This window comes from Dolichospermum planctonicum, from assembly GCF_005402965.1.
In the GTDB taxonomy this organism is placed as follows: domain Bacteria; phylum Cyanobacteriota; class Cyanobacteriia; order Cyanobacteriales; family Nostocaceae; genus Dolichospermum; species Dolichospermum planctonicum.
This window is the reverse complement of the sequence record NZ_BJCF01000038.1, coordinates 1-46,434: the sequence shown is the minus strand read 5'-3', so window position 1 is coordinate 46,434 and position 46,434 is coordinate 1. Positions and strand designations below refer to the sequence as shown.

The window sequence follows — 46,434 nt, the reverse complement described above, 5'->3', positions numbered from 1 at the left end:
TGCATACTTGACCGTGACCACAATGCTGCAATTAACATTCTAACTAAAGCACTAAAACAAACTGGCTATCATTTAAGTACCGTCGGGCGGACGGAAACTAATAACGCTTGTGGAGAGATGACCCTCTGCTCAGACTTGGTAACAAGTTTGAGTAAGGTTGCTCGTTGAAACAAGAATCCCCGTCCCTCTATAGGGCGGGGAGCGTCAAATACTCTATTTAGGACTTACCTTGTCAATTACCTTGATTTTGCCATCATCCCCCACAGTCCAAACATCGTAAGTACCAATGACATCACCGTTAGTATCAACATCTACATCACCGCTTGCGCCTTGATAGTTGATTTGTTTACCTTCTTTTAGAAGCTTTAGCCCTTGACAAACATCACTTACTGGTGTACCCTTACCAGCAGCTACTTCTCGCAATTTACTAGCAATAGCCACCCCGGTATTTTCCTTAGCGGCTTGGGCTGCTAATACCAATAAGGCCGCAGCGTCCCAGGCTTGAGGTGCGTATTCTCCTGGAGAAGTACCTTTTTTATCTTTCCAAAGTTTGTTAAAATTTTCTAAACCTTTACCACTAGAACCGGGAACTGTACCAATTGCGCCAGATAAGATATATTTACCATCCTTACCTTTACCAACTTGATCAGGGAAACTATCGGATTTTACACCGTCTGTGAGTAAAATTTGTACACCTTTGGTAACACCCTGTTGATAAGCAGCTTTCAGGAATAAACTACCGGTTTCAGCATACAATACGGCTAAAACTGCATCTGGTTTACCTGCAAAAGCGGCAGATGCTTCTGTATCAAAGGTTTGAGCCTTGGGGTCGTAGCGAATAGGCTTATCTTTATTAACTACTGTACCACCTAATTTCTCAAAAGTTTGCACAAATGCTTTTTCAAAACCCACACCATAGTCATTATTAATGACCACAGTGGAAACTCGTTTAAAGCCTTTTTTCTTAGCGAGTTGGGCTAAAGCTAATGCTTGGTAGGTATCAGGGGGAGCAGTCCGCGCCCAAAAGCCTTTAAAGTCGCCTTTTTGAGCTTTGTCAGTAAATACGGGGCTAGTGCTACCAGGAGAAATCAGCATGACTTTATTAGGTACAGCCACGGAAACCGCCGCAGTGGAAACACTACTCGCAAAAGAACCGACTACACCACCGACTTTATCTAAAGTTGCTAATTTAGTCATACCCGCAGCGCCGGCTTTAGGGTCAGTTTGGTCGTCTACTTCTACCAAAGTAACTTTTTCACCATTGACACCTCCACAAGCATTAACAGTTTCCACCAGTAAGGGAACAGAACCAACCATTTGTTGTCCAATAGAAGCCAAGTCACCAGTGGTGGGTAATAAACTACCAATTTTCAATCCCTTGGTATCACTGGTTGTGGTGGTAGCTGTTGGTGAAGGGGTACTAACCGCCTTAGAGGGAGGTTTAGGACTTTCACAAGCGGCTAAAAAGAAACCACTGGCTATGGTAGCTATACTTAAAGCTAAAGAGATACGAATTTTCGACATAGTTAGTCACACTCCTCAGATATTTAGAAGACTTGATCTAGTTAAATTGATATCAAGTGCTTCAACCGCAAATAATAACATCCTGATGACTTACTTACCAGAAATCAATTTAAACTCTTATTTCTCCCCGTCCTGGAGTGGTTGGTTTTTCCATAATTCAAACACTAATTTTTTCGCCAGGGTGAGGAGTGATCACCTTAGTTGTTAAATTGTTATTTTCTAATAAAGTCTGAAATTCTGTCGTATTTCCCCTAGCTTGGAGAAATTTTACCAGTAGTCCCTCAAAGAAAATATCCCCTCCGGCTGCGGTAGGGAGGATAAATTGAGGTTTTACGGATTTTGCTAGTTCTAGGGCGCTATTCATACCTTTGATAATCGGACCGAGTAGGGGTACACTCAAATCAATGATAGGTGTAATTACTACGTCAATGGGTGCTATTTCTTGAAGTTGCGGAGAATGATAACCGTGGGGTTCATAATACAATGTAGAATTATCGGCTAGGTTTTTGAGCAGATAGCCATTTTCTAGTAAAGTAGGTCCAATGGGAGAACCCAGAACAGCTTTAATTTCTATTTGCTGATTTAAAATGAAGGTTTCACCATGTTGAAGACTGATGATTTGTTGATAACCTAGTTTTTCTACCACTTTAGCCGCATTGGGAGAAGCAACAACAGGAATATTTTTGTCAAGTTGCTTTAAAGTGGGTGGGTGTGCGTGATCTTCTAAACCCTGAGAAAGCAGAATTAAATTTATATTATCTGGTATTGACCGATCCTGAGAACGATAACCTTTGAATAACCAATCTAAATTGTTAAAGGTTAAAGTACCAATTAACCAGGGGTCAATTAGTATTCGCTGTTGACCAATTTCAATTAACCAACTATTGCTATCTAACCAAGTAAGGTTCATATTATACAAATCCTCAAATTTTAAATTGGACATTGGACATTGGAAATGATTTACTGTCCCGCTAACATCTGTAGAACTTTATCAAAGTTATCTAAATTACCAACCATGCGCCGAATTGGATGAGGCCAAACCTTAACCAAGGTAGGAGTAGCAGAAACTTGATCAATTTCGGCCTGTTCTGGATTAGTGAGAACATCAACTACTTTAAGAGTATAAGGATACCCTAAAGATCGTTCTAATGATTCGTGCAAGTTTTGTAAAATTTTTTCAGTGGTTATACTGTGTCCAGCAACAAACAAGCGTAAAACAAAACCTGGAGAATCTGGGATATTTTGGGGTGCAGGTTGTGTAGTCATGATTGGTTGTTGATACTGTGAGGGAGAATCAGTTAAATCTAGACGCACAATTAAATCATGATCTTGCCACAGTTGAGGAAATGCAGCACGATAAGTTGATAATACCAGGCGATCGCACAATCCATCTTGCCAGGCTGCTGATTGCCAGATTAAATCCCCATCCCCAAAAATCGCATTTAGCACAGCTTGATGACGCATGACTGCGGGATAGGCCTCCGCAAAGACTTGGACTTTTTGAGTCCGAGGATTTAACCAATGATCAATAGTTGCAGTATAACAAGGAACTAAAAAATGTGGCGGTTCTGGTAAATCCAGGATTTCCCGCAAAGCCGCACAGAGATTTAAATGCCATCTTCCTTGTTTACTAGGATCAATACAATAAATTAAATCTCCTCCAGGTGTAAACAAAGCAATACCCTTGAATAACTGAGGCTGAGATAGTTTGTCTACATTCAACTTAGTCATTGGTTAGTGGTCAGTGGTCAGGTGTTTTTAGGGGTTTTTATGAGTTTATTCATCAGTATATCAGTATAATTGCAAATCACCAGGACAAAAAACAGGGAACGGAAAAATCTGTTAGATCAAGCCCACGAGACTTGTTTAATTCATCTGTTGATCAATTAGATAAATTATGAGAAACAATACGGTTTTCTATAAGAAATATTAAGCATCTAGGCAATCCAAGGGCGGGGATCAGGTTCTGGTTCTCATCTACCGTTAGTCCATATTTCTAAAGGCATACAGCCAAACTTATTTCCTTTCCTGTGGGCATATCTGGCTTCTCATTCATAAGCACAAAAAATTAACTGTAAAGTTTAGTAAAGAAATGCTCATTTTGGTGCTAAGGTTTTATATACTAAATTTCACTGAAACAAAATCGGTTTATTCGCCTCCCAGCGATAAATAACTGAAATTTAAACTTGCTGTGTATTTAGGAGGAAAAGTCATGGTTTCTGCTCAAAGCTCTAATCTGGTTCAGACCCACTCCTTGTTAGTGATGAAAAGCTTTTTAATCTGGACATTTACATTGGCAGTGTGCTTGTTAGTCGTCGGTTTTCCACTGGTTGTATTGATGGCTACAATTGGATGTCTGTTGTCTATTGTGTTACAATCCGTAATGCCCGCTAGTGCAGTTTTAGTTGTGGCAGGTGGTTTAGTAATGCTTAATGTTATGGCAGTATTAATTGCTGCTGGAGTTCTCACAGCTAAGGGTATTCATCCTAAGCAGGTAAAATGGTTAAGCTGGCTACATGGTGAAGCTGAAAAAACCCAAACTACTGTTTATGCAGCTTGTCCTTTAACTTGTGAAATCAACCAATAGTGATCATTCGCTAAAACTTGACAAAAAGTACATCTGCCCGGTTCAGCCGGGTTTTTTAATTATGTATCAATAGCTTCTTAATTGTATGTGTTTGGGAGTATTGATACTCTCCTTACCTGACTTCGTTACTTCAATAACCAAATCAACCATATTCACAGGATAATTGATTTACGCCTGTCCATACCTGTATTTGTACGTTACTTTTTAAATATAAAACGTTGCTAATACACAACAGCGTAAATCAACCACCCATACCTCTGAGCAGGAATCTCTAAAATAACTAAAAAGCTTGATTAATCAGCTTTTTAACTACAATCCTGCTTCACGTGGACATACTTTGATCATTTCCAAGGGGAAGAGAACAGCAATTAACATCGTTTAAACAGACTTTACCCCATTGTAAAGCCCAGCGAACTAAGGCCACACGGTTATCAGTCTTAGTTTTAGTGAGAATATTGCTAATATGGTTATCAACTGTCCGTTTGCTAATTTCCAGCTTTGCTGCAATTTCTTGGTTAGTTAAGCCGGTGGCCACTAAGTCGATAATTTGCATTTCTCTGTCTGACAGACTAACATGGTTTCCAGACTCACTAGCAGCCATTACTTACTATTCCTCCCTTAGTATATGTACTCAAGTCTTATTCCTTATTCTAGAAGATTTTTGCGGAGGTAGATAGTTTTAAATGTTACTAATACTACTAATGTCAAAATTTTCTTTTGATTTTAGGTTTGTAGTCATATACACTACAGATAAAAAGTATTGATTTTAACTAGAATTAATTGAAAAGCTGTCAAACTAAATATATAAATTAAATATATAATGCCCCATAGAAAATCAAAAACGCAATGATTAATCCCCGTGTTCTATGTCTTGGTGAAGTCCTATTTGATTGTTTAGCTGATGAATTGGGACTTAAACTAGAGGAAGTGAAATCATGGACTCCCTACCCAGGAGGAGCGCCGGCAAATGTGGCTTGTGCTTTAGTGAAGTTGGGGACATCAGCCGGATTTATGGGCGCAGTGGGTGAGGATGAATCAGGGAATACACTGATAAAATTACTAGAAACAGTCGGCGTAAATACAACTGGTGTGCAACGTCATCCTACAGCACCAACGAGACAAGTATATGTAGTTAGGGATTTAACAGGCGATCGCACTTTTGCCGGTTTTGGTAAATATGATACTTCAGAATTTGCTGATACCCGCCTCCAATCTACAAAATTACCACCCGCGCTGTTTGATGAAGCTGACTTTTTGGTGCTAGGAACTCTAGAATTAGCCTATCCTGAAAGTGAGCAAGCTGTATTACGAGCTTTAGAATTGGCAGAACAATATGACCTAAAAATTATTCTTGATGTCAATTGGCGACCAGTATTTTGGCCAGATGAAAATACAGCCAAGACCAAAATTCAAGCTTTATTAGGGAGATTTGATTTTATCAAATTGACCAAGGAAGAAGCGCAATGGTTATTTAATACAATAGATCCTGGAGCAATTACTTATAGACTCAATTCTTTGGAGGGAGTTTTAGTGACAGATGGTGAAAATGGTTGCACCTATTGTTTAGGGGAGAATGAAGGTAAATTACCAGCTTTTTCCGTGCCTGTTGTAGATACCACTGGTGCGGGAGATGGGTTTTTGGCTGGGTTTATCCACCAATTGCATCAAGTTGGGATTCACAGACTCAAAGACGCGGAAACCGCTAGAAAAATTGTCACCTATGCCAGTGCTGTGGGAGCTTTAACTACTCTTAAACCAGGTGCGATCGCTTCTCAACCCACTGCTGCGGAAGTTGATGCTTTTGTGAGTTCTCATCAACTAGCCTAAAGCCTTTTTAATCTTTTCTACAATTACTTCCGGGGCTTGGGAAACATCAAAACAAATACAATTATCTGGCTCTTCAAGGTCATTAAACTGACTTTTGAGGAGCTTTTCAGTCATAAAGTGATTTTTCCTGGCTTTTAGCCGATTTTCAATGACATCAAAAGACCCCTTGAGGTAAACTAACTGAATGCGGCTATCAATGATCAGCAGTTGACGATAACTGGTTTTGAGTGCAGAACAGGCCAAAACAACATTTTTGTTTTCTTGTAGCCAATTTTTGATAGCTGTTTGCAAATCTTCTAACCAAGATATTCTATCACCATCATTGAGGGCAATTCCTAACTGCATTTTTTCAATGTTTGCTAGTTTATGGAAGTTGTCAGCATCCCTAAATTCCCAGTTGAGTAATTCAGCTAAAAGTTTACCAATTGTAGTTTTACCAGAACCAGAAACACCCATGATTAAAATTATCATTCTGCTCCCTGACCCTGCCTTATCTTCAGGACAATTTTTAACGCCAACCTATTTGTGCAACGCCCAAAAATACGAAACCAAAAATATTATGTTTAATATTCACCATTTTATATAATATTAGTGGAATTGTCAATAGTTTTTTCTCAGCTATGGTAAAGATTTTGATTTTATGTCTTATATGTTAAATTTTTAGTTCTGCTAAACCTAAATAACGGATACCTGCTGGAGAAATATCAAACCGACATGGTAAAACTTCTAAACCTAGATTAATCGCTGCCCTTAATAATTTACCATATAGGGGATCTTTGCTGTCCCCAGGTGCAAATTCTAAACAATCATTCCGGTTAATAAAATATAGCATTACTGCCCGATTTTGAGGGAGAATTTCTATTAATTCCTGTAGATGTTTTTGTCCTCTGGTAGTTTCTGTGTCGGGAAATAAGGCTAAAGTTCCTTGAGACCAAGTTGTATTTTTCACCTCTAAATAAATCGGACGTTGTTGAGCATTTCCTGTTAAATAAAAATCAACTCGACTTTTGCGATCTTTTCCATAGACAACTTCACTTTTAACTTGTTCATATTCAGTTAATTCTGAGAATAAATGTTTCTCTAAAGCTAATTTGATGACACGGTTAGGTAAGGCTGTATTTACACCCACCCAAGTTGTTGCATGATCATTGACTTCTATTAGTTCTAAAGTATATGCTAGTTTTCGTTGAGGATTATCACTTTTAGAAACTTGTACAGCACTACCAATAGTAGAAACTCCTGTCATTGGTCCTGTATTTGGACAATGTGCTGTGATCAATTCTCCAGAATTTAATTGAATATCAGCAAAAAACCGCTTGTAGCGTTTGAGTAAAGTACCAGCATATAGAGTTGGGTAGTTATAAAGCCAATCTGTCATGATCATCAATTAGGTAGAACATTTACTCATATTAACTCAAAATCATTCCCAGTCTTGCTGACTAGAGGAGATTAGGAAAATAGGAATAAACCCAATACGCAAAATCATAAAATCTATATGTTTATCCATCACTAAGGGACAACTAAGCCACAAAGTCTAATTTTAATCATAAATAATTCGTTTTTGTAGTCAAATTTACGATATTTTTATCAGATTTGAATATAATGGACATTATAAACCTACCATTTTTGTCCAAATGGTAGCATTTACCAATACAAGGAGAAATATTCTATGCGAAAAGTCTCACTTGATAGGGAATTAGAATATGCTTTTCTGTTTACCCTTAGAAAAGTAAACTCCATTAATACCATAGGTTTTCAGCCATTTTTTGATAATTTACCAATTGATCCTTATATTAAGGGGAAATATCGCTCACGCAGGTTATCCAGGTTTCTAGTTTCTAGAGATAAGTTGCTCAAACTTCCACACGGATATCTATTACAAACTAGAGAACATAATCCTTTATTGGGAGGGATAAAAAGGGAGTTTTCAGAATTGGATAATGCACTCATAGAACTGGATATGTTTAAGCATCTGATTTTCGCATTCTGTGATTCTTGTAAACTAAATATAGAAGCAGAAATTGATGTTCATCAAATTAGAACTACCTGTTCACCAAATAATTTAGGAAATCCTGCTCCTGAAGGTATCCACAGAGATGGTAGTGATTTTATTGGTATTTTTTCCGCAGGAAGAGATAATATTGAAGGTGGAGAAACTCATTTATATGCTGCGAAAAAGGAAAAGCCAGTTTTTAACAAAGTTTTGCAACCTGGAGAAATAATTTTAGTCAATGAACATCAATTTTTTCATTTTACTACTCCCATAAAACCCCAGAATCCTGGGTTAGGAACTAGGGATGTATTTGTGATCAATTATCCTAGTTTAATCTCTGATTTTTAGGAAATATAAATGTTCTAGAGAGATTCATATCCCCGATTTCTTCAAGAAGTCGGGTATCTGGTTGAATTGGTGTATAATTAAATTAAGAAATTCTTGATTTTTTTCCATTACCAATTATGAATAACGAATTTTACAATCGGGGATTAGAAAAAGCCCAACAAAAAGATTATACTGGTGCTATAGCAGATTTTAACTTGGCTATTCAGGAAAATCCTAAATTTACCAAAGCATATATCCAACGGGGTTTAGCATATTATGATTCAGGAGAAATTTTGCCAGCCGTTTATGATTATACCACAGCTATAAAGCTGGATGAATCTATTCCAGAAGTTTTTTACTGTCGAGCTTTGGCTAGATTAACATTAAAAAATTTTCCTGGTGCTTTAGATGATTTAGACAGCGCAATTCGTCTTAATTCTAATTATGCTGCTGCTTATGATTTACGGGGAATAGTAAGACGAAAACAAGGGGATATTCAAGATGCAATTAATAATTTTAAAAAAGCAGCTAAACTATATTTAGAACAAAAAAACAAAGAAAAATGTCAAGCCTGTTTGCAGAAAATTCAACAGTTACAACCACCTGAAAAAACGCAAATAACTAAATCTACACCTCTATCTATTATCTCTACAAATCAATATTTTCATCAATTATTAGCAAAAGCAGAAAATGGAGAAACACAAGAAGCAATTGCTGATTTAAATTGGGTATTAAAAACTGATCCAAATGATGGAAAAGCTTATTGTTTTCGGGGAGTAATCCAGTGTAAAATTGGTAATTATCAAGACGCTATAGCCGACTTTAATTATGCAATAAAACTAAATTTTCAAGACGCAATTGTTTATAGAAATCGCGGAAAAGCACGTTTCCAAATTGGTGATTATCAAGGTGCATTATCTGACTTAAACCAAGCATTGAAAATGCAGCCACAAGATCCTTTAGTTTATGTTGCTAAAGGTAATATTTATCGGACTATGGGTGATTATCTCCACGCAATTCAAGATTATAGTCAAGCATTGGAAATTCATCCTGATCATGCTCCAGCATACTATAATCGCGGTCTGGCCTATACATTGTTAGAAGAAATGCAAAATGCTGTATCCGATTATCAAAAAGCAGCTAGTATTTATTGTGAACAAGAAGACTGGGAAAATTACCAAGAAGTATTAAATAATTTACAAAAAATCCAAACATCTAGTCCCGAAATCAAAAATCAGAAATATGAAGTTTTACGTCAGCGACTTTTGCGTTTAGTGGGGGGACACTGGGAAATAGCAGAACGCTTAATTCAACAACAAGAATATCATGAGCCGGGAATGTCAGATGATTGGTATTTACAAAGAGTAATTGAGCAGTTGGAGAGAGAACGCAACTGATAATTAATTCAATATTCTCGATTTATTCAAAAAATCGGGAATCTATATTTTTATATCAATTTAGTTAATTTATTTACAGCATAAATAAAGATTTGATGAAACCTGGTCATTAGGTATAGCGGTTTATCATAATTGCTCGTACAATTTATTTTTATAAATCCACATTTTGATTTAAAGGAAGTAAGATAAACGAAAAAGATATAAATTATCATCTAAAATTTCCATTAATACCATCATAGGTTTTAGATTTAAAATCTTCAATGATTGAATCTAAAATCAGCTTAAAAAGCCAGAACTTTACCATAAATCAAGTAGGATATATACCAATGACTAATATTTATCAGACAATTCCTAGTGCAATTTTTCAGCAAAAGTTTGTTTGTAATCGTTTAATTGCAAAACCGGAAGGTTTTATAGATTTTCCTAAGTCAGAGATTGAGCAATCTATTCCTCAACGATTTGAACAACAAGTTAATAAATATCCTCATGCTATTGCTATCAAAACCAATAATCAAATCCTGACCTACAGACAATTAAATGAAAATGCTAATCGGTTAGCAAATACAATTCTCTCCCAAAGAGGAGAACAACCAGAAGTAATTGTCTTATTGCTAGAAAAAGGTGCAGATTTCATTACAAGTATTCTGGGAGTTTTAAAAACAGGTAAAATCTTTGTTCCTTTAGATCCCACATTTCCCGTTGATAGACTTACTTATATTATTGAAGATTCCCAAGCCGTTGCATTCATTACTAATAATTTGAATTTGGATTTAGCCAGGAAATTAGCTAATAATTGTCAATTATTTAATATAGATAATATTAAAGACAATATTAATAGCAATAATTCTCAGAAAAATCCTCTGATTAAAATATCACCAGAAACACTAGCTTATATAATTTACACTAGTGGTTCAACCGGTAAACCTAAAGGAGTAGTGCATAGTCATCGAAATTCTTTACATTACTGCATGAATGATACAAAAACCTTATTAATTAGCCATCAAGATCGTGTAGTTTTCCTCTATTCCTGTAGTGCATTGGGAGGAATATTATGTATTTTCTACACTTTACTTAATGGTGCTAGTCTCTATCCTTTTAATGTCAAAGAGCAGGGATTAACTAATTTAGTAAAATGGCTAATTACATCAGAAATTACTATTTATCATTCCTTTACAACCCTATTTAGACATTTTGTAGAGATCCTGACAGATACAGAACAATTTCCTAAAATTCGTCTAGTTAAATTAGGTGGTGAAGCTACCTTAATTAGAGATGTAGAAAACTACAAAAAGTATTTTTCTGCAAATTGTATTTTATATGCCAGTTTAGGTGCAACAGAAGCAGGAACTTTTTGTAATTTCATAGTTGATAAAAACACGAAAATTGCAAATAGTACCATACCTATGGGCTACCCAGTTCAAGATATGGAAGTTGTCATTTTAGATGAAAATGGCCTAGAAGTTAAAAATGGTAATACTGGAGAAATTGCTCTAAAAAGTGAATATTTAGCTCTGGGTTATTGGCAAAAACCAGAATTAACCCAAACTGTCTTTTTACCAGATATTCAAAATAGTAAAGAAAGAATTTACCGCACTGGTGATTTAGGCTGTATTCAATCTGATGGTTGTTTAGTTCATAAAGGTAGAAAAGATTTTCAGGTAAAAATTAGAGGTTTCCGTATTGAAGTTGCAGAAATTGAAATGGAATTGCTGAAAATTCCTCATCTTCAAGAAGCAGTGGTCGTAGCTACAGAAGATATCCCAGAAAATAAACGTCTCATAGCCTATATTGTTGCCAAAAAACAACCAGCACCTACTACTAAAGAAATCCGACAACATTTACAAAATAAACTACCCGAATATATGCTTCCTAGTGCCTTTATTTTTTTAGATACTTTGCCATTAACACCCAATGGTAAACTAGATAGAAAGGGACTAGCCGCATTTAATTTAATTAAACCCGAAGGGACTGAAAACTTTGTTAAGCCCCAAAATGATATAGAAAGTCAGTTAATCAAAGTTTGGGGAGATTTATTAGGTGTTCAACCCATTGGTGTTCAAGATGATTTTTTTGAATTGGGGGGAAATTCCTTATTAGCAGTGCGATTATTTGCTGATATAGAACATATATTTGCTAAAAAATTGCCCCTAGCAGCTTTGTTTCCGTCAGCTACAATAGCAGCAATAGCCCAAATTATTCACCAAGAAACAGTTTTAGAAAACACTCCCAAAGCCAATTATTCATCCTTAGTGAAAATTCAACCCCACGGGACAAAACCACCCATATTTATGATTCATCCTTTAGGGGGAGAAGTGTTATGTTATCGCAATTTAGCCAGACATTTAGGATTAGAACAACCCTTGTATGGACTCCAACCACAAAAACCAGATCAAAAACGGTTTCCTGTAGTTCGGGTTGAAAACATGGCCTCCCAATATCTTCAAGAAATTCAGACTCTTCAACCTCAAGGACCTTACTTTTTGGGAGGATATTCTTTTGGAGGTATTATTGCTTATGAAATAGCTCAACAACTCCACCGTCAAGGTCAAGAAGTTGCATTTTTAGCTATGTTAGATACCTGTCGTCCCGGTTATAAGCGACGGTTATCATTCCTAAAACGAATTTATTTACATCTTAATTATATCAGACAACGCAGATCTAACTATATTTCTCACAAGGCTAAAAGTTTCTACAAACACACTAAGTTTTATATGAAACAAATTTTTCAACATTACTTACGACTTGTTACTCAGATATTTAATCCCCGGACACCTAAAATAAATAACTATTTACACAGGGATGATATTTATACTCAAGCTATGAATACATATACCTTTCAACCTTATTCAGGTAAAGTAACTCTCTTTCGCACAAAAGATGAAAATCGGACGGATGCTATAGGTATGGAATATGACTCAAAATTTGGTTGGGATGAAATAATAATTGGTGATTTAGATGTTAAATATATTCCCGGATCTCATCTTTCCCTTCTTGATGAACCTAATGTCAGGGTATTGGCCAAACAAATGAAAATCTGTTTGCACAAAGCCCAGAATCTAGAGTAGAATTTTACTCAAAATTGGATGACAAAGAAAATATTGTCTAGGTTTTTGTTACAATTAATTAAGTTTTTACAGCAAAATACCACTATGGCTTTATACGCAGAATTGCATCGGCATCTAGGTGGTTCAGTTGTACCTCGTGTCCTCTGGCGATATTTTCAGCGTCACAATACTGAGTTAATTTCTCCCTTTGCTGAATATCCAGAATTTGAAGATTTTTACACCCGTCCCCGTAATACATTGGATGAGTATCTAGAACTACATACTTTGGTAGAAAGTGTCCAAACGGTGGAAACCTTACCCTACTTTATTTACCGCTTATTGCGCGGTGCTTATATTTTTGAGAATTTGGCTTATTTGGAATTACGTTATACCCCATATTTACGAACTCCTGAACATTTGAGTCAAAATCAGAGAATTGATAAAATGGCGGAAATTGTGGATATTGTCGGTAAATCTAGTCATATCCCCGAATATCCCATTATTACCCGTCAAATCCTCTGTATGCACTCCCGTTTACCTTTCGAGGTAAATCAGGCCATTATTGATTTAGCAGCGCGAAATAGGGAATATGTTTGCGGCATAGACGTGGCAGGAGGCGATCGCTATTATGCTGAAAGGATGGCAGAATGGATACATTTATATAATTATGCCCATTCATTAAATATTAACACCACAGGGCATCTTTATGAAACTCAAGATGGTTGTTATCCAGAATTGCTACCCTATTTAATGCGAATTGGTCATGGTATTCAAATTCCTCTTTTGTATCCTGAATTACTTCCAGAAATTGCTAAAAGAGGACAATGTTTAGAAGTTTGTCCCACAACTTATTTAAAAACAGGCACTTTGCAGGATATTCGTCAGCTAAAATTAGTCTTTGACCGATGTTTTGCAGCAGAAGTTGATATCGCCATTTGTACGGATAATGCCGGGCTGCATAATATGCGTCTACCCTTTGAATATGAAAATCTTTTGACTTACGACATTATTAATTTTCAACAGTTACAAGCTTGTCAAAATGCAGCCTTTCGTCATGCTTTTGCGTGGCCTCATAGTCAACATCCAGCATCTTTGTTAACTGAGATGTTAAAGTAGATATTACCTTGCTCAATTGTCAATTCACCAGTAACAGTTGTTTAATAGCAAGGATAATTAATTTTTTGGCGTTACATAATGCAGGTATGAGTTATGTTTCCCGTCAAGGCGCAAAGTTTGATCTCTTGAATTTTCTTTTAAGTCTAAAGGGTGACTTGAAAAGTATTTTTATTAACCACAAAAGCCTCAAACCCTAACCGGGTTTTCAGGTCTCTCCCATAATCAAAGTTTTTCCCATTCTGTTTTTACTCGGCCTGTTGAGTGGAAGCCACCTCCCGACTCCCGACCCCTTTTTTATTTTCATCACTTGTGTTATTACAGATAAAAATGACTCAAGTTGTATAATTAACCCGTCTGCTCAATCAAACAACTATTTTGAGTATTGGCGAGTAGTCCATTTATTTTAGCTTAATTAGGGATGTATGTGGCAACAACAAAAAAAAGATAGTGTAATTATCAATCTGGCTTTATTAATGTCCATAACTACCAGCCCCATGGTAGCAAGTTTCTTAATTTCCGCACCAGTCCAAGCAGAATCCCAGACTCATACTCCGGCCTTTTCCCTGCCGCAAACGGTAGAAAATGGCACAATAGTTAAAATTGACGGTTCGGCTAACTTTCTCACCCTTAACCAAACCTTAAAAGAAAACTTTGAAAAACAGTTTTCGGGAACTCAGGTAGAAGTTGCTATCAATGGCAATGAAGAGGCATTAAAAGCGATTTTAGATGGTAAAGTTGATCTCGCAGCCCTTGGTCGCCGACTCACCCCAGAAGAAAAAGCACAAGGTTTACAACAAATACTGGTGCGTCGGGAAAAAATCGCTATCATTGTTAGCAACCATAATCCCTTTCAAGGTGGCTTAACTACTGAACAGTTGGCGAAAATTTTCCGAGGGGAAATTACAGACTGGTCACAAGTGGGGAATGCTCAAGGTAAAATTAGATTGATAGATCATCCCGACCATAGTGATACTCGTGCTTCCTTGAGCGAATATCCAGCATTTAAATCCGGCCAATTTGCTAACGGAAATGCTGTACAAATGCTAGACGATAATACAGCCAATATAATTAAAGAATTAGGTGATGATGGCATTAGCTATGTTTTAGCAAATCAGGTTTCTAAATTGCCTGCGGTGCGAGTCTTGAAAATACAGGACTTCTCACCAGACACTGTGGAATATCCTTTTTACCAGCCTTTTGTCTACGTTTATCAACAAAATCCCAGTCCAAAAGTTAAGGATTTTCTCGGATTTATTTTAGCTAAACCCGGACAGGAATCTATAAAAGCTGCTAGACAAGCAGAAGCACTTGCTATTATGTCGAGTCAATTACAAACTGTTACCACTCCTACCCTAACCTCGACAGAAATCTCAACAGCAACCCCAACAGCAACTTCTACAATTGATCAAAATCCATCTTTATCACCTATTCCCACAAGCCCCGCTACAGAGCAACCTATAGAAACTGGGGGTGAAATACAGTTGGTAAATCCCTTTAGTGACCCTTCAATGCTCACTAAAAATATCGGGTTTTTGCTGCTATTACCCTTATTTTTGATTGTTGGTTTAATTAGTTGTTTACCTTTGTTGTGGGGAAGAAAAAAGCGATCGCTAAATGCAACAACTGAATCAAATTCAAATATATTAGATTCAGAAGATTTAGAGGATGACTACCTCTTTCAAGAAGCAACCAAGGAAACCCTAGACGCAGCTATCCCACCAACTACAACTAACAATCATAATGGACTCAACGGTAATCACTCTCAAGAGGACATTTTTCCACAAGCAACAGCAGCAAATAATCTAGCTCTCACCCAGACAATTTCCCCAAAGGATCAGATAAAGGAAATTAATGAACTTGATTTAGACTATAATGGCACAATGTGGGATACAGAAGCTCCTGTGATTGTCGTCAATAATCATTATCCACCAATCCCAAGTATTCATCACGATCTAATTGACTCAGACATACCCATAGATGAATTTACCAATTCTCTACTAGAAACATCCGAACCACTAACATCAACATCATCTGATCAAAAGACCATATCTTTATCAGAATTGCTCAATAGACCTCCTGCTTCAATTAGAGAAGATAAATATATCTCTTTATCAGAATTACTCGGTATATCCTTTCCACCAAATCACCAATCACCACCCGATCAAAATTTATTATCCGATTTACCATTAAATCTGGAAGAGGCTTTAAATTCGATCACCAATGACATTGAACCCAATATACCTGAGATAGCAGAAGAAATATTACCGACTCCATTCCCTTCTACAACCACAGATGAAAACATCGCAATGGAGTTAGATGCAGAAATAGCAGCTTGGACTACTATTAACCAAATCAATGCTGATGAAAATACCAGAATTATCTTCACACCCCGCACTCCCAAATGGGCTTATGTATCTTGGTATATTTCTGATAGCGATAAGTTGAAACAAGCCATAAATCATCAAAAGATGTTAAAGAATCAAGGATTTATGACTTTGGCTGTACGTCTCTATGATGTTACTAACCTTGACCTTAGCTATCAGTTTCCTGAATTGGTGCAACAATACGAATGTGAAACCGCAATTCATGATTGTTATATACCTATTCCCAAAGGTGAACGTGATTACATGACAGAAATTGGTTATTTAATTAATGATCATCAGTGGTTATGTCTGGCTCGTTCTGGTACAGTTCACGTCTTCAGTAGTCCTAGTACAGATTTCTGGTTTGTCGTTGATACCGAATTAGTGATTTATGGTGCAACAAAACAAGATGCAATTGTCACTATTGATGGTCAAAATGTCAAACTCAATGCTGATGGTACATTTAAGGTATCTCTTCCTTTTGTGGATAATTTGGTTGATTATCAAATGACTGCTACTTCTGCTAATGAAGAAAATACTAAAACTATTTACCAAAAGTTTTTTCAGGAACAGAAAGAGAATTAATGGCAATATTACCTATTTATAGCTGTAGCCATCAAGATTAAGACATAAACCATAATGACCAGACTTGATAGTAAAGACTGCCCAGCAAAAGTGGTGGAAGCAGCGTCCTAATTAACCTAGCTACAGCTATAGCCAAAAAATTAGTTAAAAAACCACCCCTCAGCACTCTAGGGGTGGGTAACTCATCAATTACATAAATTATGGATTTGGGACAGTATCAAATTAGAACATACCCATACCACCCATACCACCCATACCACCCATACCGCCCATACCACCCATACCACCCATACCACCCATACCACCCATACCGCCCATACCGGCATCAGGGGCAGCGGCTTGTTTCTCAGGTTTTTCGGCGATAATAGCTTCAGTGGTGAGTACCATACCGGCAATAGAAGCGGCATTTTGTAAAGCAGAACGAACCACTTTGGCAGGATCAATGATACCAGCAGCAATTAAGTCTTCAAATTCCCCAGTCGCTGCGTTATAGCCGATATTTAAGTCAGTTTCCCGGACTCTGGCCACAATTACAGAACCTTCTACTCCGGCATTGTCTGCAATTTGTCGCAGGGGTGCTTCTAAGGCTTTTTGGACGATATCAGCGCCAATTCTTTCTTCAGGGGAGAGTTTGGCTTTAATTTCATCTACCTTACTAGATAGATGAATCAATGTTGTACCACCACCGGGAACAATACCTTCTTCTACAGCTGCTTTAGTGGCATTAAGTGCGTCCTCAATTCGTAGTTTTCTGTCCTTGAGTTCGGTTTCTGTGGCTGCACCAACTTTAATCACAGCAATACCACCAGCTAACTTAGCAATGCGTTCTTGCAGTTTTTCGGTATCATAATCGGAATCAGTTTCTGCCAACTGTTTCCGAATTTGAGCAATTCGTTTTTGGATTTCTGGTTTAACAGTGCTACCAGCGACAATTGTAGTGTTTTCTTTGTCAATGTTGATTTTTACAGCAGTTCCCAACATTTCCAAGGTAGCGGTGTCTAAGCTTAAACCAATTTCCTCAGAAATTAATTGCCCATCGGTGAGAATAGCAATATCTTCTAGCATAGCCTTACGGCGATCGCCAAAACCAGGGGCTTTAATGGCAGCTACAGCCAACACACCACGAGATTTATTCACAACCAGAGTTGCTAAAGCATCACCATCTACATCTTCAGCAATAATTAGTAAAGGTTGACCTAAACGGGCAACTTTTTCTAAAATAGGTACTAAATCTTGGATGCTGCTGATTTTTTTATCAGTAATCAGGATGCGGGCATTTTCAAATGCTACTGTCATCCGTTCGTTGTTGGTGATGAAGTAGGGAGAAATATAACCCCTATCAATCTGCATCCCTTCAACTACTTCTAGTTCAGTAGTCAGGGATTTAGATTCTTCCACAGTAATGACACCATCTTTGGTTACTTTCTCCATGGCCAATGCCAGCATATTGCCAACTTCAGCATCATTACCAGCGGAAACTGTGGCAACTTGAGCAATAGCACTTCCTTCTACTGGTCTAGAAATTTTGGCAATTTCTGCTACCAGTCCCTCAACGGTTTTATCAATACCCCGTTTCAAACTCATGGGATTTGTTCCCGCTGCAACATTCTTTAAACCTTCCTTAATCAAGGCTTGTGCTATAACTGTGGCAGTGGTAGTGCCATCGCCAGCTATATCTTTAGTTTTCGATGCTACTTCCTGAATCAATCTAGCACCAGTATTTTCTAAAGGATCTTCTAATTCAATTTCTTTGGCAACAGTAATACCATCGTTAACAATTTGGGGAATACCAAATTTTTTTTCCAATAGAACGTTCCGTCCTTTTGGACCCAAAGTGATCTTCACCGCATCTGCTAGGGTGTTAATACCCTTTTCTAAAGCACGCCGTGATTCTTCCTTAAATGCAATAACCTTGGCCATGTTTTATTTCTCTATATACTTCCATTAGACAATTTAGCACTCACTGACCAAGAGTGCTAATCCCTTTGCACAATTTATTTTATTTCACAATTTAGATGCACAATCAAAATCCCAAAATACATTACCATTAGCAGTTGATACTAATATTTAACTATAAAACCCATGATTGTCTTGGGAGCAGATGAATCTAGAAAACTTCCTTATATCCCTTGGCATTGCTAAACCTAGCGGCTCCGGCTGGTTAGCTGTAGTGTTTACATTTCTATTAGCTTCAGGTGTCACCTGGTTTTTAATTCCCACAATTCGCAAATTTGCCTTAGAGGTAGGTTGGGCAGACCAACCCAATGCCCGACGACTGAATCAAGAACCTTTACCTAATGCCGGCGGTTTGGCAATTTATGCGGGTGTAATTGCGGCTTTGGTCTTAGCTAGTCTCTTGCGGCCAATTGAAATCCAGGGGGTTTTGGCTCAAGTCTTAACCATTCTCCTGGGTGGTTCTATTTTAGTTCTGGTTGGCTTTATTGATGACCAATTTGGACTACCTCCTTCTGTGCGGTTATGGGCTCAGGTGACGACAGCACTTTTGTTAGTTGGTAACGGTATCAGTATTAAAGTTATCTTTGGTACACCAGTTGATTCTCTCTTATCTATGGCCTTAACTGTACTGTGGGTAGTAGGAATCACTAATGCCATTAACCTCATGGACGGTATGGATGGTTTAGCTGGTGGTATCAGTTTTATTACTGCTATTAGTTTATTAGGAGTTTCTGCTCAGTTTGATAATCGCGCTGCTGCTACTTTAGTTCTAGCGGCTTTGGGAGGGGCTGCCTTGGGCTTTTTACGCCATAATTTTTACCCCTCACACATCATTATGGGTGATGCTGGAGCATACTTTTTTGGTTATGTTTTAGCGGCAACCAGTATCTTGGGTAAACTCCAACTAAATACTGTTTACGCCCTCATACCTACAGTTTTATTTTTACTGTTACCAGTTATTGACACTACTCAAGTGTTTATACGCCGGATCATGGCCGGAAAAAACCCTTTGAGTACACCTGGTAAGGATCACCTGCACCACCGTTTGCTGGCTTGGGGACTATCCCAACGCAATGCGGCTTTTATCTTATGGTCTATTACTTTGGGCTGTAATTTGCTGGCTATGAAAGTCCAGGGCATGACTTTATCTGTGATCCTGGCGACTGCTGCCAGTATTATCTTACTGTTAGGCTTTACTGTTTGGCAAAGAATACTCAATAATCAATGAAAATGATTATAAGCATAGATCCCTAACTTCTCCAAGGGGTCAGAGATCTGTGTATTTTAGTATGATCAAACTACATCACCATGCCACCGTCAACGTTAAATACTTGTCCAGTGATGTAGGCTGCTGCGGGATCAGATGCTAAGAATCTTACCATACCTGCAATTTCTTCCGGTTGACCAAAACGCCCCAGAGGAATATATTGTAAGATTCCTTCGGCTTTAATATCGCTGGTCATATCAGTGATAATAAAACCCGGAGCAACCGCATTTACAGTAATTCCACGGGAAGAAAGTTCTTTGGCTACGGTTTTGGTAAAACCAATCACACCTGCTTTGGCGGCACTGTAATTGGCTTGTCCAGGATTGCCCATTTGTCCAGCTACGGAAGCAATATTAATAATCCGCCCTGAACGTTGTTTAAGCATAATTTTACTGACTGCTTTTGTACATAAAAATACGCCAGTTAAATTAATGTCTATCACTGCTTGCCATTCTTCTAATTTCATTCTTAGCAGCAGGGTATCACGAGTAATTCCGGCGTTATTAACTAGGATATCCACTCGCTGGAACTTTTCTAAGGTGGTTTTAATCAGTGTATCTACTTGATTTTCTTGAGAAACATCTCCTTGAATAGCAACCGCTTCACCTCCGGCTGCGGTAATTTCTGCTACTACTTGATCAGCAGCTGTGCTAGAACTAGTGTAGTTAACAACTACTTTTGCACCTTCAAAGGCTAATTGTAAAGCGATCGCTCTGCCAATTCCTCTTGATGCACCCGTGACAATTGCTACCTGATCTTTTAATAAACTCATCTCATTTTCCTCAATCTTTGGAGATACCGCGCTCATTATTTTATGGTAATTTGGTGAGGAGATCAGATATTTTCTGAATCCATTATCTTTCATCCCCTCTGAAAAACAGACTCAAGATCTTTTCATTTACAAATTTTAATAACAACACGGCAAATATTTATGATATAAGTAAAGTACGGTATTCCTACTTAAAAACCGTAGATTATTTGCAGAGGTGTAGCACCAGTGGGTATAATAGTAGAAAACGTCTCTAAACAATTTGGTAGTTTCCAGGCCGTTACACAGGTAAATCTGGAAATTCAAAGTGGTTCTCTCGTGGCTTTGTTAGGTCCATCTGGATCTGGTAAATCTACTTTATTGCGGTTAATCTCTGGTTTGGAAATGCCAGATACAGGTAAAATTATTCTGACAGGGAAAGATGCTACTTATCAAAGTGTGCAAGAACGAAATATTGGCTTTGTCTTTCAACACTATGCTCTATTTAAACATTTAACTGTTCGTAAAAACATCGCCTTTGGTTTGGAAATTCGCAAAGCTCCGCAAAAGAAAATTCAAGGTAAAGTAGAACAGCTACTGGAATTAGTACAATTAAGCGGATTAGGCGATCGCTATCCTTCGCAATTGTCTGGGGGACAAAGACAACGGGTAGCATTAGCTAGAGCATTGGCTGTAGAACCCAATGTACTATTATTAGACGAACCTTTTGGCGCACTTGATGCTAAAGTCCGTAAAGACTTACGAGCTTGGTTGCGTCGTCTACATGATGAAGTTCATGTTACCACAGTTTTTGTTACCCATGACCAAGAAGAAGCAATGGAAGTTGCTGATGAACTTGTAGTTATGAATAAAGGTAAAGTTGAACAGGTAGGAACACCAGCACAAATTTATGATCATCCTGCTTCCGCATTTGTCATGAGTTTTATCGGTCCTGTGAATATATTACCTAGTTCTGCTAAAATCTTCCAAAGTAGTGGATTTGAGTCAACACATCCAGAAACATTTTTGCGTCCTCAAGATATCATCATTGAAACAGTTGCTAATGGGACCACAGTACCAGCTATAGTTAGCAGAATCATTCATTTAGGTTGGGAAATTCAAGTAGAATTAACCTTAGATGATGGACAAATGATGACAGCCCATTTAACACGGGAACGGTTTGATGAATTAAAGTTAGAACCACAAGAAAAAGTTTATGTCAAGCCTAAAGAGGCTAAATCTTTTCCCCTTTATTATTCAATATAAAAAGAGAGAATGTAAAGCCAAAGATTAGTAATGTAAGGCAAGCAAATAGTAATGTAAAGCCAACGATCAGTAATGGATCATAAATAATTGACAATTGACAACTGTAAATTATCAATTATCAACTATCAATTAGTAATTAGATGAGAGATTTTGCCTTTTCAGACTCTTTTCCTAAACCAACCAACTGAGTGCTAAGTTCCCACATTCGTTTGCCTTTTTCGTCATCTCGTGCTTGGGGAGAAACTTTCTGTACAAAAGATGTTCTATCCTTCTTTTGACGATTTCCCCAACTCCAATAAATACCAGATTGCTTGTATTCAGGGTCAGCTACTACCATAGCAACACGTTCTCCTGATAATTCCTCAGAGACAAATCCCCCAGTAATATATTTTTGGAACAGAGGGAAAAGTTTTTGAAACTGAGGGTAATGATTACGGAATAAAGCCGTTGTGGCTACACAACCAGGATAGAGAGAACTGAAAGTAATACCAGTTTTTTCATGAAAACGGTTATGTAGTTCGCGCATAGTTAGCACATTGCATACCTTACTATCTTTGTAAGCCTTGACTGGTTCAAACTTCTTACCGTTAATCATTGTAATTGGGTCTTGGAAACCTGCTGCAAAACCCTCAAAATTACCCAAATCTGGACGAGGGGGAATTTTGCCACCCAATTCATCTGGGTTATGGGTAACAGTTCCTAGAATTGCTAATCTTTTATCAGTGGCAGATGACTTTTGCAAATCTGGTAACATGAGATTACACAGTAGGAAATGTCCCAGGTGATTTGTAGTGACAGTTAATTCATATCCTTCGGGAGAAAATAAAGGCTCTTTGATTAAAGGCATATAAATAGCAGCATTGCAAACTAAAGCCTCTAAACTTCTACCAGTAGCCCTAAAATTGTTGACAAATTGTCGAACGCTTTCTAAAGAGCCTAAATCAATGTGCATGAGTGTGTAGCTATTTGCAGGTATTTCCACGCTTTTAGCAGCTTTTTCGGCTTTGATTAAATCACGACAAGCCATAATAACGTGCCATTGTCCTCTATTAGCGAGAGCCTTTGCTGCTTGTAAACCTACTCCTGAAGAAGCACCTGTAATGATTACGGTTGACTGACGATTTTGTTCCATTTGTTTATATTGCTTCGATGATTGTTGAGTTTAAAAAAACAGTGTATATGATCTTGATGATCTCATACTTTTGAAATTTCTATGGTAATGAGTAATTGGTAATGGGTAATGGGTAATTGGTAATTGGTAATGAGTAATGGGTAATTGGTAACTGACAAATTAAACAATTTTTGGTTTTTGTAAATGCCAATTAGTTGATTGTTCATAAGCATAAGCTACTTGGAAAAGTTGCTCCTCTCCCAAAGCTTTGCCAACTATTTGTAGCCCAATTGGTAAACCTTGACTATCAAAACCACAAGGTAAACTAATCCCTGGTAAACCAGCTAAATTAGCGGGAATAGTCATTAAATCATTCAAATACATACTCAAAGGATCGGTAGTTTTTTCTCCGGCTGTAAATGCGGTAGTGGGTGCAGTGGGAGAAATTAAAACATCTACTATTTCAAAAGCTTTTTCAAAGTCTTGTTTAATTAAAGTGCGGACTTTTTGCGCTTTCAAATAATAGGCATCATAATAACCAGCGGAAAGGGCATAAGTGCCAATCATAATCCGGCGTTTGACTTCCGCTCCAAAGCCTTGAGAACGAGTCCGGGTATACATTGATAAAAGATTGTCCGCATCAGGAGAACGTAAACCATATTTAACGCCATCGTAACGGGCTAAATTAGCTGAGGCTTCCGAGGGGGCGATAATGTAGTAGGTTGGTAAACCATAGCGAAAACTGGGACAGGAAATAGGATGAATTTCTGCACCTAATTCTTGTAGTTGTTCAATAGCTTTAGTGACAGCAGCTTCTACTTGAGGATCTAAACCTGCACCAAAGGTTTCTGTAATTACACCAATTCTCAATTTTTTGCCAACTTTGAGATCCGGTTTTAAACTAGCTGCATAGTTAGGAATTGGGACTTTGAGACTAGTAGAATCTTGGGGATCATAACCTGCGATCGCACTCAATAATATAGCTGCATCTTCTACACTGCGTCCAAATGGTCCAATTTGGTCGAGAGAAGAAGCATAGGCCACCAAACCATAACGGGAAACTAAGCCATAGGTCGGTTTCATCCCTACGACACCGCAGAAAGACGCAGGTTGACGAATTGAACCTCCGGTATCAGAACCCAGAGAAACCACACATTCATCTGCTGCTACTGCTGCGGCTGAACCACCGGAAGAACCACCGGGAACACGGGATAAATCCCAAGGATTAGCGGTAACTTGATAAGCGGAGTTTTCTGTAGAACTCCCCATAGCGAACTCATCTAAATTAGTTTTACCTACCATGACACCCCCAGCGTCAGCTAGTTTTTGGGTGACGGTAGATTCGTAAGGGGGGACAAAATTTTCTAAAATCCGCGAAGCGCAGGTGGTGACAATCCCTTTTGTACATAAGTTATCTTTAATGCCGATGGGAATCCCCGCTAACAGTCCAATTTCTTCTCCCGCAGCGACTACTGCATCCACAGCACGAGCTTGTTTTAAGGCTTGTTCTGTCGTGACAGTGAGGAAACTGTGCAGTTTTGGTTCTAACTCTTGAATCCGATTTAATGCTTCTTGGGTAATTTCAACAGCAGAACGTTCTTTAGTGATTATCTGTTCGTGCAATTCGCGGATGGATGCCATAATTGTTATCTTTAAGGAATCAAGTCATTGATTTTAGCATTTCCAGGGCTGGGGATTGGGGAATTTGCGTCTCTACAGTAGATTTTTTGCCCCTCACCCAGAGGTGCAGAGACGCAAAGAGAGTTTTGAGAGTTTAGTTATAGTCCTAAAGCGATTATTGCCATAATTACAAAAAGTTGCTAACATTAAGGTATAACTAAAGTTATACCAAGTTATGAAAACAGCAATTTCCATTCCTGACCCTCTTTTTGAAGCTGCTGAACAATTTGCAAAACATAAAGGCTTATCCCGTAGTCAGCTTTATGCTGTAGCACTTCAAGAGTATTTGCGATCGCATAAACCGGATCAAATTACTGAACAGTTAGATGCTGTATATGCCGATGAAGATAGCAGTCTTGATCCATTGTTTGTCAGTCTACAAGCCCATACAATATCAGAGGAAAATTGGTGATGCAGCGAGGTGAAATTTGGTGGGCAGAACTGCCCATACCTGTTGCTTCTGAACCAGGATATCGTAGACCTGTTTTGATTATTCAATCAGATGAGTTTAATAGGAGTCGAATTAGAACTGTGATTGCTGCTGTTCTCACAACTAATCTGCGATTGGCCCAAGCTCCAGGAAATATTTTACTAACAACAGATGAAACTGGTTTATCCCAAGATTCCGTTGTGAATGTTTCCCAAGTAATTACTGTGGATAAGTCATTTTTAATAGAGCAGGTAGGACAGGTAGATAATAGCGCAATGTTGCTTATTAATGAAGGTCTTCGTTTAGTTCTAGCTTTATAGTCAGATTATTAGTAAACTATCAAGTCACTCTCTCAACTACAAATCATGAATATTAATGCCTCTATTATTGATCAACGTTTGCAATCAGTGACTGATGCCATTCGACAACGGGCTGCTGAAGAATTAAATATTAATGATGCCGGTAAACTTAAATCCTTAGCATTTGTATATTTTTGTGTGCAAACAATTCTGGATTTAGAAGACTCTAATACCTTTGATTGTTTGACCGAAGGTGGTGGAGATTTTGGTGTGGATGCTATGCACATTTCTGAAGAATATGATGGTGAGTTTACAGTCAGTTTATTTCAGGTAAAGTATGTAAATAATCTAGAAGGTAAGACTAATTTTCCTGAAAATGGCATCACGGCTCTCATTAATGCGATTCGATTTTTGTTTGATCCCACTGCAAAATTAGAGCATATTAATCAACGCTTACTTGCGAAAGTAGAAGAAGCCCGGAGTTTAATTCGGGATGGATATATTCCCCAGGTGCGGGCATTAGCTTGTAATAATGGCATAAAATGGAACGCGTCATCTCAAGAAGCAATTGATCGATCTGGATTCGGTGATCAGGTGACATGGGAACACATCAATCATGAACATCTGATCAAAATTCTGCAAGCTTCCAAACCAGTTAAAGATACTTTACAACTAAGTGGCAAAGCTGTAGTTGAAGATATGAATTTCAGTCGGGTGCTGGTGGGCAGAATTTCCATAACTGAAATTGCGGCTTTGATTGAGCGACACGGAGAACGCTTGTTAGAACGCAATATCCGCCGTTATTTAGGGCTGCAAGGCAACCGGGTCAATGAGGGTATTCGGGACACTTTAAACAGCGATGAAAAAAACAATTTCTATTTTTATAATAATGGCATTACTTTAACTTGCGACAGTTTTTCCTATAACGCGCTGCAAAATGGTGATTATCAGGTACGAGTTGAGAACCTACAAATTATTAATGGTGGTCAAACCTGTATGACCATTTTTAAAACTCTTCAGCAGCCAAATTTCTGCCGACAAAATACTGAAGCTTATGTTTTAGTTCGGCTTTATCAATTACCTACTGATAATGATGATTTAGTCCAAAAAATTACTTATGCTACCAATAGTCAAAACCCGGTGGATCTGTATGACCTGCGAGCCAATGATGAGCGACAGCAACGGCTGGAAATGGATATCCAACAATTGGGATTTAACTACCGCCGCAAACGCTCTGATACAGCCACTAAATCCACAGATATTACTTCGGGTGTAGCGGCTGAGGCGATACTAGCGGTTTGGCGACAAAAGCCTCATCAAGCTAAGTTTTTCACTCGTGAGCATTTTGGTAAACTGTATAATGTAATTTTTACTGAGCAGTTGAATGGCGCACAAGTCGTAATCGCTGTACAGTTGTATAGAATTGCTGAAAAGCAACGCAAACAACCAAACCCAAATGATCCTGCTTGTGTCCGTTATGCTTCGTGCTTTATTGCTATGCAAATGGGGCGAAGACTTCTCAAAAAAATGAATCTACAAATGAAGGAAATTGACCACCGTAATTTTGAAGATGTAACTCAGTTGATTAATCAAAATGGGGATAATTATTTCCATGATTCAGTGCGAGATGTTCAAAAGGCACTTCAGGTGCTTTACGGAAGCCAGGAAATTTCTTTACAACAACTTTCTGCCACTTTCCGACGCGGTGATTTAATAGAGAAACTTCAGCAGATGGAAATTCATTAAATATATTCCTATGAATGACAAACTCCAGACCGAAAAAGACAATCTACAAGAAAACACTAATGTGGAAATAAGTCAAGAACCAGAAACCGAAAAAGTTTTATGTTCCCATTGTCAACGCACTGCTACAAATGGTATTAAATGTAAAGGCATTTGTGTGGCTGATAATGACTATTAAGGTGTAAATAAACAAATTTAGAAAAACTAAGTAACATGATTAAAATAATTTCCCGGAAATATGTCGGTCAAGCCAATGTTTATGATATTGGTGTAGAAAATGACCATAATTTTGTGATCAAAAATGGTTTTGTCGCTGCTAATTGTTTCAATAAATCTCACTCCACTGCTTACGCTTACGTCACTTATCAAACATCATATTTAAAAGCAAATTATCCATTGGAATATATGGCCGCGCTGTTAACTGCTAATAGTGGTGATACTGACAAGGTACGGAAGTATCTTGATAATTGCTCTAATATGGGTATTGTTATTGATCCACCTGATGTTAATCGCTCTGGTTTAGATTTTACTCCCATAGATGACAAAATTTTATTTGGATTTTCGGCTGTACGAAATGTGGGACAAAATGCGATCGCCTCAATTTTAGAAGCAAGAGAACAATCAGGAAAATTAGTCCCATTTAAATCTCTCGCGGATTTTTGCGACCGTGTTGATTTACGAGCTATGAACCGACGTACTTTAGAATCACTAATTAACTGCGGCGCTTTTGATAAAATTGAACCTAACCGCAACCAATTAATCCATGATTCGGAATTAGTTTATGAGTGGGCCCAATCCCGTGCTAAAGATAAGGCTAGTGGACAGGGAAGCATTTTTGATTTATTAGGAAGTGGATTTGCAGGTAATAATAATCTAGTTCAAAAAAACACTTTTGAATCTGCTCCGAAAGCTCCTCCTGTTAATGATTTACCACCTCAAGAAAAATTACGAATGGAAAAGGAATTATTAGGATTTTATTTATCAGACCATCCTCTCAAATCTATCAGACAATCATCGTCAGTCCTTGCACCAATTAATTTAGCACAACTGGGTGAACAAAAGGATGATTCTATCCTTTGTGCGGTAGTAATGTTGAATAATGTTAAAAAAGTAATGACAAAAAAGGGTGAACCAATGGCAATTTTGCAAGTTGAAGATTTATCTGCTGCTACGGAAGCTATTGTTTTTCCTAAAACTTATGAACGCATTAGTTCTATACTGGCAGTTGATGCTAGATTAATTATTTGGGGTAAGGTAGATCGTCGTGACGAACAAAGTCAATTTATTCTGGAAGATGCAGAAACTGTAGAAATGGTAAAAATGATTTTATTGGAACTTAGTCCACAACAAGCGGGGACTATTGAAGAACAACATCGTCTAAATACAATTCTTAAGGCCCAAGCTGGAGATAAGGATAATAAATCAAAAGTACCAGTAATTGGCATTGTTCAAGCAGGAAATCATCGAGAAATTGTCCGGTTTGGTAGACAGTTTTGGGTACAAGATTCGGGAACAGCATTGCAAGCATTACAAAATGCTAATTTTCACGCTGATATTAAACAATTAACTAGTGGTTAAGCATAAACATAAATTTGAGTGATTACACAATTTGCAAAACAACCAATGTCATATCATCTGTATTTTGTCTATCAGTGCCGATAAATTTCTCAACTTGATCAAATAGATATTCAACAATTTCTTGAGGACTATTACAATACTTACAAGCTGTTCTAAAGGATGTAATAAAATTATCTTCATCAAAGCGATCGCCTCCAGCCGCCGCCGCATCAGTCAAACCATCAGTATAATAAATAACTGTATCCCCAACTTCTAACTGGGCTTGAGCGTCTTCATATTCACTATTAGCGTCTAAACCAATTAACATTCCCAAGGTATCCAAACGGGTGACGGTCTTTGTCGCTGCGTGCCACCACAAAGGCGGATTGTGGGCTGCATTACTATAAGATAAAATCCGCGTTTGCGGGTCATATTCTGAATAAAACATAGTTACAAAGCGGTGGGAATTTTCTAAATCCGCATACATAACACGATTCAAATTTTGCAAAATTCCGGCTGGAGTGTTACCGTGTAATACTTCACCCCTTAACATTCCCCGCAACATGGTCATAATTAAACCTGCGGGGACACCCTTACCCATAACGTCCCCAATTACCAAACCCCAACTAGCATTTTCTGATATCATGCGTGGCGTAGCTGTAGGTTGTTGTGGGTTGGGTTTAGTAGGAATAAAATCATAATAATCACCACCGACGCGATTAGCTGGTTTACAACGTGCTGCTATAGACAAACCAGGAATATTGGGACATTGACGCGGTAAAAGTCGGCGTTGAATTTCCGCACCAATTTCTAATTCTTGATCTAAACGTTCTTTTTTTCTTAATTCTACAGCTAGTTCATCATTGTCAATGGCAACTGCTGTTTGGTCGGCTACTAACCGGACTAATTTCTGTCTAGTTTCTGTCCAACTATATTCAGGATCACGACTGAGAACATAAAGCCAACCTCGTTCTGTATTTTTAACTAAAATGGCTGTACCAAAGATTTGGACATCAGCACCCAGATAACGGTGCATTTGTTCATCTAAAATACCTGTAGATATAGTTGGAGGAACGGAATGATTTAAAAGGGTAATTTGACTACTAGCAGTTTCTAGGGCTTTTCTAATATTTTTTCTTTGTTGACTGTCTTGCCAATGTAATTGTTCTAATCTAATTTGTCCATTGGGTTTATAAAGAAAAAGTGCGCTACCTTCTCCATCTGTCACTTTTGTGGCCATAAGAGGAATCAATTCTAAAAACTGATTTAAATTATGGAAGCTTCTGAGAGCAAATCCTAAAGAACCCAACAAGTCTTGAATTTTATTTTGTTCTCGATGTAGCCTGGCCACGAGTTCCTTAAGTGCCACCACAGGAGTGACATCTGTTGTGGCACTGTTATTACTATCAGTAGGATGAGGTGGAAATTGTGACACAGGTTAATATTGCAATTGATAATACCAAATTTGTGGTTATTTCTAAATACTCTTTTTTGATAAATTGTTAAATTATATTGGCTGAGATTCGTTATTTTAGCAAGAGTAGAAGCAGGGTAGGACGGAATTTCTTGTGGTTGATGATTAATCTTCTGATTTTGTCAAAAATATTTCTTTGGTAATCAGTATTAATCAGAGGCTTCCAATTTTTTCATAACTGAATTAGCCATTCATATATCTTGAGAAATATAAAGTTGATCATCAATAAAATTACCTCTATTTCTTACAGGGTAGATATTAGTAATCATCAAACCAAAAACCATATAGATTTATGGTCAGTTAATTGATGATTTTTGGGTAGTTGGGTTTTTGTGAAAAACAGAGTTGTCATCATGCTTTTAACCTATATACCACAAATTTTGGCAATATTTCCGCAGATAGATTTCTTTTATGAAAAAATTCTCTTTTTTTTCCATAAATACGTAAGTTTTAGGTAACATAGATAAAACTAATTTACGCAATTTAAGGACTTCGACGCTAACACCAACCCCATTTGTCTAGATCACACTAAAATATCCGGTACGTTCCTGAAATTACAATAAGTGACTTAACTGTAATTTTAGTTATATACTTGACTCAGTACGATGAGGGAATTTGTTTGAGTTATAAATCTTGCTTTTGCGTCACATCTCAATCAAAAGCAATATCAAAAGCAATATCAACCGCTCAATAATGCTTCTACAAATTCATAACTAGAAAAAGGACGTAAATCTTCAATTCCTTCACCAGCACCAATAAAACGAATAGGTAAGCCTAACTGCTGAACAACAGCCAGGGCGACACCTCCTCTAGCTGTTCCGTCTAATTTGGTTAAAACAACGCCACTGAGTTGGGCTGCTTGGGAAAATACTTCTGCTTGTCGCAGTCCATTTTGTCCTAGAGTAGCATCAAGAACTAAAAGAGATTCAACATGGGTATTAGGAGCTTTCTTGGTGATAATTTTGCGGATTTTACTGAGTTCCTCCATCAGATTTTTCTTATTTTGCAGTCTTCCAGCGGTATCTATTAATAATAGTTCAGTTTCCCTAGCCTGAGCAGCGGTGATCGCATCAAATACCACGGCTGCTGGATCAGTGTTTTTACCTGGATTGGCGATAACTTCTACACCGCTTCTATTCCCCCAAACTTTAACCTGTTCCACCGCAGCCGCCCGGAATGTATCAGCCGCACCAATTAAACACTTATAACCGGATTTTTGTGCTAGGTGAGAAATTTTACCAATGGTTGTAGTTTTCCCCGCCCCATTAACTCCAGTAATTAACCAAATCGTGAGAGTATCTTTTTCCGGCGCGAACCTAGATTTTACATGATTTTGTAAGGGTGCATCTAGCATATCCCTAAGAATTTCTTTAAGATAGGCTATTGCTTGTTCTGGTGGAGTTACTTCTGTGAGTAGTTTTTTTTGCAGCGCAGTAATAATATATTCGGTTGCTTCTACACCTACATCAGCTTGTAGAAGTAATGATTCAATTTCATTTACAGCATCTTGATTGAGCGGTCCTTGACCAACAATTGATTTTAGGCGATTAATAATATTTCGTCGGGTTTTATCTAAACCTTGACGCAGTTTTTTCAACCAAGTAATCTCTTCTATGGAAATATCTTCCGCTTTTCTCCCTTGGGCGGCTAAAACCTCTGCTGACCATCTAAAACCATCATCAAATGCTAATTCGGGAATTGTTACCTCTGTTTCCGTGGTTATTGTCAGTATTTCTGGAATTTCGGTTTCTATGGAACTAGCAATCAATTTCTCTTGTTTAGCTTGTCTTTCTGCCGCAGCCCGTTCTAAAAAAGATAAATTAGCTGCTTCTGGTTGTAATTCGTTAACAATATCTTCGGTAGTTTCTACTGCATTTTCAGTTAGTGTAATTACTTCCTCTGTGGCTACTATTTTTTCAGGAATAGTATCTTCTGCAACAGTTACAGGTGTTACTGTTTCTATTTGTTGTTTTTCTTGAATATTTTTATACGCAGCTTTAGCAAAAGCTAACAAATCCTCCGTATCTGGTACTGTTGTTTCTGATTGAGTTGCTGCTACTGCGGGTGGTTCTGTTTGGGTTTGGGGAGTATCAGCGGATTGATGATGGGGACGATTAAACCAATTGAAAGCCATTGTAGTTGATTTAGATAAGAATTTAATTAGGAACCATGGAAGGACTTAGAAATCAAGGAAGAAAGAGAAAGAAAAGCCTTAGCACTGACCAATGATCACTGACTAAGGACAAATTTAAGCAGTTTTTTTCCGTTCACTGACTCGACGAAGAACGCCATTAATAAAACGGTGACCATCTTCTCCACTATAACGTTTAGCTAATTCTACAGCTTCATTAATAGCGATACTATCAGGGACTTTCATGAATTTTATTTCTGCGGTAGCTATTTGTAGAATATCTCTGTCAATTTGGGCTAAACGGGTCACTTGCCAATCTACTAAAGCATTAGAAATAAGTTCTTCAATAGCCTGACGATTTTCATTTACGGTAATAATTATTGCTTTGGCATAATTACGAACTTCTTTATCTTGATTAGCTAATTGAATCAATTCAGGAAAATCAACAGATGTACCTAATTGATTAATAGCGGTTTGGGTATAGGAAATTGCCTCCTTTAGCATAGTTCTAGCCGTATTCAAGTCAGCGGCTCTAGTTTCACTAGTCAATAGACGCTCATTACTCCGTTGCAGTTCTCCTGCGGCATTATTCAATGTGTCCTGTACTTCTAATGTGAGGGTGCGTACTGCCCCTAAGACTAGCTTAGAGACTAATTGTTCGTCTGATAGGGCTTCTAGTTTTTTGGGGTTTATTGGTAACTGACTGAGACTTAGCAGTGCCAATTCACGCGCTATTTGCTGGGGTTTACGACGTTGCATACAGTTGGGATGATAAAAATATGTGAATTTTGGCACAGACAAACAATTAGCTTATCTATTTTCGGATCACTTTGCCAGATTTGCATCAAGTTCAATTTTTGCTGCTGGTATTTTCGCTATTGTCTTATTTCTAGAGGTAATACTGTTGCCAGCATTGTCAGATCAGATGTTTCCATATTAGGAGCGACTATACCACCAGATACAATTATTTTAAAAGCATCTTCAACGGATATAGAAAGATTAATTACCTCTTCTTCTGGGACTATTGCATACCAGCCTGTTGTTGGGTTGGGGGTAGTGGGAATAAATATACTGATTACAGGACGAGAGATATGATTTTGGATTTCATGGCTAATTATTCCTGTCACAAAACCAATCGCCCAAATTCCCCGACGAGGATATTCTACTAATACTACACGGCGAAATTTACCATGGGAATCCTTTAGAAGTGTTTCTAATAGTTGTTTGAGGGTTTTATATACCTGACCGGCTAAAGGAATCGCGTGTAATAACCGTTCACCTAGATCTAATAACCACCTTCCAGCAATGTTTCTAGCCATTAAGCCAATGACGAGAATACTTAATAGTGGTACAGCTAATCCGACGAATAAATTAAGTATATTTACCAGGATTGGGTTTAAACCGTCAAAAGGATTAAGTTGTTTGGGAATTTGGGTAAGAAAGTTAATTACCCAGGTGGCTATGGTAATTGTTAACCAAATGGTAGTTGCTAGGGGAATTAACACCAACAAACCAGCAATTAGGTCATTTTTCAGGTCTTGTTTTAAGCGTTCCACTACCAAACTCTGGTTCTCCTTGTTTAGCTTCGTTAAACTGTTGTGATTATTTTCCATATCAGCTTAGTCACATTTGGAATATCAGAAACTGATTAGAGCAGGTTTCAGTATCTTGCAACAGGTTATTTTTCATCCCTAGAAAACACTTTTTGTATCCGTCTCTAATGGTAAAAAGTCACACTATCGCTACAAAATTCAGCCATTTCTTGCTTAGACGTAAATATAGACATCAGTACACCATGGCTCGGATTGTGAATTTGTGAGAGTGTTACTTATCTTTGCAATCATTGTAAATGATTGTTGCAAGTCTGAGAGATATTATAACAGGGAACAGGGAACAGGTAACAGGGAACAGGTAACAGGTAACAGGGAACAGGGAACAGGTAACAGGGAACAGGTAACAGGGAACAGGGAACAGGGAACAGGTAACAGGTAACAGGTAACAGGTAACAGGGAACAGGGAACAGGGAACAGGGAAAAGATTTTAAATCTCAAACTTTGCGCCTTTGCGCGAAATATAATTAATCTTTCATTTCCAAAATACCAACTAAAATATGACCGATTTCTTCAATATCATCAGGGATTCTCAAAAGAGTCATATCTTGGGTAATTTGTTGTTGTTGACGATCTAATTTACCAAAGCGCCAAATTTCTCCAGTGGTAACAGCACCATAAAACACAGATTTATTTTCTTCAATTTCCGATAAAGCAATTAACTCTACTGCGAGTTGAGTAAATCCTCTAGTTAAATCATCATTTTTGGCTTCAATAACTAACAAGCTTTGCTGAGAACGCAACAAATAATCTAGATTTACTTTTAACCAATTATTCACATTAACTGTATACTCAATTTTTAGCTGACATTGACAACAAGTGATAACCTCCAATAAAAGGGGTGAAACTAGAGTTTCTCGTCTAGCAGTTTCATTATTCAAACTAACTAATGGTAAGAAAGAGGTGATTTTATCTTTAAGTTCTGCAATGTTCTTTAAAGGATTGGAGGTTTTAGGTAGAGTAATGGCTTTTTTAATAAATGAGTAACCTAACTCAGAGAGAATTTCCTCTATATCGTAAGGTAATTCAAAATAAGAGCGAAATGTGTAAGATTGTCCTTCTTGAAGTATTTTTTGTTTAGTCATATAGCAGAGAATTTAATTTCTCAAACTCTTATTCTTTGTGCTTTTTTGTAAGTTACGTAAGTCCTGCTTCCATTACTTTTCGCACTAAAGTTGCCAATTTATCCGCACTATCAGGAACAGAGATTGCTTTGGCATTTTTCCCCATTTTCGCCAATTTTTCTGGATATTGCAACAAATTTAAAACCTGAGTTGTGAATATTTCCTGTGTCAAATCAGACTGTTTAAACGACAACGCAGCGCCAGCTTTAGTAAACACTTCTGCATTATAAGATTGATGATCTTCTGCTGCAAAGGGATAGGGAATTAAAATTGCTGGCGTACCACAAACCGCCAATTCTGTCAAGCTACCCGCACCAGAACGACTAATAGCTAAATTAGCCCTTCGCAACAAAGCCGCCATATTGTTATAAAAAGGCAAAGCGATATATTGAGGATGTTGTAGACTGTTAATATCAGGATCATGATCACCTGTTAAATGGACTATATAAGCACCGGCTTGAAACCAAGCCTCCGCAGACTGACGTACCAATTTATTTACAGCTACAGCCCCCTGACTACCACCAAATACCACAATTAAGGGAACACCATCGGGAACAGATAAATCTAACTTATTATTACCTCCCTCGTGCAAAAATTGAGAACGGACCGGAGTACCCACAGAAAAAGTTTTAGATCGAGGTAAGTATTGAGCCGTAACATCAAAACCTATGGCCACTGCATTACACCAAGGACCAAAAAAGCGGGTAACTTTTCCCGGTAAAGCGTTAGACTCATGAAAAACCACGGGTAAACCCAAAGAACGGGCTGCAATTACCGCAGGACCTGCAATATAACCACCTGTAGTGAAAACTCCGTGGAATTTTCCCTGTTTAAGAATGCGTCTGACTTTCAAAATTGCACCAATGAGTTTAACAAAAGTGCGAAGAGAACGAAGACTCAAACCCTGCTGAAAACCCTCAACAGAGATGGTATTTAAAGGATAGGTCTCTGGAACTAACTGAGTTTCTAGGCGGTTTGGTACACCTAACCATTCAATATCGTATTCTGGCAGTTTTTCTGCCAATGCGATCGCGGGAAACAAGTGTCCACCTGTCCCACTAGCTGCTATAAGTAATTTAATTGCTGCATTTACCATTCCTGACTATACCATTTATCGCCCAGCTTCATTAAGATAAAACAAATTCCTTATCTTTAGATCATCAAATCAGTAAAATCTTACTTATGACTAAAATTATCCCTTTATTAATGAAACGTAACAAAACATTACCCTTAGGGTTTGCCCTCCTTTCCAGTTTACTAGCAATTGGTTTATCTGGTCTTGGGCAATTGGCGCAAGCAAGTCAACCGGAGAATGCACCTTCTACACTCACTAAGCTCTTAACACAGATTGATACTGCTGCTAATCAAGGTAATGTTAAAGCTGTGATGCAATTTTACAGCCCTACATTTACTCATAGTGACGGTTTAAACCGTAAAGGCATGGAACAAGCCTTAACGGGACTGTGGAAGCGATATCCTCAATTACGTTATACTACAAAGCTAGAATCTTGGAAATCTCAAGGTAATACAATTATTGCGGAAACTGTTACCAACATTAGCGGTTTACCTGCATCTGGTAATAATAATTTGACCCTCCAGTCAACAATTAAATCACGTCAAAAAGTCACAGGTTTAAAAATTGTTCATCAAGATATTTTGTCAGAACGGACTCAACTAACCGCTGGGAGTAAACCACCCCAAGTAGAAATTAAATTACCACAACGGGTAAAAGTTGGTGAAAAATATAGTTTTGATGCCATTGTTCAAGAACCATTAGGTGAGGATTTTCTACTGGGAACAGCTATAGAAGAACCTATTCAAGCCAATAAATTTCTCAAACCCACAATTGCAAATTTACAATTTCTCAATGTTGGAGGACTTTTCAAAATCGGACGCGCACCCTCTACTCCTGGTACTCAGTGGATTTCCGCTGTTATTCGCAGAGGTGAAAATATGACTATTATTACTCAACGGTTACAAGTAGTTAAAAAGTAGGTGACAGGTGATAGGTGACAGGTGACAGGTGACAGTTAAGAGAGAATAGGGAATAGGGAATAGGGAATAGAGAATAGGGAATAGGGAATAGGGAATAGGGAATAGGGAATAGGGAATAGGGAATAGGGAATAAAAAAAATACCCAATTACTAATTACTAATTACTAATCCATGGAAAACCACATTGTTTTGATTACTGGTGCAAGTAGCGGTATAGGTGCTGCTTGTGCCAGAGTTTTTGCTCATGCTGGTGCAAAACTGATTTTAGCGGCACGACGGTGGGAACGGTTACAGCAATTAGCTGATTCATTGGATATCCCATCTGATAAAATCCATTTATTAGCACTTGATGTGTGCGATCGCTTGGCGGTAGAATCAGTTATTAATAATTTACCCCCTTCCTGGTCAAATATTGATATTTTGATTAATAATGCTGGTTTAAGTCGCGGTTTAGACAAATTACATCAAGGTGACTTTCAAGACTGGGAAGAAATGATTGATACTAATATCAAAGGTTTGCTTTACCTGACCCGCTACATAGTCCCAGGAATGGTGGAACGGAATTTTGGTCATGTTATCAATATCGGTTCTATAGCCGGACATCAAACCTATCCTGGTGGTAATGTCTATTGTGGGACAAAAGCAGCGGTTAAAGCCATTTCTGAAGGCTTAAAACAAGACCTTTTAGGAACTCCTGTGCGAGTAACTTCTGTAGACCCTGGTATGGTAGAAACAGAATTTAGTCAAGTGCGTTTTCATGGTGACACAGAACGGGCTAAAAAGGTGTATCAAGGCCTTAAACCCCTAACTCCTGATGATGTGGCTGATGTGATCTTTTTCTGTGCCACTAGGCCAAGTCATGTTAATATTAGTGAGGTCTTACTGATGCCCGTTGACCAAGCCAGCGCTACTTTAGTAAATCGTCAAGTGTAACTCTCGTTCCCAGATGGAGTCTGGGAACGAGTTGACAGCTTCAGATTTCTATGTTATTATAGCTGAAACCAAGGATATGAAAGTTTCTGTCAAATTAAATAGCTCGAATTTCTCAAAAGTCACAAAATAAAAAAAGATCGCTCTACTCCGTTACCCTTGGCAAGGGTAAAGAAGAAAAGAGCAGAGGGCAAAAGAGCAGGAGTATAAAGGGCTACTAATTTCTCTCAACAACGCAGACAATACGAAAACCAATAACGTAGTAGAGGTCGTCGCGCACGCCCCTACTGCCGTAGTTGCGAGACGCACAACGGCAGTAATGAGGAAGGTTGATCCAAGACCCGCCCCGCAGCACCTTAAAGATTTGATTAGTTTCGCTTATCCATGCACTTCCATCATTAGGCGCACCATCATAGTTACCATGCCAAGTATCAGCGCACCATTCCCAGACATTGCCGTGCATATCATATAAACCAAAGGCGTTGGGCTGAAAGGTTTCTACTGGAGTTGTTCTTGCTCGATATTCTCCCTTGGAGGCATTACCATAGGTGAAGTTACCATGATAGTTTACCACATCTGTGGTGATTGTGTCACCAAAAGCAAAAGGTTTTGCAGAACCTGCACGACAGGCATATTCCCATTCAGCTTCACTGGGTAAACGGTATTTTTGTCCTGTCTTCTGAGATAGTCTAGCACAAAACTCAACCGCATCGTTCCAAGATACTTGTTCTACAGGTAGTTTATCACCTTGGCAGTAAGCAGGACGAGAATTTAATTCTCTGGCAACTGGAGGACAGGAATAAACGACTTTTTCCCATTGTTCTTGAGTAATAGTGTATTTCCCCATGTAGAAGGGCTTCACCGTTACATAGTGTTGGGGACGTTCTGTATCTAAACTCTCTTCCTCTGTTTTTGGTGCGCCCATGAAAAATGTCCCACCAGGAATATAAACCATCTCTAATTTTACACCAAAACCCAAATCTTGGCTAAAAGATTGATTTAAGGATGAATTTGGAGAAGGTTCAGGTGATTTATTTAATTCTTGTTGTAATTCTTCTTGACGTTTTTTGATTTCTTGTTTGATTAACTGAATGTTAGTCTCCCACCTATTACGAAGTCCTGGATCATTTTCATTACGTTTCCGATCTTCATAGTCTTTAAGAAGTTGAAAATCTTTTTTTAATTTTTCTTCAAGGTGCTGACGCAAATCCATAATTTACTTTCTCCCTAATTTTTTGATCACGAACTCCCAAGCAGACTTGATATTAAAACCAGTTCCCACTTTGTTGGAAAATCTGGGAAAGCATGAGTTAAATGCCTTAATTTAGCGATTGTTGAGGTTTTAGGGAATTATTGAGGCTAGTGTATCATAAATCCCGGCTAAATTGGTATCCCGTCATTTCAAACTTTTGCGCTATGCTAAGTAGGTTGGCGTTAAAAATTGTCGTTATGACAAGGGAACAGGGAACAGGGAACAGGGAACAGGGAACAGGGAAGAGGTTTTGGGTAACTTTTCGTTACTTATGTTGGTTTTTTTCCGTTCACCTACTTATCAATATAGATAAATACAGATTATACTTAGGTGATGCACCCTGCCAATATGTAACTTGCGTAGATTTTACCAGAAATTGTCCAGAGGATAAAATTAAATGTCTAAACGATTGATTGAGTTAATGACACTAGCGGATACACTTACACCAGATGAACAATTAAGTTTAATATCACACCTAACCCAAAGACTGCAACATTGCGAAATTAAACGTAAACCAAGCCGCAATTTGATGGAATTTGCCGGAATAGCACCCAATTTACTAGGTGGTATGGATGCTCAAGAATATGTTACACGCATGAGACGTGGTGAGTTTCCAGATTTAGAACTTGCGAACCAGCAATTGGAAAAACAGAAGTGAGTATTACCAATAATTTACAGGGTGTGAGACGCTTATTTTTGGATACTGCTCCAGTTATTTACTTCGTAGAACAACATCCAAAATACTTTCATCTGTCCCTAGAAGTATTTGAGCAGCTTCAAAACACACCTTTAATTGGTGTTGTTTCACCTATTACTTTAGCTGAATGTTTAGTTCAACCCTATCGCTTAAAACAAACGGAATTACAGCAAGAGTTTATAGAGTTAATGACTGAAAATGACAATATTGAATTTGTGGGATTTATTAATGAAACTATAGCAATAGAAGCTGCTCAAATACGCGCTAGATATAATCTACAATTACCTGATGCTTTGCAAATTGCTGTGGCTTTAAACGCAGAATGTGAGGCTTTTCTGACTAATGATCTCACTTTCAAGCGAATTACAGAATTGCGTGTTTTGGTGCTGAATGATTTTAACAATGCTGTGTAAGCAAGAACTTTAGGTGGTGCGCTACATTGTGTAAATCCACATTAACGCACCTGATAGTTAATTAAGGAACAATCAAAACAGGACAGGGAGAAAGATTGATTACTCGCGTAGTAACGCTATCAGTCGAGCCTTCTTCCGTTAAGCCTAGTCCTCGACAACCCATAATAATTAAACTGGCCTCAATTTCATCAGCAACATCACAGATAGTAAAGGCTGGTTTACCTTGTCTTTCTAGTAATTCGGCTGTAATTCCCTGTTCAGAAAATAGGGTGCGGGCATTTTCTAGGAGTTGGGCAACTATTTCTGAGGATACCATGGGACTAGTAGTAGACGCTTCCGAGTTTGGCTCTTCAACAACTGAAAGCAGAATTAAGCGGCTATTATATTTTTGCACAATATTGGCAACTATATCAGCGGCCTCTCTGGCTTCTCGACTTTGATCAATGGGAAATAAAACTGTTTTAAACATATCTCACCTCTGCGCCCCTCACTCCGGTAAAATTTTGATGGTCATATTTTCAAGACAATAACAAAAAAGTAATCAGGAGAGTTGTACTGTGTCTAAAAAAAGTTTAGCAAGTTTATCTGCGGCTGATATATCTGGAAAACGCGCTTTAGTACGGGTTGATTTTAATGTGCCTGTGGATGATCAAGGCCACATTACTGATGATACTCGGATTCGGGCGGCGCTACCAACTATCCAAGATTTGACCCAAAAGGGTGCTAAGGTCATTTTAACAAGCCATTTCGGTCGTCCCAAGGGTGTAGATGAAAAATTGCGTTTAACTCCCGTCGCTCAACGTCTTTCTGAGTTGTTGGGACAGGAAGTTATCAAAACTGATGACTGTATTGGTGATGATGTTGCTGCTAAAGTTGCAGCTTTGGACAATGGCCAAGTGCTATTGTTAGAAAATGTCCGCTTTTACAAGGAAGAAGAAAAGAACGACCCCGAATTTGCTCAAAAATTGGCAGCAAACGCTGATTTTTATGTAAATGATGCCTTTGGAACTGCACACCGCGCCCACGCTTCTACTGAGGGTGTAACTAAGTTTTTAAGCCCTTCTGTAGCTGGTTATTTGGTTGAAAAAGAATTGCAATACTTACAAAGTGCCATTGAAGCTCCTCAACGTCCTTTAGCGGCTATTATCGGTGGTTCTAAGGTTTCTAGCAAAATCGGTGTGATTGAAACTTTGTTAGAAAAATGCGATAAGTTGATCATTGGTGGGGGGATGATTTTCACCTTCTACAAAGCCCGTGGTTTGAGTGTTGGTAAGTCTTTGGTGGAAGAAGATAAACTGGAATTAGCGAAGTCTTTGGAAGCAAAAGCTAAAGAACGGGGTGTGGCCTTGTTACTACCTACAGATGTGGTACTAGCAGATAAATTTGCTCCTGATGCGAATTCTCAAACCGTCAGCATTGATGCAATCCCTGATGGTTGGATGGGTTTAGATATTGGTCCTGATTCTGTAAAGGTTTTCCAAGAGGCTTTGGCTGATTGTAAGACTGTAATTTGGAATGGTCCAATGGGTGTGTTTGAGTTTGATAAATTTGCTGTGGGTACAGAAGCGATCGCTCATACTCTAGCAGAAATTGGCAAAACCGGCGCAATTACCATTATCGGTGGTGGTGATTCTGTAGCCGCTGTAGAAAAAGTAGGTTTGGCTGATCAAATGAGCCATATTTCTACTGGTGGTGGTGCGAGTTTGGAGTTGTTAGAAGGTAAGATTTTACCTGGTATTGCAGCTTTAGATGAAGCGTAATTAATAGCGGTGAAGGATGAGGCTTTTGGCCTTGTCCTTCATTCAATCAAACTTTAACTATATATTTACCGTCCAATCTTCCATTTTTAAATCAGGAACTTTGATAAAATCTTGGTAATTTTGAGTTACTAAAATTGCATCATTAACTAATGCTATAGCAGCAATTCTTAAATCTTGTGTACCTATGTTGATTTTCTGCTGGCGCAGTTTTTTAAAACATTCACAAGCGGACTCATTAAAATCTAATAAATTCATGTTACAGAAATAACGTTGAGTTATTAGTAAATTTTGGTGAGCAATTGGTAATAATTCTGGTTTAGTAGCACATCTACTAATAGCGGCTAATCTACCTTTTAATTGTTCTTCAAGTGTCACGGTTGTAATAAATATTAATAAATATATTGGAAATGCCAACAATTTTTGCACGTTGAGCAATATGACGATTTCCATGTTGAGAAAAAGTCACAATATTAGTATCGAGAATATATCGGCTCACGCTGTTTGATTTTCCTCTAAATAAGATTCATAAGCAGCTATTTCTGCATCTAATTCACGGCGGTTTGCAGCTATATCTTCTACAAAATCATCAAAAAGTGGATCATCTTTAAAAATACCATCAAACTGAACAAAAGGATTAGAATTTTCAATATCTTCTGAGTGAGATACAGTCATCCAAATTAGAAAAAGCCTTGATTTGTAGGTTGGGTTGAAGCATGAAACTCAACAAATGCGTTGGGTTGCGCTGTCGCTTAACCCAACCTACAGAAAATGGACAAGGTATTGATTCTAGCATACTTACTTACTGGGGAAAAAATCAGTCAATTATCAATTTAAGTCTATTTCGTATATATTAGTAGATATTTAATCATAAACCTATCTACCACTGCATAAACATGAATCAGATATGTTGTCTCAACCCGGAATGTAATCACCCATCAGTTCCCCAACATACCAAATTTTGTCCTATCTGTGGAATCCCCTTAGTTATATTAAAAAACCGCTATCAACCCTTTAAACCTTTGGGTGGTGGGGGATTTGCTAGGACCTATTTGGCGGTAGATATTGACAAATTAAACGAAAAGTGCGTTATTAAACAATTTGCACCTCAAACCCAAGGAACAACAGAACTACAAAAAGCCACAGAATTATTTTTACAAGAAGCGCAACAATTACAACAACTTGGTGAATGTCCACAGATTCCGGCTTTATTAGCATACTTCAGCGACAATAACCGCCTGTATTTGGTACAACAGTTTATTGATGGTGAGAATTTATCAACAGAACTAGAACACCAGGGAATATTTAACGAGTCTAAAATTTGGCACTTATTACAGGACTTATTACCAGTTGTGCAAGCAATTCATAGCCAGGGTATTATACACCGAGATATTAAACCAGAGAATATCATACGTCGTTATAGTGACAACAAACTATTTTTAGTAGACTTTGGCGCAGTTAAGGTAGTAAAGCCACAGCAGCGGACAGCCACAGGAACAATTATAGGATCGGCTGAATATTGCGCTCCTGAACAGTCTATGGGTAAACCATTATTTATCAGTGATTTGTATAGTTTGGGTGTGACTTGTCTGCATTTATTAACAGGAATTAGTCCCTTTGATTTATATAGTCCCTTAGAAGGTGAATGGGTATGGCGAGATTACTTGAATGGGAATGTGGTTAGTGATAAATTGGGTAAGATTTTGGACAAATTAGCTCATCCTATTCCCAAGCATCGTTATCAATCTATTCCAGAAGTTATTAATGAGTTTAATTCTGTACATCAAAATATTAACCTAGTTTCTTCTCTAGCTGTTCCGCAATTACCTGTACCTAGTGGATATCAAAAATTAAAGCAATTTTTAGAAGCTGGTAAATGGAAAGAAGCAGATGAGGAAACATTCAGGATAATGTTAGCGGTAACACAACGAGAAAAAGAAGGTTGGTTAAATGAAACAAGTATTGATAATTTTCCTTGTGATGATCTCCGTACCATTGATGATTTGTGGATAAAGTACAGTAATGGGCGCTTTGGTTTTTCTGTGCAGAACCAGATTTATCAAGGTTTGGGAGGAATGAGAAAATATAATGATGAAATCTGGGCTGCCTTTGGCGATAGAGTAGGATGGAGGACAGGAAATGAGTGGTTGTATTATGAAGAGTTAACTTTTCATACATCTGCACCACAAGGACACTTGCCCGCAATTTATCCACTGAAAAAAAATGGAAAATATCGAGGTGATGTACGACGGGGGTTTTCTTTTCTGGTATCCAGACTTCAATCTAATTCAGAAGTTATTAATACTATACCAAGTTGGTATCAAAAATTAAAGCAATTTTTAGAAGCTGGTAAATGGAAAGAAGCGGATGAGGAAACATTCAGGATAATGTTAGCGGTAACACAACGAGAAAAAGAAGGTTGGTTAGATGAAACAAGTATTGATAATTTTCCCTGTGATGATCTCCGTACCATTGATGATTTGTGGATAAAGTACAGTAATGGGCGCTTTGGTTTTTCTGTTCAGAACCAGATTTATGAAGGTTTGGGAGGAACGAGAAAATATAATGATGAAATCTGGGCTGCCTTTGGCGATAGAGTAGGATGGAGGCAAGGAGAACGGAGATTGTGGTATAAGGATGTAATATTTAATATATTTGCACCACAAGGACACTTACCTGCTAGATTTTGGGATGATTGGGATGGAAAGGGTGTAGGTGGAGGAAGTAGGTCTATAGGTCGTGTCACTTTTCTTTTGTTAAGACTGGTAAACTGTAACATCTAAAGCTATAGCAATTCCCATTCAAGTCAGGTACAAGCATTAATAATTAAACACAGATAAACGCAGACAAACCCAGATAATTTTGTACTTTATTAGACTAGGCAATGCTATAACAGAGAAATAATGAATTATTGCAGGTTCTTGGTTTCCAATATTAGGGATAATAATATGCAGCTAAAAACTCATAACCATACTTATACACCTGAAGAATATTTAGAATTAGAGGAAAAAGCACTTTATAAAAGCGAATATCGCAATGGAGAAATTATACCCATGACTGGAGGAAGTGGTAATCATAATAAAATTACACTAGCCATTGCTGCTATTTTATTATATGCCCTGAGACGCAAAAAATATGAAGTTTTTATGGCAGATATGCGTTTATGGATTCCACAATTTAAAGAATATACTTATCCTGATGTAATTGTAACTGATGGTCAGGCTAGTTATACAAGTAAAAATAATACTACAGTGACTAATCCTTTATTAATTGTTGAGGTTTTATCTAAGTCTACAAAAAATTATGACCAGGGTGAGAAATTTACTTTTTATCGTTCTATTCCCCAATTTAAAGAATATGTTCTAGTGGAACAAAATCAATATCAAGTCATGCACTATAGCAAAACTAATGAGGGTGAATGGATTTTTAGAGAATATAAATCTGAAAATGATCTTGTTAAGTTACAACATCTTGATTTGGAAATTAGTTTAATTGATCTTTATCAAGATGTTAATTTTAACGATAAAGAATAATATCAAGTTCGGATAATTACTTACGATATAAAAAGTAAAATTATGGAAACCCAAGAACTAAAAGCCTTGATTAAGGAGATAGTTCAAGAAGTATTGCAAGAAGAAAGACTAACACTTTATAATACCCTATTCTCATCTAGGAATAATACAGAAAATGAAGAATGGAATCAATTTTCTCTTGAACAGGCCATGAGAGGTTTAGAAAATGATCATCTTCCCGAATACACAGAAGCGGACATTATAGAAAAATGGCAATAGTTGGTCAAATTGTTTTATTCAAATTTCCCCAAACAGACCTAAAAATTGGAAAATTACGCCCAGCGCTTCTAATTAAGCCATTAAGTAATTGAGTTTAGTCGGTATTGATTGTAATATAGAATCACTCATGTAGTTCAGGTAATATTTTTTATTCCGCGTAATTTGAAGATAAAAGATGAAGTTTTAGCTTTGTCATTCATTTCCAAGAATCAACTTAAATCCAACCTTTTATCAGGTGGATATTTGGAATATGCCGATAAATGGCATTGTACAATTTTGCATCAGCAGTAATAAATTTACAGTTTTCTCTGATGCTTAAAACCCACATTCCGCACCCCAAACTGTCACAGAGGTAAATTACGTAGAGAAAAAATTAAAGAGAGCATCAAAACAAACATATAAAGTGAAAAAAGGCATTTGAGAAACAGTAAATCACCAAAA

43 protein-coding genes are annotated in these 46,434 nt (G+C 37.8%); 22 read left to right on the top strand and 21 right to left on the bottom strand.

Annotated elements, in window-relative coordinates:
- Positions 1-213: 213 nt before the first annotated feature.
- The 3 genes from FFO06_RS15605 to FFO06_RS15595 form a co-directional block, all read right to left on the bottom strand.
- On the bottom strand, positions 214-1,524 hold the full coding sequence (locus tag FFO06_RS15605) for an ABC transporter substrate-binding protein (protein WP_137908864.1): 1,311 nt from the start codon (positions 1,522-1,524) through the stop codon (positions 214-216).
- Between the two features lie 157 nt (positions 1,525-1,681).
- Positions 1,682-2,434 carry an MBL fold metallo-hydrolase gene (locus tag FFO06_RS15600; RefSeq protein WP_137908863.1) on the bottom strand — a complete coding sequence of 251 codons (753 nt, stop codon included), beginning with the start codon at positions 2,432-2,434 and terminating at the stop codon, positions 1,682-1,684.
- 50 nt (positions 2,435-2,484) lie between these two features.
- Positions 2,485-3,255 carry a circadian clock KaiB family protein gene (locus FFO06_RS15595; protein ID WP_137908862.1) on the bottom strand — a complete coding sequence of 257 codons (771 nt, stop codon included), beginning with the start codon at positions 3,253-3,255 and terminating at the stop codon, positions 2,485-2,487.
- Positions 3,256-3,736: 481 nt separating this feature from the next.
- Between FFO06_RS15595 and FFO06_RS15590 the strand changes: the two genes are divergently transcribed.
- Complete coding sequence (locus FFO06_RS15590) at positions 3,737-4,111, top strand: hypothetical protein (protein WP_137908861.1); 375 nt, start codon at positions 3,737-3,739, stop codon at positions 4,109-4,111.
- A gap of 322 nt (positions 4,112-4,433) precedes the next feature.
- Here FFO06_RS15590 and pedR read toward each other — a convergent pair whose 3' ends face one another.
- Positions 4,434-4,712, bottom strand: a complete 279-nt coding sequence (gene pedR, locus FFO06_RS15585) for a photosynthetic electron transport-dependent transcriptional regulator PedR (protein ID WP_137908860.1) — start codon at positions 4,710-4,712, stop codon at positions 4,434-4,436.
- Between the two features lie 245 nt (positions 4,713-4,957).
- Between pedR and FFO06_RS15580 the strand changes: the two genes are divergently transcribed.
- Entirely contained in the window at positions 4,958-5,938 is a 981-nt protein-coding gene (locus tag FFO06_RS15580; protein ID WP_137908859.1) for a carbohydrate kinase family protein, read from the top strand.
- On the opposite strand, the gene FFO06_RS15575 is transcribed toward FFO06_RS15580, so the two are convergent.
- Together FFO06_RS15575 and sfsA are read right to left on the bottom strand one after the other, a co-directional pair.
- Positions 5,930-6,409: a gluconokinase gene (locus FFO06_RS15575; RefSeq protein ID WP_137908858.1), complete on the bottom strand. Its 480-nt coding sequence runs from the start codon at positions 6,407-6,409 to the stop codon at positions 5,930-5,932. The genes FFO06_RS15580 and FFO06_RS15575 overlap by 9 nt on opposite strands.
- 181 nt (positions 6,410-6,590) lie before the next feature.
- Complete coding sequence (gene sfsA / locus FFO06_RS15570; RefSeq protein ID WP_137908857.1) at positions 6,591-7,316, bottom strand: DNA/RNA nuclease SfsA; 726 nt, start codon at positions 7,314-7,316, stop codon at positions 6,591-6,593.
- A gap of 291 nt (positions 7,317-7,607) precedes the next feature.
- Between sfsA and FFO06_RS15565 the strand changes: the two genes are divergently transcribed.
- The 5 genes from FFO06_RS15565 (at position 7,608) to FFO06_RS15545 (ending at position 16,763) form a co-directional block, all read left to right on the top strand.
- Positions 7,608-8,279, top strand: a complete 672-nt coding sequence (locus FFO06_RS15565; protein WP_137908856.1) for a 2OG-Fe dioxygenase family protein — start codon at positions 7,608-7,610, stop codon at positions 8,277-8,279.
- Between the two features lie 116 nt (positions 8,280-8,395).
- Positions 8,396-9,655: a tetratricopeptide repeat protein gene (locus FFO06_RS15560; RefSeq protein ID WP_137908855.1), complete on the top strand. Its 1,260-nt coding sequence runs from the start codon at positions 8,396-8,398 to the stop codon at positions 9,653-9,655.
- Between the two features lie 326 nt (positions 9,656-9,981).
- Complete coding sequence (locus FFO06_RS15555; RefSeq protein WP_137908854.1) at positions 9,982-12,720, top strand: amino acid adenylation domain-containing protein; 2,739 nt, start codon at positions 9,982-9,984, stop codon at positions 12,718-12,720.
- 84 nt (positions 12,721-12,804) lie between these two features.
- A complete protein-coding gene (locus FFO06_RS15550) occupies positions 12,805-13,815 on the top strand; it encodes an amidohydrolase family protein (RefSeq protein WP_137908865.1) in 1,011 nt (336 codons plus the stop codon).
- Between the two features lie 422 nt (positions 13,816-14,237).
- Positions 14,238-16,763, top strand: coding sequence for a substrate-binding domain-containing protein (locus FFO06_RS15545; RefSeq protein ID WP_137908853.1), 2,526 nt, complete (start codon positions 14,238-14,240; stop codon positions 16,761-16,763).
- Positions 16,764-16,985: 222 nt separating this feature from the next.
- Here the strand turns inward: FFO06_RS15545 and groL are convergent, their stop codons facing one another.
- Positions 16,986-18,683 (bottom strand): chaperonin GroEL, encoded by a 1,698-nt coding sequence (gene groL / locus FFO06_RS15540; protein WP_137908852.1) that lies wholly within the window; start codon positions 18,681-18,683, stop codon positions 16,986-16,988.
- A 181-nt stretch (positions 18,684-18,864) separates the two neighbouring features.
- Here groL and FFO06_RS15535 point away from each other — a divergent pair, with 181 nt between their 5' ends.
- Positions 18,865-19,947: an MraY family glycosyltransferase gene (locus FFO06_RS15535; protein ID WP_137908851.1), complete on the top strand. Its 1,083-nt coding sequence runs from the start codon at positions 18,865-18,867 to the stop codon at positions 19,945-19,947.
- A 70-nt stretch (positions 19,948-20,017) separates the two neighbouring features.
- On the opposite strand, the gene fabG is transcribed toward FFO06_RS15535, so the two are convergent.
- Complete coding sequence (gene fabG, locus FFO06_RS15530; protein ID WP_137908850.1) at positions 20,018-20,758, bottom strand: 3-oxoacyl-[acyl-carrier-protein] reductase; 741 nt, start codon at positions 20,756-20,758, stop codon at positions 20,018-20,020.
- A 225-nt stretch (positions 20,759-20,983) separates the two neighbouring features.
- On the opposite strand from fabG, the gene FFO06_RS15525 reads away from it, so the two are divergent.
- Positions 20,984-22,000, top strand: a complete 1,017-nt coding sequence (locus FFO06_RS15525) for a sulfate/molybdate ABC transporter ATP-binding protein (protein ID WP_137908849.1) — start codon at positions 20,984-20,986, stop codon at positions 21,998-22,000.
- Positions 22,001-22,136: 136 nt separating this feature from the next.
- Here FFO06_RS15525 and FFO06_RS15520 read toward each other — a convergent pair whose 3' ends face one another.
- Positions 22,137-23,132, bottom strand: a complete 996-nt coding sequence (locus FFO06_RS15520; protein ID WP_137908848.1) for a protochlorophyllide reductase — start codon at positions 23,130-23,132, stop codon at positions 22,137-22,139.
- 159 nt (positions 23,133-23,291) lie between these two features.
- Positions 23,292-24,752, bottom strand: coding sequence for an Asp-tRNA(Asn)/Glu-tRNA(Gln) amidotransferase subunit GatA (gene gatA / locus FFO06_RS15515; RefSeq protein ID WP_137908847.1), 1,461 nt, complete (start codon positions 24,750-24,752; stop codon positions 23,292-23,294).
- A gap of 214 nt (positions 24,753-24,966) precedes the next feature.
- On the opposite strand from gatA, the gene FFO06_RS15510 reads away from it, so the two are divergent.
- From FFO06_RS15510 to FFO06_RS15495, 5 genes are read left to right on the top strand one after another with little or no spacing between them, the layout of a single operon-like run.
- A complete protein-coding gene (locus FFO06_RS15510) occupies positions 24,967-25,203 on the top strand; it encodes a ChpI protein (RefSeq protein WP_137908846.1) in 237 nt (78 codons plus the stop codon).
- Positions 25,203-25,541 carry a type II toxin-antitoxin system PemK/MazF family toxin gene (locus tag FFO06_RS15505; RefSeq protein WP_137908845.1) on the top strand — a complete coding sequence of 113 codons (339 nt, stop codon included), beginning with the start codon at positions 25,203-25,205 and terminating at the stop codon, positions 25,539-25,541. Before FFO06_RS15510 ends, FFO06_RS15505 begins: the two co-directional genes overlap by 1 nt.
- Before the next feature lie 45 nt (positions 25,542-25,586).
- Positions 25,587-27,266, top strand: a complete 1,680-nt coding sequence (locus FFO06_RS15500) for an AIPR family protein (protein WP_137908844.1) — start codon at positions 25,587-25,589, stop codon at positions 27,264-27,266.
- A 10-nt stretch (positions 27,267-27,276) separates the two neighbouring features.
- Entirely contained in the window at positions 27,277-27,441 is a 165-nt protein-coding gene (locus FFO06_RS21630; RefSeq protein WP_193847803.1) for a DUF8639 family protein, read from the top strand.
- 35 nt (positions 27,442-27,476) lie between these two features.
- Positions 27,477-28,841 carry a helix-hairpin-helix domain-containing protein gene (locus FFO06_RS15495; protein WP_137908843.1) on the top strand — a complete coding sequence of 455 codons (1,365 nt, stop codon included), beginning with the start codon at positions 27,477-27,479 and terminating at the stop codon, positions 28,839-28,841.
- A gap of 22 nt (positions 28,842-28,863) precedes the next feature.
- On the opposite strand, the gene FFO06_RS15490 is transcribed toward FFO06_RS15495, so the two are convergent.
- From FFO06_RS15490 to murG, 6 genes are all read right to left on the bottom strand, one after another.
- Positions 28,864-30,255, bottom strand: coding sequence for a PP2C family protein-serine/threonine phosphatase (locus FFO06_RS15490; protein ID WP_137908842.1), 1,392 nt, complete (start codon positions 30,253-30,255; stop codon positions 28,864-28,866).
- A 718-nt stretch (positions 30,256-30,973) separates the two neighbouring features.
- Entirely contained in the window at positions 30,974-32,428 is a 1,455-nt protein-coding gene (ftsY, locus tag FFO06_RS15485; RefSeq protein WP_137908841.1) for a signal recognition particle-docking protein FtsY, read from the bottom strand.
- A 114-nt stretch (positions 32,429-32,542) separates the two neighbouring features.
- A complete protein-coding gene (gene nusB / locus FFO06_RS15480) occupies positions 32,543-33,184 on the bottom strand; it encodes a transcription antitermination factor NusB (RefSeq protein WP_137908840.1) in 642 nt (213 codons plus the stop codon).
- 116 nt (positions 33,185-33,300) lie between these two features.
- Entirely contained in the window at positions 33,301-34,038 is a 738-nt protein-coding gene (locus FFO06_RS15475; protein ID WP_137908839.1) for a DUF502 domain-containing protein, read from the bottom strand.
- Between the two features lie 464 nt (positions 34,039-34,502).
- Positions 34,503-35,120, bottom strand: a complete 618-nt coding sequence (locus FFO06_RS15470; RefSeq protein WP_137908838.1) for a hypothetical protein — start codon at positions 35,118-35,120, stop codon at positions 34,503-34,505.
- Positions 35,121-35,172: 52 nt separating this feature from the next.
- The gene (murG, locus tag FFO06_RS15465; protein WP_137908837.1) at positions 35,173-36,255 is read right to left on the bottom strand and encodes an undecaprenyldiphospho-muramoylpentapeptide beta-N-acetylglucosaminyltransferase; all 1,083 of its coding nucleotides are present in this window, start codon (positions 36,253-36,255) and stop codon (positions 35,173-35,175) included.
- Between the two features lie 86 nt (positions 36,256-36,341).
- Between murG and FFO06_RS15460 the strand changes: the two genes are divergently transcribed.
- On the top strand, positions 36,342-37,154 hold the full coding sequence (locus tag FFO06_RS15460; RefSeq protein WP_137908836.1) for a DUF8623 domain-containing protein: 813 nt from the start codon (positions 36,342-36,344) through the stop codon (positions 37,152-37,154).
- A gap of 170 nt (positions 37,155-37,324) precedes the next feature.
- Positions 37,325-38,086 (top strand): SDR family oxidoreductase, encoded by a 762-nt coding sequence (locus FFO06_RS15455; RefSeq protein WP_137908835.1) that lies wholly within the window; start codon positions 37,325-37,327, stop codon positions 38,084-38,086.
- Between the two features lie 214 nt (positions 38,087-38,300).
- Here the strand turns inward: FFO06_RS15455 and FFO06_RS15450 are convergent, their stop codons facing one another.
- Complete coding sequence (locus FFO06_RS15450) at positions 38,301-39,296, bottom strand: formylglycine-generating enzyme family protein (protein WP_137908834.1); 996 nt, start codon at positions 39,294-39,296, stop codon at positions 38,301-38,303.
- Positions 39,297-39,732: 436 nt separating this feature from the next.
- Between FFO06_RS15450 and FFO06_RS15445 the strand changes: the two genes are divergently transcribed.
- Positions 39,733-39,993 carry a hypothetical protein gene (locus FFO06_RS15445; protein ID WP_137908833.1) on the top strand — a complete coding sequence of 87 codons (261 nt, stop codon included), beginning with the start codon at positions 39,733-39,735 and terminating at the stop codon, positions 39,991-39,993.
- Positions 39,990-40,445 carry a type II toxin-antitoxin system VapC family toxin gene (locus FFO06_RS15440; RefSeq protein WP_137908832.1) on the top strand — a complete coding sequence of 152 codons (456 nt, stop codon included), beginning with the start codon at positions 39,990-39,992 and terminating at the stop codon, positions 40,443-40,445. Before FFO06_RS15445 ends, FFO06_RS15440 begins: the two co-directional genes overlap by 4 nt.
- 61 nt (positions 40,446-40,506) lie before the next feature.
- On the opposite strand, the gene FFO06_RS15435 is transcribed toward FFO06_RS15440, so the two are convergent.
- Positions 40,507-40,914, bottom strand: a complete 408-nt coding sequence (locus FFO06_RS15435) for a universal stress protein (protein ID WP_137908831.1) — start codon at positions 40,912-40,914, stop codon at positions 40,507-40,509.
- 88 nt (positions 40,915-41,002) lie between these two features.
- Here FFO06_RS15435 and FFO06_RS15430 point away from each other — a divergent pair, with 88 nt between their 5' ends.
- Complete coding sequence (locus FFO06_RS15430) at positions 41,003-42,205, top strand: phosphoglycerate kinase (RefSeq protein WP_137908830.1); 1,203 nt, start codon at positions 41,003-41,005, stop codon at positions 42,203-42,205.
- A gap of 57 nt (positions 42,206-42,262) precedes the next feature.
- Here FFO06_RS15430 and FFO06_RS15425 read toward each other — a convergent pair whose 3' ends face one another.
- The 3 genes from FFO06_RS15425 to FFO06_RS15420 are packed head-to-tail and all read right to left on the bottom strand — an operon-like array spanning position 42,263 to position 42,877.
- Positions 42,263-42,580 (bottom strand): type II toxin-antitoxin system VapC family toxin, encoded by a 318-nt coding sequence (locus tag FFO06_RS15425; RefSeq protein ID WP_199290853.1) that lies wholly within the window; start codon positions 42,578-42,580, stop codon positions 42,263-42,265.
- On the bottom strand, positions 42,570-42,701 hold the full coding sequence (locus FFO06_RS22365; protein ID WP_265584173.1) for a hypothetical protein: 132 nt from the start codon (positions 42,699-42,701) through the stop codon (positions 42,570-42,572). The genes FFO06_RS15425 and FFO06_RS22365 overlap by 11 nt, the downstream gene beginning before the upstream one ends.
- Positions 42,698-42,877 (bottom strand): hypothetical protein, encoded by a 180-nt coding sequence (locus tag FFO06_RS15420; protein ID WP_137908829.1) that lies wholly within the window; start codon positions 42,875-42,877, stop codon positions 42,698-42,700. Before FFO06_RS15420 ends, FFO06_RS22365 begins: the two co-directional genes overlap by 4 nt.
- A 221-nt stretch (positions 42,878-43,098) precedes the next feature.
- Between FFO06_RS15420 and FFO06_RS15415 the strand changes: the two genes are divergently transcribed.
- The 3 genes from FFO06_RS15415 (at position 43,099) to FFO06_RS15405 (ending at position 45,993) form a co-directional block, all read left to right on the top strand.
- Complete coding sequence (locus tag FFO06_RS15415) at positions 43,099-44,985, top strand: serine/threonine-protein kinase (RefSeq protein WP_137908828.1); 1,887 nt, start codon at positions 43,099-43,101, stop codon at positions 44,983-44,985.
- 165 nt (positions 44,986-45,150) lie between these two features.
- Positions 45,151-45,735, top strand: a complete 585-nt coding sequence (locus FFO06_RS15410) for a Uma2 family endonuclease (protein ID WP_137908827.1) — start codon at positions 45,151-45,153, stop codon at positions 45,733-45,735.
- A 42-nt stretch (positions 45,736-45,777) separates the two neighbouring features.
- Positions 45,778-45,993 (top strand): hypothetical protein, encoded by a 216-nt coding sequence (locus FFO06_RS15405; RefSeq protein ID WP_137908826.1) that lies wholly within the window; start codon positions 45,778-45,780, stop codon positions 45,991-45,993.
- The last annotated feature ends 441 nt before the right edge of the window (positions 45,994-46,434 follow it).

Excerpts from the sequence above, each read along its gene's own strand:
- FFO06_RS15550 (WP_137908865.1), top strand. The coding sequence starts at position 12,805 with ATGGCTTTATACGCAGAATTGCATCGGCATCTAGGTGGTTCAGTTGTA.
- ftsY (WP_137908841.1), bottom strand. The coding sequence starts at position 32,428 with ATGGCTTTCAATTGGTTTAATCGTCCCCATCATCAATCCGCTGATACT.
- FFO06_RS15405 (WP_137908826.1), top strand. The coding sequence starts at position 45,778 with ATGGAAACCCAAGAACTAAAAGCCTTGATTAAGGAGATAGTTCAAGAA.
- FFO06_RS15590 (WP_137908861.1), top strand. The coding sequence starts at position 3,737 with ATGGTTTCTGCTCAAAGCTCTAATCTGGTTCAGACCCACTCCTTGTTA.
- groL (WP_137908852.1), bottom strand. The coding sequence starts at position 18,683 with ATGGCCAAGGTTATTGCATTTAAGGAAGAATCACGGCGTGCTTTAGAA.
- FFO06_RS15510 (WP_137908846.1), top strand. The coding sequence starts at position 24,967 with ATGAAAACAGCAATTTCCATTCCTGACCCTCTTTTTGAAGCTGCTGAA.
- FFO06_RS15545 (WP_137908853.1), top strand. The coding sequence starts at position 14,238 with ATGTGGCAACAACAAAAAAAAGATAGTGTAATTATCAATCTGGCTTTA.
- pedR (WP_137908860.1), bottom strand. The coding sequence starts at position 4,712 with ATGGCTGCTAGTGAGTCTGGAAACCATGTTAGTCTGTCAGACAGAGAA.
- FFO06_RS15595 (WP_137908862.1), bottom strand. The coding sequence starts at position 3,255 with ATGACTAAGTTGAATGTAGACAAACTATCTCAGCCTCAGTTATTCAAG.
- FFO06_RS15565 (WP_137908856.1), top strand. The coding sequence starts at position 7,608 with ATGCGAAAAGTCTCACTTGATAGGGAATTAGAATATGCTTTTCTGTTT.
- FFO06_RS15445 (WP_137908833.1), top strand. The coding sequence starts at position 39,733 with ATGTCTAAACGATTGATTGAGTTAATGACACTAGCGGATACACTTACA.
- FFO06_RS15575 (WP_137908858.1), bottom strand. The coding sequence starts at position 6,409 with ATGATAATTTTAATCATGGGTGTTTCTGGTTCTGGTAAAACTACAATT.
- FFO06_RS15520 (WP_137908848.1), bottom strand. The coding sequence starts at position 23,132 with ATGGAACAAAATCGTCAGTCAACCGTAATCATTACAGGTGCTTCTTCA.
- FFO06_RS15560 (WP_137908855.1), top strand. The coding sequence starts at position 8,396 with ATGAATAACGAATTTTACAATCGGGGATTAGAAAAAGCCCAACAAAAA.
- FFO06_RS15535 (WP_137908851.1), top strand. The coding sequence starts at position 18,865 with ATGAATCTAGAAAACTTCCTTATATCCCTTGGCATTGCTAAACCTAGC.
- FFO06_RS15455 (WP_137908835.1), top strand. The coding sequence starts at position 37,325 with ATGGAAAACCACATTGTTTTGATTACTGGTGCAAGTAGCGGTATAGGT.
- FFO06_RS15495 (WP_137908843.1), top strand. The coding sequence starts at position 27,477 with ATGATTAAAATAATTTCCCGGAAATATGTCGGTCAAGCCAATGTTTAT.
- gatA (WP_137908847.1), bottom strand. The coding sequence starts at position 24,752 with ATGGCATCCATCCGCGAATTGCACGAACAGATAATCACTAAAGAACGT.
- FFO06_RS15500 (WP_137908844.1), top strand. The coding sequence starts at position 25,587 with ATGAATATTAATGCCTCTATTATTGATCAACGTTTGCAATCAGTGACT.
- FFO06_RS15470 (WP_137908838.1), bottom strand. The coding sequence starts at position 35,120 with ATGACTAAACAAAAAATACTTCAAGAAGGACAATCTTACACATTTCGC.
- FFO06_RS15555 (WP_137908854.1), top strand. The coding sequence starts at position 9,982 with ATGACTAATATTTATCAGACAATTCCTAGTGCAATTTTTCAGCAAAAG.
- FFO06_RS15600 (WP_137908863.1), bottom strand. The coding sequence starts at position 2,434 with ATGAACCTTACTTGGTTAGATAGCAATAGTTGGTTAATTGAAATTGGT.
- murG (WP_137908837.1), bottom strand. The coding sequence starts at position 36,255 with ATGGTAAATGCAGCAATTAAATTACTTATAGCAGCTAGTGGGACAGGT.
- FFO06_RS21630 (WP_193847803.1), top strand. The coding sequence starts at position 27,277 with ATGAATGACAAACTCCAGACCGAAAAAGACAATCTACAAGAAAACACT.
- sfsA (WP_137908857.1), bottom strand. The coding sequence starts at position 7,316 with ATGACAGATTGGCTTTATAACTACCCAACTCTATATGCTGGTACTTTA.
- FFO06_RS15460 (WP_137908836.1), top strand. The coding sequence starts at position 36,342 with ATGACTAAAATTATCCCTTTATTAATGAAACGTAACAAAACATTACCC.
- FFO06_RS15475 (WP_137908839.1), bottom strand. The coding sequence starts at position 34,038 with ATGGAAAATAATCACAACAGTTTAACGAAGCTAAACAAGGAGAACCAG.
- FFO06_RS15415 (WP_137908828.1), top strand. The coding sequence starts at position 43,099 with ATGAATCAGATATGTTGTCTCAACCCGGAATGTAATCACCCATCAGTT.
- FFO06_RS15420 (WP_137908829.1), bottom strand. The coding sequence starts at position 42,877 with ATGACTGTATCTCACTCAGAAGATATTGAAAATTCTAATCCTTTTGTT.
- fabG (WP_137908850.1), bottom strand. The coding sequence starts at position 20,758 with ATGAGTTTATTAAAAGATCAGGTAGCAATTGTCACGGGTGCATCAAGA.
- FFO06_RS15450 (WP_137908834.1), bottom strand. The coding sequence starts at position 39,296 with ATGGATTTGCGTCAGCACCTTGAAGAAAAATTAAAAAAAGATTTTCAA.
- nusB (WP_137908840.1), bottom strand. The coding sequence starts at position 33,184 with ATGCAACGTCGTAAACCCCAGCAAATAGCGCGTGAATTGGCACTGCTA.
- FFO06_RS15435 (WP_137908831.1), bottom strand. The coding sequence starts at position 40,914 with ATGTTTAAAACAGTTTTATTTCCCATTGATCAAAGTCGAGAAGCCAGA.
- FFO06_RS15410 (WP_137908827.1), top strand. The coding sequence starts at position 45,151 with ATGCAGCTAAAAACTCATAACCATACTTATACACCTGAAGAATATTTA.
- FFO06_RS15505 (WP_137908845.1), top strand. The coding sequence starts at position 25,203 with ATGCAGCGAGGTGAAATTTGGTGGGCAGAACTGCCCATACCTGTTGCT.
- FFO06_RS15605 (WP_137908864.1), bottom strand. The coding sequence starts at position 1,524 with ATGTCGAAAATTCGTATCTCTTTAGCTTTAAGTATAGCTACCATAGCC.
- FFO06_RS15580 (WP_137908859.1), top strand. The coding sequence starts at position 4,958 with ATGATTAATCCCCGTGTTCTATGTCTTGGTGAAGTCCTATTTGATTGT.